The sequence below is a fragment of the Mesorhizobium sp. B2-1-3 genome (assembly GCF_006442495.1).
GTDB lineage: Bacteria > Pseudomonadota > Alphaproteobacteria > Rhizobiales > Rhizobiaceae > Mesorhizobium.
Genome location: NZ_VFWL01000007.1, coordinates 224,510 through 273,571 on the forward strand (window position 1 = coordinate 224,510; position 49,062 = coordinate 273,571).

At 64.3% G+C, this 49,062-nt stretch carries 52 protein-coding genes and 1 pseudogene (1 of these 53 running past the window's edge); 34 read left to right on the forward strand and 19 right to left on the reverse strand.

Annotation, left to right across the window (positions count from 1 at the left end):
* A protein-coding gene (locus FJ973_RS14645) for an OmpA family protein (protein ID WP_140556393.1) crosses the window boundary here: on the forward strand, positions 1-54 show its 3' portion. Its footprint begins 909 nt before the window's first position; the window shows 54 of its 963 coding nt (coding positions 910-963); its start codon lies beyond the left edge, outside the window; its stop codon occupies positions 52-54.
* Between the two features lie 151 nt (positions 55-205).
* Here the strand turns inward: FJ973_RS14645 and FJ973_RS14650 are convergent, their stop codons facing one another.
* Together FJ973_RS14650 and yghU are read right to left on the reverse strand one after the other, a co-directional pair.
* The gene (locus tag FJ973_RS14650; protein ID WP_140499042.1) at positions 206-946 is read right to left on the reverse strand and encodes a sulfotransferase family protein; all 741 of its coding nucleotides are present in this window, start codon (positions 944-946) and stop codon (positions 206-208) included.
* Between the two features lie 355 nt (positions 947-1,301).
* Positions 1,302-2,168, reverse strand: a complete 867-nt coding sequence (gene yghU, locus FJ973_RS14655) for a glutathione-dependent disulfide-bond oxidoreductase (RefSeq protein WP_140499040.1) — start codon at positions 2,166-2,168, stop codon at positions 1,302-1,304.
* A gap of 231 nt (positions 2,169-2,399) precedes the next feature.
* Here yghU and FJ973_RS14660 point away from each other — a divergent pair, with 231 nt between their 5' ends.
* A complete protein-coding gene (locus FJ973_RS14660; RefSeq protein ID WP_140556395.1) occupies positions 2,400-3,305 on the forward strand; it encodes a S1C family serine protease in 906 nt (301 codons plus the stop codon).
* Between the two features lie 164 nt (positions 3,306-3,469).
* Here the strand turns inward: FJ973_RS14660 and FJ973_RS14665 are convergent, their stop codons facing one another.
* Together FJ973_RS14665 and FJ973_RS14670 are read right to left on the reverse strand one after the other, a co-directional pair.
* Positions 3,470-3,739, reverse strand: coding sequence for a hypothetical protein (locus FJ973_RS14665; protein ID WP_140556396.1), 270 nt, complete (start codon positions 3,737-3,739; stop codon positions 3,470-3,472).
* A gap of 36 nt (positions 3,740-3,775) precedes the next feature.
* Complete coding sequence (locus tag FJ973_RS14670) at positions 3,776-4,087, reverse strand: hypothetical protein (protein ID WP_246672659.1); 312 nt, start codon at positions 4,085-4,087, stop codon at positions 3,776-3,778.
* 264 nt (positions 4,088-4,351) lie between these two features.
* Here FJ973_RS14670 and FJ973_RS14675 point away from each other — a divergent pair, with 264 nt between their 5' ends.
* Positions 4,352-5,974 (forward strand): ABC-F family ATP-binding cassette domain-containing protein, encoded by a 1,623-nt coding sequence (locus FJ973_RS14675; RefSeq protein ID WP_140556398.1) that lies wholly within the window; start codon positions 4,352-4,354, stop codon positions 5,972-5,974.
* A 36-nt stretch (positions 5,975-6,010) separates the two neighbouring features.
* Here FJ973_RS14675 and gcvA read toward each other — a convergent pair whose 3' ends face one another.
* Positions 6,011-6,895 (reverse strand): transcriptional regulator GcvA, encoded by an 885-nt coding sequence (gene gcvA, locus FJ973_RS14680; protein WP_140499030.1) that lies wholly within the window; start codon positions 6,893-6,895, stop codon positions 6,011-6,013.
* Between the two features lie 111 nt (positions 6,896-7,006).
* Between gcvA and FJ973_RS14685 the strand changes: the two genes are divergently transcribed.
* Positions 7,007-7,492 (forward strand): VOC family protein, encoded by a 486-nt coding sequence (locus tag FJ973_RS14685; protein ID WP_140556400.1) that lies wholly within the window; start codon positions 7,007-7,009, stop codon positions 7,490-7,492.
* A 32-nt stretch (positions 7,493-7,524) separates the two neighbouring features.
* Positions 7,525-8,256 (forward strand): SDR family oxidoreductase, encoded by a 732-nt coding sequence (locus tag FJ973_RS14690; RefSeq protein WP_140556402.1) that lies wholly within the window; start codon positions 7,525-7,527, stop codon positions 8,254-8,256.
* A 24-nt stretch (positions 8,257-8,280) separates the two neighbouring features.
* On the opposite strand, the gene FJ973_RS14695 is transcribed toward FJ973_RS14690, so the two are convergent.
* Entirely contained in the window at positions 8,281-8,811 is a 531-nt protein-coding gene (locus FJ973_RS14695; RefSeq protein ID WP_140556404.1) for a DUF1629 domain-containing protein, read from the reverse strand.
* 87 nt (positions 8,812-8,898) lie between these two features.
* Positions 8,899-9,252, reverse strand: coding sequence for a hypothetical protein (locus FJ973_RS14700; RefSeq protein ID WP_140556406.1), 354 nt, complete (start codon positions 9,250-9,252; stop codon positions 8,899-8,901).
* 126 nt (positions 9,253-9,378) lie between these two features.
* On the opposite strand from FJ973_RS14700, the gene FJ973_RS14705 reads away from it, so the two are divergent.
* Positions 9,379-10,506, forward strand: coding sequence for a KamA family radical SAM protein (locus tag FJ973_RS14705; RefSeq protein WP_140556407.1), 1,128 nt, complete (start codon positions 9,379-9,381; stop codon positions 10,504-10,506).
* Positions 10,507-10,534: 28 nt separating this feature from the next.
* On the opposite strand, the gene FJ973_RS31765 is transcribed toward FJ973_RS14705, so the two are convergent.
* Entirely contained in the window at positions 10,535-10,927 is a 393-nt protein-coding gene (locus tag FJ973_RS31765) for a hypothetical protein (protein ID WP_348641158.1), read from the reverse strand.
* Between the two features lie 51 nt (positions 10,928-10,978).
* On the opposite strand from FJ973_RS31765, the gene FJ973_RS14710 reads away from it, so the two are divergent.
* From FJ973_RS14710 to FJ973_RS14775, 14 genes and pseudogenes are all read left to right on the forward strand, one after another.
* A complete protein-coding gene (locus tag FJ973_RS14710; RefSeq protein ID WP_348641159.1) occupies positions 10,979-11,665 on the forward strand; it encodes a helix-turn-helix domain-containing protein in 687 nt (228 codons plus the stop codon).
* Between the two features lie 334 nt (positions 11,666-11,999).
* Positions 12,000-12,962, forward strand: coding sequence for an AraC family transcriptional regulator (locus FJ973_RS14715; RefSeq protein WP_140556410.1), 963 nt, complete (start codon positions 12,000-12,002; stop codon positions 12,960-12,962).
* A 197-nt stretch (positions 12,963-13,159) separates the two neighbouring features.
* On the forward strand, positions 13,160-13,465 hold the full coding sequence (locus FJ973_RS14720) for a hypothetical protein (protein ID WP_140556412.1): 306 nt from the start codon (positions 13,160-13,162) through the stop codon (positions 13,463-13,465).
* A gap of 277 nt (positions 13,466-13,742) precedes the next feature.
* On the forward strand, positions 13,743-13,988 hold the full coding sequence (locus tag FJ973_RS14725; protein ID WP_140556414.1) for a DUF680 domain-containing protein: 246 nt from the start codon (positions 13,743-13,745) through the stop codon (positions 13,986-13,988).
* A gap of 107 nt (positions 13,989-14,095) precedes the next feature.
* Entirely contained in the window at positions 14,096-15,067 is a 972-nt protein-coding gene (locus FJ973_RS14730) for an MBL fold metallo-hydrolase (RefSeq protein WP_140556416.1), read from the forward strand.
* Between the two features lie 31 nt (positions 15,068-15,098).
* Entirely contained in the window at positions 15,099-15,596 is a 498-nt protein-coding gene (locus FJ973_RS14735) for a tetratricopeptide repeat protein (protein ID WP_140556418.1), read from the forward strand.
* A 198-nt stretch (positions 15,597-15,794) separates the two neighbouring features.
* Positions 15,795-16,316, forward strand: coding sequence for a DoxX family protein (locus FJ973_RS14740; protein WP_140556419.1), 522 nt, complete (start codon positions 15,795-15,797; stop codon positions 16,314-16,316).
* Between the two features lie 113 nt (positions 16,317-16,429).
* A complete protein-coding gene (locus tag FJ973_RS14745) occupies positions 16,430-17,026 on the forward strand; it encodes a BA14K family protein (protein WP_140521453.1) in 597 nt (198 codons plus the stop codon).
* Positions 17,027-17,303: 277 nt separating this feature from the next.
* Positions 17,304-17,555: a hypothetical protein gene (locus FJ973_RS14750; protein WP_140556421.1), complete on the forward strand. Its 252-nt coding sequence runs from the start codon at positions 17,304-17,306 to the stop codon at positions 17,553-17,555.
* A gap of 200 nt (positions 17,556-17,755) precedes the next feature.
* Positions 17,756-18,088: a DUF2934 domain-containing protein gene (locus FJ973_RS14755; RefSeq protein ID WP_140552283.1), complete on the forward strand. Its 333-nt coding sequence runs from the start codon at positions 17,756-17,758 to the stop codon at positions 18,086-18,088.
* Positions 18,085-18,234, forward strand: coding sequence for a hypothetical protein (locus FJ973_RS14760; protein ID WP_127204769.1), 150 nt, complete (start codon positions 18,085-18,087; stop codon positions 18,232-18,234). The genes FJ973_RS14755 and FJ973_RS14760 overlap by 4 nt, the downstream gene beginning before the upstream one ends.
* Positions 18,235-18,600: 366 nt before the next feature.
* Positions 18,601-19,758, forward strand: coding sequence for a sulfite oxidase (locus FJ973_RS14765; protein WP_140556422.1), 1,158 nt, complete (start codon positions 18,601-18,603; stop codon positions 19,756-19,758).
* Positions 19,759-19,968: 210 nt separating this feature from the next.
* Positions 19,969-20,072: pseudogene (locus tag FJ973_RS31405) on the forward strand (PRC-barrel domain containing protein); the annotation flags it as partial.
* A gap of 156 nt (positions 20,073-20,228) precedes the next feature.
* Positions 20,229-20,576, forward strand: coding sequence for a hypothetical protein (locus FJ973_RS14775; protein ID WP_140500147.1), 348 nt, complete (start codon positions 20,229-20,231; stop codon positions 20,574-20,576).
* Between the two features lie 189 nt (positions 20,577-20,765).
* On the opposite strand, the gene FJ973_RS14780 is transcribed toward FJ973_RS14775, so the two are convergent.
* Positions 20,766-22,823 (reverse strand): TRAP transporter permease, encoded by a 2,058-nt coding sequence (locus FJ973_RS14780; RefSeq protein ID WP_140556424.1) that lies wholly within the window; start codon positions 22,821-22,823, stop codon positions 20,766-20,768.
* Positions 22,824-22,908: 85 nt separating this feature from the next.
* Positions 22,909-23,898 (reverse strand): TAXI family TRAP transporter solute-binding subunit, encoded by a 990-nt coding sequence (locus FJ973_RS14785; protein WP_140500143.1) that lies wholly within the window; start codon positions 23,896-23,898, stop codon positions 22,909-22,911.
* Positions 23,899-24,235: 337 nt separating this feature from the next.
* On the opposite strand from FJ973_RS14785, the gene minC reads away from it, so the two are divergent.
* From minC to FJ973_RS14805, 4 genes are all read left to right on the forward strand, one after another.
* On the forward strand, positions 24,236-25,081 hold the full coding sequence (gene minC, locus FJ973_RS14790) for a septum site-determining protein MinC (RefSeq protein WP_140556425.1): 846 nt from the start codon (positions 24,236-24,238) through the stop codon (positions 25,079-25,081).
* A 173-nt stretch (positions 25,082-25,254) separates the two neighbouring features.
* Positions 25,255-26,070 carry a septum site-determining protein MinD gene (gene minD / locus FJ973_RS14795; RefSeq protein WP_140500139.1) on the forward strand — a complete coding sequence of 272 codons (816 nt, stop codon included), beginning with the start codon at positions 25,255-25,257 and terminating at the stop codon, positions 26,068-26,070.
* Positions 26,067-26,339 carry a cell division topological specificity factor MinE gene (gene minE / locus FJ973_RS14800; RefSeq protein ID WP_140500137.1) on the forward strand — a complete coding sequence of 91 codons (273 nt, stop codon included), beginning with the start codon at positions 26,067-26,069 and terminating at the stop codon, positions 26,337-26,339. Before minD ends, minE begins: the two co-directional genes overlap by 4 nt.
* 340 nt (positions 26,340-26,679) lie before the next feature.
* Positions 26,680-28,146, forward strand: a complete 1,467-nt coding sequence (locus FJ973_RS14805; protein ID WP_140556427.1) for a hypothetical protein — start codon at positions 26,680-26,682, stop codon at positions 28,144-28,146.
* 166 nt (positions 28,147-28,312) lie between these two features.
* Here the strand turns inward: FJ973_RS14805 and FJ973_RS14810 are convergent, their stop codons facing one another.
* Positions 28,313-28,849 carry a DUF6428 family protein gene (locus tag FJ973_RS14810; RefSeq protein WP_140516099.1) on the reverse strand — a complete coding sequence of 179 codons (537 nt, stop codon included), beginning with the start codon at positions 28,847-28,849 and terminating at the stop codon, positions 28,313-28,315.
* A 42-nt stretch (positions 28,850-28,891) separates the two neighbouring features.
* Between FJ973_RS14810 and FJ973_RS14815 the strand changes: the two genes are divergently transcribed.
* From FJ973_RS14815 to FJ973_RS14830, 4 genes are all read left to right on the forward strand, one after another.
* Positions 28,892-29,245, forward strand: a complete 354-nt coding sequence (locus tag FJ973_RS14815; protein WP_140556429.1) for a metalloregulator ArsR/SmtB family transcription factor — start codon at positions 28,892-28,894, stop codon at positions 29,243-29,245.
* An 85-nt stretch (positions 29,246-29,330) separates the two neighbouring features.
* The gene (arsC, locus tag FJ973_RS14820) at positions 29,331-29,744 is read left to right on the forward strand and encodes an arsenate reductase (glutaredoxin) (RefSeq protein ID WP_140521460.1); all 414 of its coding nucleotides are present in this window, start codon (positions 29,331-29,333) and stop codon (positions 29,742-29,744) included.
* Positions 29,725-30,963 carry an arsenite efflux MFS transporter ArsK gene (gene arsK / locus FJ973_RS14825; RefSeq protein WP_140556430.1) on the forward strand — a complete coding sequence of 413 codons (1,239 nt, stop codon included), beginning with the start codon at positions 29,725-29,727 and terminating at the stop codon, positions 30,961-30,963. The genes arsC and arsK overlap by 20 nt, the downstream gene beginning before the upstream one ends.
* A gap of 129 nt (positions 30,964-31,092) precedes the next feature.
* Positions 31,093-31,974 carry a DMT family transporter gene (locus tag FJ973_RS14830; protein WP_140556432.1) on the forward strand — a complete coding sequence of 294 codons (882 nt, stop codon included), beginning with the start codon at positions 31,093-31,095 and terminating at the stop codon, positions 31,972-31,974.
* Between the two features lie 51 nt (positions 31,975-32,025).
* On the opposite strand, the gene FJ973_RS14835 is transcribed toward FJ973_RS14830, so the two are convergent.
* Positions 32,026-36,165 carry an autotransporter domain-containing protein gene (locus FJ973_RS14835; protein ID WP_348642400.1) on the reverse strand — a complete coding sequence of 1,380 codons (4,140 nt, stop codon included), beginning with the start codon at positions 36,163-36,165 and terminating at the stop codon, positions 32,026-32,028.
* A 176-nt stretch (positions 36,166-36,341) separates the two neighbouring features.
* Positions 36,342-37,301: an AraC family transcriptional regulator gene (locus FJ973_RS14840; protein ID WP_140516087.1), complete on the reverse strand. Its 960-nt coding sequence runs from the start codon at positions 37,299-37,301 to the stop codon at positions 36,342-36,344.
* 199 nt (positions 37,302-37,500) lie between these two features.
* On the opposite strand from FJ973_RS14840, the gene FJ973_RS14845 reads away from it, so the two are divergent.
* On the forward strand, positions 37,501-38,643 hold the full coding sequence (locus tag FJ973_RS14845; protein ID WP_140556434.1) for a helix-turn-helix transcriptional regulator: 1,143 nt from the start codon (positions 37,501-37,503) through the stop codon (positions 38,641-38,643).
* Between the two features lie 147 nt (positions 38,644-38,790).
* Here FJ973_RS14845 and FJ973_RS14850 read toward each other — a convergent pair whose 3' ends face one another.
* From FJ973_RS14850 to FJ973_RS14860, 3 genes are read right to left on the reverse strand one after another with little or no spacing between them, the layout of a single operon-like run.
* Positions 38,791-41,088, reverse strand: a complete 2,298-nt coding sequence (locus FJ973_RS14850; protein ID WP_140556435.1) for a xanthine dehydrogenase family protein molybdopterin-binding subunit — start codon at positions 41,086-41,088, stop codon at positions 38,791-38,793.
* Positions 41,085-42,068: a xanthine dehydrogenase family protein subunit M gene (locus tag FJ973_RS14855; RefSeq protein WP_140556437.1), complete on the reverse strand. Its 984-nt coding sequence runs from the start codon at positions 42,066-42,068 to the stop codon at positions 41,085-41,087. Before FJ973_RS14855 ends, FJ973_RS14850 begins: the two co-directional genes overlap by 4 nt.
* Positions 42,065-42,544: a (2Fe-2S)-binding protein gene (locus FJ973_RS14860; RefSeq protein ID WP_140556439.1), complete on the reverse strand. Its 480-nt coding sequence runs from the start codon at positions 42,542-42,544 to the stop codon at positions 42,065-42,067. The genes FJ973_RS14855 and FJ973_RS14860 overlap by 4 nt, the downstream gene beginning before the upstream one ends.
* 311 nt (positions 42,545-42,855) lie before the next feature.
* Here FJ973_RS14860 and FJ973_RS14865 point away from each other — a divergent pair, with 311 nt between their 5' ends.
* Together FJ973_RS14865 and FJ973_RS14870 are read left to right on the forward strand one after the other, a co-directional pair.
* The gene (locus FJ973_RS14865) at positions 42,856-43,470 is read left to right on the forward strand and encodes a TetR/AcrR family transcriptional regulator (protein WP_140556440.1); all 615 of its coding nucleotides are present in this window, start codon (positions 42,856-42,858) and stop codon (positions 43,468-43,470) included.
* Positions 43,471-43,527: 57 nt separating this feature from the next.
* Entirely contained in the window at positions 43,528-44,526 is a 999-nt protein-coding gene (locus FJ973_RS14870; protein ID WP_140556442.1) for a bestrophin family ion channel, read from the forward strand.
* A gap of 83 nt (positions 44,527-44,609) precedes the next feature.
* Here FJ973_RS14870 and FJ973_RS31600 read toward each other — a convergent pair whose 3' ends face one another.
* The 3 genes from FJ973_RS31600 to FJ973_RS14880 all read right to left on the reverse strand — a co-directional run bounded on the left by FJ973_RS31600 (position 44,610) and on the right by FJ973_RS14880 (position 45,964).
* Complete coding sequence (locus FJ973_RS31600) at positions 44,610-44,738, reverse strand: hypothetical protein (protein WP_263483591.1); 129 nt, start codon at positions 44,736-44,738, stop codon at positions 44,610-44,612.
* Between the two features lie 32 nt (positions 44,739-44,770).
* A complete protein-coding gene (locus FJ973_RS14875) occupies positions 44,771-45,091 on the reverse strand; it encodes a hypothetical protein (protein WP_140556443.1) in 321 nt (106 codons plus the stop codon).
* Between the two features lie 120 nt (positions 45,092-45,211).
* A complete protein-coding gene (locus FJ973_RS14880; protein ID WP_140556445.1) occupies positions 45,212-45,964 on the reverse strand; it encodes a DUF899 domain-containing protein in 753 nt (250 codons plus the stop codon).
* Positions 45,965-46,071: 107 nt separating this feature from the next.
* Here FJ973_RS14880 and FJ973_RS14885 point away from each other — a divergent pair, with 107 nt between their 5' ends.
* The 3 genes from FJ973_RS14885 (at position 46,072) to FJ973_RS14895 (ending at position 48,944) form a co-directional block, all read left to right on the forward strand.
* Complete coding sequence (locus FJ973_RS14885; protein ID WP_140556446.1) at positions 46,072-47,292, forward strand: helix-turn-helix domain-containing protein; 1,221 nt, start codon at positions 46,072-46,074, stop codon at positions 47,290-47,292.
* A 36-nt stretch (positions 47,293-47,328) separates the two neighbouring features.
* Positions 47,329-47,961, forward strand: coding sequence for a PQQ-binding-like beta-propeller repeat protein (locus tag FJ973_RS14890; protein WP_140556448.1), 633 nt, complete (start codon positions 47,329-47,331; stop codon positions 47,959-47,961).
* A 152-nt stretch (positions 47,962-48,113) separates the two neighbouring features.
* Positions 48,114-48,944, forward strand: coding sequence for an aldo/keto reductase (locus FJ973_RS14895; RefSeq protein ID WP_140500104.1), 831 nt, complete (start codon positions 48,114-48,116; stop codon positions 48,942-48,944).
* Positions 48,945-49,062 lie beyond the last annotated feature (118 nt).

The following is a 49,062-nucleotide window of genomic DNA, read 5'->3' on the forward strand; positions in this document are numbered from 1 at the left end:
CGCCGGCGTATCGAGATTCGGGTACGACGGTCCTCGGACGGCGGCACCAATTAACGCGGTGATCGCGCGATTCAGCCTGCTTGGCGGTATCGACAACGACGCCCTTGTTTTGACCGCAGCGCTTTTTCGCAATCGCGTGGCCTGGATCGCAAAGCCTTCGTCGCTTCGCTCCCGCTGCATCGAGGGATCGACGAACGGCGCCCAACTACCCCAGCCACCACCATAGCGCCGCGATCACCGCGATAACGGCCGCCACGCTTAGCGCCAGCATGATGTAGGAGCCCTTGATGATGTCGGCGATGATCTTCTTGATGGCCTCGCGGTCGTTGAGATTGGGGAAGGGCTCGTTCGGTTGCGCCACGTCGAGGAAGTGGCAGAGCGGGGCCCAGCCTTCGCTGACCTTGAACACCAGCAGCTTTTCCGGCGGCACCGCCGCCTTCACTTCCTCGACATATGCGTTGTAGCGCTCCACGGCCTTGGCGCGGTTGCCCATGACGCCGGCTAGCGTGCGGCCCCAGATCAGCCTGCGTGACATGTCGCCGAATTTCCGGCCGAACGGCGTCAGCCATTCCAGGATCTTGAACTGCCAGACATTCTCGGTGAAGTAGATCGTGTCGATGGTGCTCTCGTACCAGGCTTCCGCGCCGCGCGGGTGCAAGGTGAGCAGCACCTTGGCGTCGGGATAGGCGGCCATCAGTTCGCGCCACACGCAGCAGCCTGGATTGTCGACCGTCGCCTTGTAATTGCCGAATACCCGGCTCCAGTCTTGCTGCGTGCCGGGCGGGCTGTTGGCCACCTTGCGCCAGAAATCGAGATGGCCCTTGTTGGCCTTGTTCAGGATCACTTCCTGCATGTGGTAGCAGGGCAGGCCGAGCCTGTTCAGCGCGACGAAGGTCGACCATGTACCGGTGCGGCCGAAGCCGGCCCCGATCAGCGTGAGCGTCATTTGTTCCCTCGACCAAACCAAGGCCGCGTGCTCGCGCCCAAAAAGGACGCCGCGGCAACCCTAGGCATGCCCTGCGCGACAAGGACGCCGCGCCGCAGGATCGATTTGCTCGCTTGCATCGATCTGCTGGCAACACGTTGCGCCCCGGCCGGCATTTGCGCAACAGATTTCTATGGGTCCTGTGTGAGAGGACCGCTGTTGACGTCGGACGATGATAGAAGAAGACGCATTGCCGTCTTGGACGGCGCGGAGCGGATCGGCGCGATGTCCACGCCTCCAGGTGAGACGTTGCCGTCATCGACGCTTTCGCAAAATCAAACGGAGGGCGGGCAGCGCCGCTGCCCGCCCTCGCAGCTCACTCAGCCGCGAGCTTGTCCTGCGTGTTCGTGTCGAAATCGCTGGCGTCGTGACGTTCGTGCAGCTGCATCGCGGGTTCGCCGAAGGCGCGGTTTACCATGCGTCCGCGCTTGACCGCGGGGCGCTCGTCGATCGCCTTCGCCCAGCGCTGCACGTTCTTGTAATCCTGCACCGAAAGGAACTCGCCGGAATCATTGTACATGCGGCCGAGCGCCAGTCCGCCATACCAGGGCCAGACCGCCATGTCGGCGATCGAGTAGCCGGCGCCGGAAAGATATTCGGTTTCGGCCAGGCGGCGGTCGAGCACGTCGAGCTGGCGCTTGGTTTCCATGGCAAAGCGGTCGATGGCGTATTCGATCTTGGTCGGCGCGTACGCATAGAAATGACCGAAGCCGCCGCCGAGATAAGGGGCAGAGCCCATCTGCCAGAACAGCCAGGACAGGGTCTCGGCGCGCGCCGGCTGGTCGGTCGGCAGGAACTCGCCGAACTTTTCGGCGAGATAGGTGAGGATCGAACCGGACTCGAAGACGCGGATGGGCGTGGCGCCGCTGCGGTCCATCAGTGCGGGGATCTTGGAGTTCGGATTGACCTCGACGAAGCCGCTGCCGAACTGGTCGCCATCGTTGATCCTGATCAGCCAGGCGTCGTATTCGGCGCCCTTGTGGCCAAGCGCCAGCAATTCCTCCAGCATGATCGTCACCTTGACGCCGTTGGGCGTCGCCAGCGAATAGAGCTGCAACGGGTGCTTGCCCACCGGCAGCACCTTGTCATGCGTCGGGCCGGCGATCGGGCGGTTGATGCTGGCGAAGGCGCCGCCGCTCGGCTTGTTCCAGGTCCATACTTTCGGCGGAGTGTATTCGGTCATCGCAGGGCCTCGTATTGTGGGGAGAGACAGGTTGGAAGCGGGACTGGCAGTTGCACCTACAGCTAGGGCTGCAAACGGGAAAGTTCAACTTGCGTTGAACTATTGTCAATGACCATCCCTCTCATCTTCCCTTCGGGCTTCGAAAGGATGGAGGGGATGCCCCCCCTTGCGCCTTGGTTCGCGTGCCATACCTATAGGAACGTGACCCCCAAGCCCGTCCAGGACAAGAGCATGCCCATCAATCCCAACAGACGCTCCGTCGTGGCGGTGCGCGCCACCATTCCAGACGATGCCTTTACTGCCGGGGCATTAGGCACGCTGCGCGAAGGCAGCGGCGTCGTTATCCGCGACAATGGGTTGGTGCTGACCATCGGCTATCTCATTACCGAGGCGGAAGAGGTGTGGCTTACGACCCATGACGGCCGCGTCGTGCCGGCGCATGCGCTGGCCTACGACCAGGAATCGGGCTTTGGCCTGGTTCAGGCGCTGGCGCCGCTTGGCCTGCCGGCGGTGGCGCTGGGCGACGCCGGCAGAGCCAAAATCGGGGACAACGTGGTGCTCGCCGACGGCATCGGCCAGTCGGTTCAGGCCAGGATCGTCACCAAGCAGGAATTCGCCGGCTATTGGGAATACCTGCTCGAGGAAGCGATCTTCATTGAGCCGGCGCATCCTTCCTGGGGCGGCGCGGCGCTGTTCGATGCAAAGGGCGCGCTGCTCGGCGTCGGGTCGCTGCGCCTGCAGATGAGCCGCAACGGCGAGGTCGCCGATATCAACATGGTGGTGCCGATCGACCTGTTGCCGCCCATCCTCGACGATCTCCTGACGCGCGGCCAGGTGGCGCGGCCGCCACGGCCATGGCTCGGCGCCCTCTCGGCCGAAAGCGACGGCCGGGTGGTGGTGATGAGCGTGACCGAAGGCGGTCCGGCCGCCAAGGCGGGCCTGCGCGAGGGCGACGTCATCTCCGACATACGAGACGGCGCGGTCGACGGGCTGGCCGATTTCTATCGCAAACTATGGGAGAGCGGTTCGGCCGGGGCCGAGATCCCGATGCGGGTCCTGCGCGACGGCCGTGAAACCTGGCTGCGCGTCAAATCCGCCGATCGCGACAGTTTCCTGAAGAAGCCGCAGTTGCAGTGAGCGCGTTACCTTCTCGGCAGCAGAGAAGGAAAGCCTTCAGCCCAGTCCGAAAAGAAAAGCCGCCGTCGCTTGCGCGAGGGCGGCTTTTCCCTGGGACGACGTCAGGAAAAAACGATCAAGGGATTCAAGATACCGTTCTATCTCCTTGTTCGGGCTTGAGAAGATCAAGCCGCGGCCTTGTGCTTCCTGACGGCGTGCTTGTGGCTGTGCTTGCGTACAGGCTTCTTCACATGCCTGCTGGCGTGCTTGCGATGCTTGACATGCTTGTGCGCGGCCGCCTTGACCGGCTTCTTCACGGCAGCGGCAGCGAGCGGAGCCGCGGTCGAGGCTGCCGCGGTGGTGGCGGCCGCGTTGGCGGTGCTGGCGCCGAGAACCGGCATTGCGAGACCGAGTGCAATGGCCAGGCCGAGCGCGGAGAGGAGAGGCTTGTTCATGAAAGGCTTCCTTGTTTCAGAGATAGATGGTGGACGTCACTGGTTCAGATCGACCGGTGTCACGCCCAGAAGTTTCAAGGCGTTGGCGAAGGTACGGATGCCCTGCGCCTCCTTGCGTTCGGCACAAAAACGGCTGGCCTTGTTCTGGAGCGCGGTTGCCTCGGCCAGATGGATCGCACTGGCACCGAGGTCGTTTTTCGTCTCGATGGCTCCGTCGAGTTGAAGACCGAGCCGGCTGCAGGACTCGCTGCGGGTAACCGCCGCTTCCGCACCCGACGGTGCGACCGCATTGATGGCAAACGAAATGCCAAGCAGGGCACCCATCCATCCGGTCGAACGTGGTTTCATTTTCGGGACCATCCCTTTGCGTTGCGCCGCGACCGGTTCCGGCCGCCGCGGGGGTGGTTATCGCAGCACCGCTTTTCTCCAGTTTTTCCCGGATGTTGAATCTTGTTTCTGAAGTGTGTCTGGAGGGCACTTCTCCCTCCTCCGCCGTGGGAAGCGTAAGAGCGCCGCGCCCGCTGCGGCGCTTCTGCCTCTTTCCTCGCCGCTGTCATTCGCGTATGGGCCGGGGCAACTCCCGCACCCTCACATCAGCCTCCCGGACCACTCATGATCAGACTGGAAAACATCGGCAAGCAGAACGGTCGTCAGCTTGTCTTCATCGAGGCGTCGGCCGCCTTGCAGAAAGGCGAGAAGGTCGGGCTCGTCGGCCCCAACGGCGCCGGCAAGACGACGCTGTTTCGCATGATCACCGGGCAGGAGCAGCCCGACGAGGGCCAGGTGCAGGTCGATCGCGGCGTCACCATCGGCTATTTCAGCCAGGATGTCGGCGATATGGACGGCCGCAGCGCGGTGGCCGAAGTGATGAACGGCGCCGGGCCGGTGAGCGAAGTGGCGGCCGAGATGGCGGCGCTGGAGGCGGCTATGGCTGATCCCGACCAGGCGGACCGGATGGACGAGATCATCGAACGCTATGGCGAGGCGCAGCACCGCTTCGAGGAACTCGACGGCTATGCACTCGACGGCCGGGCGCGGGAAGTGCTCGACGGTCTCGGTTTCTCGCAGGAGATGATGGACGGCGACGTCGGAAAACTCTCCGGCGGCTGGAAGATGCGCGTGGCGCTGGCACGCATTCTGCTGATGCGGCCCGACGCCATGCTGCTCGACGAGCCGAGCAACCATCTCGACCTGGAAAGCCTGATCTGGCTCGAGCAGTTCCTGAAGAATTATGACGGCGCGCTCCTGATGACCTCGCACGACCGCGAGTTCATGAACCGCATCGTCAACAAGGTGGTGGAGATCGACGGCGGGTCGCTCACCGCCTATTCCGGCAATTACGAATTCTATCAGCAGCAGCGCGCGATCGCGGACAAGCAGCAGCAGGCGCAGTTCGAGCGCCAGCAGGCGATGCTGGCCAAGGAGATCGCCTTTATCGAACGTTTCAAGGCGCGCGCCTCGCATGCGGCCCAGGTACAGAGCCGGGTGAAGAAGCTCGACAAGATCGATCGCGTCGAGCCGCCCAAGCGCCGCCAGACGGTGAATTTCGAGTTCCAGCCGGCGCCGCGCTGCGGCGAGGACGTCGTGACGTTGAAGAAAGTCCACAAGGCCTATGGCAGCCGTTCGATCTATGAGGGGCTCGATTTCCAGGTGCGCCGGCGCGAGCGCTGGTGCATCATGGGCGTCAATGGCGCGGGCAAGTCGACGCTGTTGAAATTGGTGGCCGGAGCCTCAGATCCCGACCAGGGTTCGGTGGCGCGCGGGCCTAGCGTGAAAATGGGCTATTTCGCCCAGCATGCCATGGAACTGCTCGACGGCGAGCGCACCGTGTTCCAGACCCTGGAGGACAATTTTCCGCAGGCCGGCCAGGCGCCGCTTCGGGCACTCGCCGGCTGCTTCGGTTTTTCCGGTGACGAGATCGAGAAGAAGTGCCGGGTGCTTTCGGGCGGCGAAAAGGCGCGGCTGGTGATGGCGCTGATGCTGTTCGACCCGCCCAACCTCCTGGTGCTGGACGAGCCGACCAACCATCTCGACATCGTCACCAAGCAGATGCTGATCGAGGCGCTGTCGCAATATGAGGGCACGATGCTGTTCGTCTCGCACGACCGCCATTTCCTGGCGGCGCTGTCCAATCGCGTGCTGGAATTGACGCCGGATGGCATCCACACCTATGGCGGCGGCTACACCGAATATGTCGAGCGCACCGGGCAGGAGGCACCGGGGCTGAGGGGATAAGCACAGAGGCTACTCTCCGGAAGCGGCCGTGAAACGCTACGCCGTCATTTCCGAAAAGAGCCAATCGCGAAAAGCCTTCACCTTGCGCCGGCGGACCGCGTCCGGAGGGTAGACCAGGTAGAAGCTGGAAACCGATTTCAGCGCGTGGCCGAAAGGGCGGACAAGCCTTCCGGTGGCGAGGTCGGCCGCCACGAGCATGGTCCGGCCAAGTACCACGCCTTCACCTTGCACGGCCGATTCGACGGCGAAAGTGGCGGAATCGAAGGTAATCCCGCTCCGCGGATCCACGCCTTCCACTCCCGCGCTGGACAGCCAAGCCGCCCAGCCGATCGGGAAACCATCATGGATCAGCGTGTGGTGCCTGAGATCGTCGGGCTTCTCCAGCGGCCAGGCGCCCTGCATGAGCCTGGGGCTACACACTGGAAACACCTCCTCGCCAGTGAGGAATTCCGATGTGAGACCCGGATAGTTTCCGGCGCCATAGCGGATGGCGACGTCGATGCCGTCGCCAAGGAAATTGGTCAACCTGCCCGTCGTCGAAATCCTGACGTCGATGTCGCCATGCGCGCGATGAAAGCGATAGAGCCGCGGCACCAGCCATTTTCCCGCGAAGCCGTCGGAGGTGGAGACGTTCAATGTCGAGCCCGAATGGGCGGCCGTCGCCGATTGGGTGGCGGCCGCGAGCTGGTCGAGCATCTCGTGGACCGCCCTCGCATAGGGCTCGCCCACGGCGGTGAGGCGCACCGAGCGCGTCGCGCGCTCGAACAAAAGCACGCCGAGCTGTTCCTCAAGGTGCTTGATCGCCCGGCTGACGGCGCCGTGCGTGACGTTGAGCTCGTCGGCTGCCCTGGAGAAATTCAAATGCCGCGCGGCGGCCTCGAAGGCCGGCAGCGCGTTGAGTGGGGGAAGTCTGCGGATCATGGCCAATCTGTGAGATTTGATCACAAATCCTTGCCAAAGTTTGGATTGTCTGTCCAGCGCATGCTGGACAGAATGCTCGCAGGATTTGTGATCAAACGTCACGAGAGCAGCATGGCTACCGTTCACCCCTTCCTCTGGTTCCATCTCAACGCCGAAGAGGCGCGCGACTTCTATCTGTCTGTGTTCAAGAATGGCCGGGCGCTTGAGGCGATCGAATTCACCGATTTCGTCGGCGGCACGAATAAAACGGTGCCGCACGCGATTTTCGACTTCGAGCTCGAGGGCCAGCGCTTCACGGCGCTCAATGCCGGCTCGATGCCGCCGTTCAACGAGCGGATCTCGCTCTACATCGAGACCAAGGACCAGGCCGAGACAGATTATTACTGGAACGCGCTGACGGCGGGCGGCGGCGCAGAAAAGCCTTGCGGCTGGCTGAGGGACAAATTCGGCGTCTACTGGCAGGTGATCCCCGAAGCGGCGCTGCGCCTGATGAACGACCCGGACCGCGACAAGGCGGGCCGGGCGCGGCAGGCGATGTACAAGATGAGCAAGATCATTGTCGCCCACATTGAGGCGGCCCACGCCGGCAAGGCGTAATCCAGCAGTCCATCCTGAAGACGGAGGTTCCCATGGCATCGCTCAAGGGCAAGAGAATTATTGTCGTCGGAGGCAGTTCCGGCGTAGGGCTCGGCGTAGCGGCAGCCGCGCTGGAGCGCGGCGCGGAGCTGGTGATCGTCGGCCGCTCGGGCGAAAAGCTCAAGGCCGCGGAACGGACGCTCGGCCCGGGCGGTCGCGTGCGAAGCCTTTCCGCTGATATGACGAAAGAGGCGGATATTGCCCGGATGTTCGACGAAACCGGTGCCTTCGACCACCTCGTCTCGACAGCCGGCACGCCGCCGCCCAACGACCCGATCGGCCAGACCGACATGGACTACGTGCGGCGCTTCGTCGACAACAAGCTGATCGGCGCCGTGATGCTCGCCAAACATGGCGTGCGCACGCTGAAAGCCGGAGGGTCCATGACCTTCACATCAGGCATCAACAAGGACCGCCCGCCGGTTCCCGGAGGCTCGGTTGTTTCCGCGATCGCCGGTTCATTCAGCTATTTCGCCCGGGCGCTGGCGCTGGAGCTGGCCCCGACGCGCGTCAACATCGTGTCGCCGGGATGGGTCGACACGCCGATGTGGGACGAACTCGTCGGTGAGGCCAAATCCGGTTTTTTCGCCGGCATGGCCGCCCGCCTGCCCGCGAGGAAGGTCGCTACGCCCGCCGACGTCGCCCCTGCCTATCTCTACCTCATGGAAAGCGAATTCACGACCGGCGAGACGATCCGCATCGATGGCGGACAGAACCTGATCTAGTTGGCATCGCAGGGTCGTCAAACGTCACGCTTCGATGCGACGCCACCTGGGTTTGAACGATACCGTCCGCAGTCCGGCGTCGCGCACGCGATTGACGAATGTGTCGTTGACGAACACCGGGGACGCACGCATCGGCAGCTTGAAAATTTCGGCGGTGCCGATCTTGTCCGCATCGAATTCGTATCGCTCGATCGCGAGAATGGCGCCGTCATCAAAATAGACGATTCCAGACCGCTCCTCGTCCAGCGCATCGATCACGGTGGTCGCGTTGAAAAGCCAGACCTCTTCCCCGCGCAACGGGATCAGCTGGCCATAGGGCAGCAGATATGCCTTCAGCGCGTCGACGGCAGGCTTGCGCAAAAGCGGCGCATGCTCGCCAAGCCAAGGGAAGTCCGAATAGAGGGGGTCGCCCTCCGACACGCGGCGCATGACCGGTGGATCCCAGTTCTCGAGGGGTGTTCCGTCAAGGGAGGAGAAGACCTCGTAGTAGGCCTCGTCGACCGGAAGCACCCATTCCTGGCCCTCGACAACCGCGAATTCGTAAATGGTCGTCATCGCCGGCGTTCCCAAGTTCAGTCCTGCTTCCGCTTCTGCGATCCCATCAAACGCTGGCCTGCCTTCAGAAGCATCAAAGCATATCATCTATGGATATTTTGTCGTGGCCGGGGGGCTCGGCTCGCCCGCGAGTTCGTTCGGCAGCGGCAAACTCGAGCACTGCAAATGTATCCTGCGGGCGAATATCTTGCGCTCCTTTTGCTCGTGCTCCTTGATGGCTGCCGCGAGACCCAATCCGTAAGGGCCAAGGAAGACACCGGTCCCCCAACCGGGATGCTCTTTTTCACGCGCATCATAGTTCGAGGCCTCGACCCGGGCCTGTTGGCATTCCGGCGATATCCATTTCGGGTCTTGCGTCGAAAGCGAGGCCCCATAATCCACCGGAGAGCTCACACATCCAGTTGCCACCGTGGCTAGCACCACCAACACCACAAGTCTCATCCCGGGTCTTCTCCGCGGCATTTTCGAGAGCACAGACCCTCCTTGCTACACGGGGAAGGCCGGCGCAAGGCGGTTGACCCGGCAGGCCATCCGGCCGATAGGTCCGCTAAAAACCTCGAGAACCCCATGACCACACAGCTCCACGATGCGACGACGGCCGCAGCTGAGCCCGTTTCCGATGCCGACGCCGCCTGGCAGGACGACATCCGCGCCGGCGTGCGCCATGTGCGCGATCTGGCCGTGCAGCCGCTGTCGCCAGGCGAACGCGCGACGGCCCAGGAAGCAGCCTCCCGCCACAAGGTGCGTATCCCCAAATCCTATCTCGACCTGATCGACTGGGAAGACCCCGCCGATCCTATCCGGGCGCAAGTCATCCCGTCTCCCGACGAGCTGGTGACCGGCGAAGGCGAGCTCGACGACCCGATCGGCGACCACGCCTTCAGTCCGGTGCCCAGGCTGACGCATCGCCATGCCGACCGGGTGCTGCTGTTTCCCACCTATCAATGCGCGGTCTTTTGCCGCTTCTGCTTCCGCAAGGAGTCCCTGACCTCGATCGGACGCGGCTATACGCGCGAAGCCCTGGAGCCGGCGCTCGCCTATATCGCTTCCCACCCCGAGATCCGCGAGGTGATCCTGACCGGCGGCGACCCGCTCTCGCTGCCCGACAAGGCGCTCAACGAAATCCGCGCCCGCATCGAGGCGATCGCGCATGTGCGGCTGATGCGCATCCACACCCGCGTGCCGGTCGCGCTGCCTTCACGCATCACGCCAGGGCTGATCGCTGCCTTGCAAGGCCGGCTGATGATCACGGTCGTCACCCATTTCAACCATCCGCGCGAGATCACCGATGCGACCGAGGCGGCCTGCCGCGGCTTGCGGCAGGCGGGATTCGTGCTGCTCAACCAGAGCGTCCTGCTCAAGGGCGTCAACGACACTGTCGAGGTGCAGGAGGAACTCTGCCGCGAGCTGATGTACCGCCTGGGGGTAAAGCCCTATTACCTTCACCACGGCGACCTCGCGCGCGGCATGGCGCACCGCCGCACCACGATCGCCGAAGGCCAGGCGCTGGTGGCCGCGCTGCGCGCGCGCCTGTCCGGCATCTGCAATCCGGTATACGTGCTCGACCTGCCCGACGGTGGCGGCAAGGTGCCGATCGGGCCGGGTTACGTGGAAGACCGCGACGGCGGCAACTGGCGCATTCGTGGGCAGGATGGAAAGGTGAGGGAATATACAGAAGTGGTGAGCCAGCTCTGAGTCCACATTCCCGGCGGCGTCCGTGCGATCAGGCGTTGTCGCGCCCCGGCATAAATGCATATTGTGAGCGGTTCGCGGTTGCGGAGCATGGGCGGTGGCAGCGGCAGGCAGCAGTCAAGGCGTTGTGTCCCAACGGCAATTCGTCGACACCGGGGTTCAGCGCTGCGTACTGGACACGGCAGGCCTGGCGCCTCGGCAAGCCCTTGCGTTGTGGCAGGAGAATATCGGCCTGCTCTACGACGTTCGCCTGCGCAACGCCGGCGATGACCGGTTTCATTTCCACGCCGATGCCTTTCACTTCGGCGAGATCGTCCTCACCTCGTATGGATGCATCGCGCAAAGCTTCGACCGCTCGCGCGCCCGGATCAGCCGCGACGGCCTCGATCACATCACTGTGCAGGTCTGCCTGCGCGGAAGCCATGGACGGCGCGATGGCGCATCGGATGAAAAGGCCTCACCCGGGGACCTGATCGTGGCCGACCTGGCACAGGCCCAGTCGACAGGCACCTCCGATTTCGACAGCCTCAACCTGACCATGCCGCGCCGCCTGCTGGCGCCATTCCTGAAGGCGCCGGACGAGCACAATATGCGCGTCATTTCCGGCAACGCGCCGTTGGCGGCGCTGTTGCGTGGGCATCTTGTGGGCCTCTACGGGGCCGCGCCCGCAATGAGCCGTCAGGACGCCGAGGCGGTGATCGGGCCGACGCTGGAACTCGCCGCCGCAGCCGTGAATTCGGCCGTGGCGGAAAACGCCGCCTCGGTCCACCTGGCGCTGACCAGCGAGATTCGTCGCCACATCGACGCGCATATCCGCAGCCGGCACCTCACCGCCGAGGCCATCGCCGCCATGTTCGGCATTTCCATGCGCAAGCTCTATTACCTCTTCGAGCCTCATGGCGGTCTTTCCAGATATATCCAGGAGGAGAGGCTGCGCCGCTGCCGCGCCGAACTCGCCGATCCCGGCCGCCGGCACGAAAGCATTGCCGAGATCGCCGATCGCTATGGTTTCGGTCACCGCAAGAGCTTCGTGCGCGCCTTCCGCCGCTCTTTCGACATGACCCCGCGGGAGATGCGGGCACATGCCGCCCATGGGCGCAGCCAGTCCCTCGGCCATGGCGAGAACCGCACCATGTGGCACTGGATCCGCGAACTGCGATAGAGGCGGCGTGCCAGCCGAAAGGCAAATGAATCAATGGACAAGCGGTGTCCGATCAGCAGGCATGTGAAGAGCCTTCCCGTGCTTTCCGAGGCGATTTCCCCGATCGGTTGCACCAGCGGCCACATTCCTTGCGCCTCATGCCACATTTGCGCGGAGCCCTCACATAAGTCTTGAAATTCTGCCGCCGCCCGCGCGAAAAGCGGCCGAAGGCTCACACCGCGTCGAGGGCACTGGAGGGGTTCATGGCTTTCGACACTGTCCAGGGCGGAGAGGCAGCAAACGGCGCCCGCCATCGTCGGCATCCCGTGAGGTTCTGAGCGGGGATCGAACGCAGGTGGCCGACCAGGAGACCATCATAGTTCTGTCCACGGACGCGATCGCGGCCCGAGAGCGCGAAGCTGCCGTGCGCGAGTTCTATGGCCGCATCTGCATGCGGCTGGACCTTGCGCCGCTTGAACGCGGCGAGTTGCGGCTGAGCGCCTCCACCACCATCCTGCCAGGGGTGAGCGTGGCCCACGGGCAGGTCGCGCCCATGGCCTGGGAACGCACGGCCGCGCTCCAGCAGGACGCCAATGACGACCTGGTGGTGTCCTGGATCGCGGGCGGGTGGCGTTTCGATACGGCACGGCACGAGGCGGTTGAGACCTCGCCCGGTGCGCCCTGCATCATGCCGATGGACCGGAGCTGGCGAGCGAGGGCGCAGAACGGCGATTGGACGATCTGCGCGCGATTTGCCCGATCGACGCTCACTCCTCTCCTTCGCCATGTCGGCGATCTCAGGCCGGATGCCATCAATCCCGGCACGCCTGAAGCGCGGCTTCTGCTGGCCTATGTCGAGGCGGTGGCGGGTGGGGCGATCGGCCCCGGTCTGGCGCCGCTGGCCGCCCAGCACATTGCCGATCTGTTCGCCGCGGCGGTCGGCGCCAACCGCGAGGTTGACCAGGTGGTCGCCGGCCGCGGCGTTCGTACCGCCCGCATGCATGCCATCAAGCGTTATATCGAGAAGAACCTGCACCGAGCGCGCCTCTCGGCAGAGACGGCGGGTCGGGGGCTGGGGCTCAGCCCGCGCTACATCAGGCGCCTTTTCGCCGAAGAGGGGCAGGGGTTTTCCGACTATGTCATGCAAAGACGGCTGGAGCGGGTCCACCGGCAGCTCGCCAGCCCGCTCTTTTCTGCAAGGCCAATCGCCGACCTCGCTTTCGAGGCGGGGCTGGTCGAACCCTCGACCTTCTACCGGCAGTTCCGGTCGCGCTATCGCATGACCCCATCGGAGGTGCGCGCCGGCCGCGCGCCGTGAGACGCTTGCGGCCGCTCACGCATGGCAAGCCGGTCACCTGTTCCGTCAGTGCCACTTGCCTGTGCCGCCAGTGCGACACGCCTTTATCCCCGGTGCGGGCATGGTCGCGCCGGCGGACGCGGGTGCAACGGCATGCGCGGGAGCGGGGGCGAGCGGCCAGGCCTCCGTGACATCGGAAACTGGCCCTGGAGGTAAAAATGCGTGCGGCGAAAAGATTGATACTGGGCATTACGGTTTTCTGCGCAATTCTTCCGACCGAGGTCTTCGCGGCCTACAAATGCATGAACCCGGCAATCTGCAGGGCGGTCTGCGGCAGCGAAACATGCGGCAAGATCGCCGCGCGCGATCCCGACATGAAGGCGCTGGACCTGTCCAAGGGGGCGGCCGGGCAGATCGCCGCTTCCAGCAGCGGGTCTTCGTCCGGGACCAGCTCCAGAAAAACCTACACCTGTTCGAACCCGGCGATCTGCATCGCGGTCTGCGGCAAGAAGACCTGTCCGTAACCAGAACGGGCTCGGCGTATCATCAAAGGCGCCGGCGCGCTGCGCCGGCGCCTTTCGTGCGTGCACGCGCGTGCCGGAAGGCGGCATTCCCAGCCTGGTTCCTCTCGCTAATATTTCGTGGGCGAGGACTTCAGTCCTGGCCGCCGAGCCCCTGATTTTTCTCCTTCAAAAGAATCTCATCGCGCCCGGGAATAAAGCGCGGGGCTGCAGGGTCTTCACTGTAGCGGGGCCAATCTGAAGGCCCGCGCCGAGGAAACGAAACAAGGACCTAGCCAAAATGACCAAGCTCGCTCTCAGCGTGGCTGCCATGATGCTTGCCTCAAGCGCTGCCTTCGCCGGCAGCGATCATGGCGCCAACAACGCCAATCAGCCGGTCGCTCCGGTCGACACCAATGCCACCGGCTCGATCCCCTACACGGTACGCCCCAATGGCGTCGACACCAAGATAAAGACGGGGCCGAGCCAGGGGTCGGTGCAGGACATCATCACCAGGCACAACAACGACAGCCTCTGGGGTCGCTGAATTCATGGGCCGGGCCGGCTCCCGACGGGTACCGGCCTCTCTTCGTCACTCCTTCCAGGACTTTGGCCATTCGCGACTTTAGCCACCACCTCGAACAGGAGATCACCATGTTCACCATGACACGCCGCACAGTGCTTGGCACCGCCGCCGCTGCTGCCGCCTTCGGCCTTGCCGGCAAGCTTGAATTCATCCGTCCGGCCTTCGCGCAAGCTCCGGTCGAGCCCACCGTCGGCTTCTACAGATACAAGGTAGGCGATATCGAGATCACCGCCATCTATGACGGCATCTGGCGCAAGCCGCACGATCCGGCCTTCATCAAGGATGTCTCAGTCGAGGACACCAAGGCAGCACTCGCCAAAGCGGGGCTGACCACCGACTTCATGCCCATCCCGCTCACTGTCGTCGTGCTCAAGATGGGCGGTAGGCTGATCATGATGGATGCCGGCTCGGGTGTCGGCCAGTGGCAGGCCAATGCCACGCATCTGCCGGCCAACATGGCCGCGGCCGGCATCGACTACAACGCGATCGACACCGTCATGATCTCGCATTTCCACCCCGACCATGTCTGGGGCCTGATGGAAAAGGGCACCAACGCGCCGGTGTTCCCCAATGCCGAGCTCATCGTCAACGCCATCGAATATAAATGGTGGACCGACCCGAGCCGGCTGGCCAAGCTGCCCGAGGGACGCAAGCCGGCGGGCAAGCGCATCGCCGAGAACTTTCCGAAATGGAAGAACTGGAAGCTGGTCGAGGACGGCGCCGAGGTCACGCCCGGCATCCAGATCATCGCCGCGCCCGGCCACACACCAGGCCATTCTGTCTACCTGGCCAACTCCGGCAAGGAGCAGATCATGATCTCGGCCGACACCATGTATGTGCCAGCGCTGCTGGCGCCGCATCCAGAGTGGCAGGGCGCTTACGACCAGGACGGGCCGACGGCAATCGCCACGCGCCACAAGATCATCGACCGGGTGATATCGGACAATATCCGCATTTCCGGGTCGCACTTCCCGTTCCCGGGCACCGGCACCTTCGTCAAGGACGGCAAGGCGTACGGATTTACTCCGGTCCAGATCTGAGCACGAGCTTCCAACGCAAGCGAGAAAGACAATGAAACGATCCCTTTTGAGCAGAAACGCCCTGTCGGGCAGACATGCCCTGTTCGGCCTGCTCGGCGCCATTGCCGTGCTCACGGTGCTTCCGGTCGCGACAATCATGCCGGCCTATGCCGTCGACGACATCGAAGGCGCCGACGCGCCGGATCTCACCGCCATCAAGGCCAAGATCGATGCCAAGGACTATTCCGGCGCATTGGCTGAGCTGCGCGATCTGGCGCAGGACACGCAGCAGGCGGACGTCTACAACCTGCTCGGCTTCACCCTGCGCAAGACCGGCGACTACAAGACCGCGCTCACCTACTACACCAAGGCGCTGGAGCTGAAGCCCGACCACAGAGCCGCCCGCGAATATCTGGGCGAGCTCTATGTCGAGACCGGCGATATGGACAAGGCCAAGGAGCAGCTGGCCTCCCTGGAGAAGCTGTGCCCGGCCGGGTGCGACGAGCTTTCCGATCTGCGGCAGGCCATCGACACCAGGGTGACGAAGTAAGACCTTTCCTCCCCCTCCACGGCGAAGCCGAGACGGAAGGGGGCGTTGGCCCCGAGCTCGCCCCTTCGTCCACCACGGCTGGGCGCTCGTGGCTGGCGCGCTTTGCCGGAGCCGGCATCCTCTCCCTCGCGCCGGCTCCGGCCTTTTCAACATCAGGCGCTTGGCGCCTGCCCGTGCCAAAAAGATCGGAGGCTGACCATGACATTGACCGAACACTCCGCGAAGCTGCAGGGTCTTGCCGCTAAATACCACCTCGGGGACGTGGGCCTGCTTGCCGGCCGCCTGCTTCTGTCTCTCATCTTTTTGCATGAGGGCGCCATGCTGGCCGCCCATTTCAATGCCGCCGCCAGGGCCATGGCAGCGCTTGGTGTCAACCTGCCGCTGTTTGTCGCCACCGTCGCGTTGCAACTGGGGGCAGGGCTCTCCCTCGCGTCAGGCCTGCTGACGCGGCTTGGCGCCATCGCGCTCGGCCTGTTCTGTTTGGCAACGGCCATGCTGTTCCACACCAATTTCGGCAGCCAGAACGAACTGCTGCATTTCGAAAAGGACCTGGCGATATCGGGCGGCATGTTCGTGCTGGCCGTTGCGGGCGCCGGCAGGGTCTCGCTGGACCGGCTGTTGGCGCTCCATCTGCGACAGCGCCAGCGCGGCGAGGACATGCCGGCCGCGTTGCCCACAGCGGAGACCCAATTGCCAGTGGACGTGAAGCAGCTGGTTTGAACGGCGCCGCCTTCGCATTCGCCCAGCGGAGCGCCGCGCCTATTTCCCGCGCTTTGCTGGAACCAGCCTTGACCCCCCCCGCATTGCTTTAGCAGGGGCTCAAGGAGCGCGGCGTGAAAGCATTGTTGGGACTGGTCTGCGGTTTTGTTTTGACCCTTGCGGTGTTCGGTAGCGGTCTGGCCTTCGCCGTCTGGTTAATCACCGCGAACCCACCGCGCCAGGCACCGGCCACCGTCAGCATGGCGGAGCTTTGGACCAAAACGGCGCGGCCGGTGGACAGAACGGCGCAGAATCTCGAGCGCCTGCCGGCCGAGCAGCCCGCGCCCGCCAATATCGAGCCCAAGCGCCAGGCCGGGGAGACCGATCCCACCGCCACCGGCGCCATCGCGCCCGCCACGGCCGAACTGCCGCAGCCGCATGTCGCCTGGTGCGCGAGCCGCTACCGCTCCTACCGGCCGCAGGACAACAGCTACATGTCCTATAGCGGGCAGCAGCGCCCCTGCATCTCGCCCTATCTCGACGCCGACCGTGCCGCGCCGCCCGCCGCCGAGGCCAGCTACGTCGAGGACAACGGCACTGGGCCGGGCGCCTATGCGGCCGCTGGCGATGATGACCATGTCGCCTCCTGCTTCAGCCGCTACCGCTCCTACCGCCCGGAAGACAACAGCTACCAGCCCTATTCCGGCGGGCCGAGGCGGCAATGCCAATAGCGGGCGCTGCGCTTTCCGGCTGCATTCCACGCAAAATTCCACTCCGGCAAGGGTTTCTACCACGCTGCCTACCACGCCCACACAAACACCACGCCCTTATCAAGCCGCCAACAGCGCAACAACGGACCGAGACGGTCGTGCGCTGAACGACCTGTCACTGCAAGATCCAGTGGGATCGCGGTTGGCCGGTTTCGCCTGAAACAACAAACACGGTCCCATGAACGCGGGCGGGCGGCGCGTCGGGGCCAAATGTCAACTTCAAAAGATGGAAACCGAAATGAAGAAGATCGTATTGACCGTTGCCTCGTTGTTGTTCGCCTCCGGCATGGCTTTTGCCGGCAGCGACCACTTTGGCTCCGACTTCATCCCTGCCGCAAGCAGCTATCCAACCGCCCATGCCATGATGTCGGGCGGCGCCAAGGTGGTTGTCCCGAGCGTCACAAACAGCATCACTGACAGCGCAATGGGGGCAAACTCGAACTCCGACATGCCTGCACAGGGCTATGGTCAGGGCGTCTGGGGACGCTGACAACAAAGCCGGCCGCCGCGGCCGGCATCCAGGCGGCGGGGGGACCCGCCGCCTGGATCATTTCGCTCCATGACCGGGCTCTGCCCGGCGCGCCTCGTGTCATCCCAATCTCCAACGACCCGGCCCGGCGATCACGCAAATTCTTTGGATCGTTCGGAGGCGGGCGGCGTTCAGATGCTACCCAATGGAGGATTTGAGAAATGGGCGACGACCAACGGCATGGGAAAATCCAGGAGCGCGCCTATCGGATCTGGGAGCGCGAAGGCGGCGGCGACCCCGAGCAGCACTGGCATCGCGCGGAGGCCGAGATCGACAGGGAGCTGTCGATGGCGGCGGGCAACGCGCCGCCGCGCGAGATTGCCAGCACCGACGTGCTTACGGTCGAGGAGCTGGCCATGCGCACCGGCATATCAGGCAAGCAGGCACAGGACCTGATCGACAGGCTGGGCAACGACCGCGCCGCGATCGAACAGGCAGCACTCGGGCTGAAGGGCAAGCGGCGGCGAAATCCCGGTCAGGGAGAGGCCAAATGATCCGCAAACTCAAGGACGGAAAATACCGGCTCTATTCGCGCAAGAAGGATGAGAAGACGGGCAAGCGACGGAACCTGGGGACTTTCGATAGCCGCGAGGCGGCGGAGAAGCATGAGCGCGAGGTGCAGTATTTCAAGCGCCATTGAGGAAATCGACTCGTTGGTCCTTTATTCTCGGCGTTGTCCCTGCCGCTCACAAAATCCGACCCACCAATTGTAGGCTGCATTGGATTTTGGAACACGAGGCAGATGCCAATCGTGATGCGAAGATGCGGCCCTTGCCCTCGCCACGAGGACAGATAGGGCATATAGTTGAAGATCGCCGGCTCGGACCTGACAAGCTGGCGATTGAGAGCGGAGACGTCGCTTTAACTACGGCGCGCTTCTAACTCGGGTTGTTTCACACGCTCTCATAATTGCCCGCTGCGGCCGGCCTCTGCTTTGCGCGATCCCGGTCGCTATTGCATCTATCACTGAAGGAGAACTGAGCTTTTCACTGGAGGAGAAGTCGTCATGCATTACCTTCCCAGACGTGAATTCATCGTTCAAGGCGGGGCAGCCCTCGCAGCGTTGGCGTCCTTTCAATCGCGGATTGCCTCTGCCTTTCCAAGCCGGGCCGGCGAGGAAGTCATCAAATGGTTGGATCAGCTGCCGCCGAACCCGGTTCCGGAAGTCATCAAAAATCAGCTGGTGTGGGAGGATCTCGATTCCTGGGTGACGCCCAACGACAAGTTCTTTTCAATCGCGCATTTCGACCGGCCGGTGATCGACGAAAGCACCTGGAAACTCGAAATCGGCGGCTCCGTTAAAAAGCCGACAACCCTGACGCTCGCCGACATCAAGGCTCGACCGCGCCAGGAAGTCACCTTCACGGTCGAATGTTCGGGCAATACCGGTCTGCCGTTTTTCAATGGCGGCATTGGCAATGCGCGCTGGGCGGGCACGCCGCTCGCGCCGATCCTCGAGGAGGCCGGAGTCCTCGACACTGGTATCGAGGTCGTCTTCTGGGGCACCGATAAAGGGGAAATCAAGCGGGCCGACGACGTCAAGTTCACGCAGAATTTTGCGCGCAGCATGTCACTTGCCGACGCCATGGATCCCAAAAACATCCTTTGCTACGAGATGAATGGGTCCCCCTTGCCTTCTGACAACGGCTTCCCGCTGCGGCTGATTGCGCCGGGATGGTACGGGATCGCGAACGTCAAATGGATCAAGCGCATAGACGTGAACGATCAGCGCTTCGAGAACCGGTTCATGGGACGCGATTATGTCACGCTGCGCGAGGAAGACCACAACGGCGAGACAGTATGGGTGGAAACTTCGGTCGGGCGGGCGAGGCTGAAATCGGCGCCGGCCCGGGTCACTCATATCGGCGATGACTACCGGATCGTCGGGGCCGCCTGGGGCGCACCGGTCGACCGGGTCGAGGTGAAGATCGATGACGGGCCATGGATGCCGGCGGCCATCGACGAAACCGACAAGGCGGACTTTGCCTGGAAACTATGGTCCGTCGACTGGCCCAAGCCTTCCGCCGGAGAGCACGCCGTCACCTCGCGCGCGGTTGATACGGGAGGGCAGGTCCAACCCGCAATGGACGATCCCATCATTGCCAAGAAGCATACCTATTGGGAAAGCAACGGTCAGGTGACGCGACGTATCAACATTCACTGACTGGCGGGCAGTCGTATCAAAGTGTCTGAGAGCGATGTGCCCCCATGTCTTTGGCATGGGGTCACCCACATCCGACCAGGCGCCGGCCTGAAGCTGGCCAGAGACGATGCGATGACGACTCCATCGCAGCGCCAAGAGCGGTGTTTAGTGACCTGCGCGGACGCGGAGAAAACTTGAACGGCTGGCGTTCCTCGCCCTTCGCCGAGCCCGGTGGCCGTCACCGAGCTCGACTTCATGCGCGACGAGGACGGCGCCACGCCGTGACCCAATGGACCAAGGACCAGCTGAAAGGAGTGCCGGAGCACCGAGACTGAAGGGCCCGACCGTGGCCCTTTTCGAAAGGAGAGTGAGATGATCCGAAAGTGCCCGGACAAGGGCAATTCGCCGTGCCTGAGGGTGGTAGTGCTTAGTGACTTCGGCCAACCGAGAGTCTAGGCTGGCATCGGTTCTGTCAGCGCGAAGACCGTCACATGCCCCGCTTTCTTGCCGTCTACACCATGAAGCCTGAAGACCTTGCCCGCTTTCGCAGCCTGCCCAAGCCCGAGCAAGATGCGATTGATAGCGTCGGCCTACAGCAGTGGACGGACTGGGAGGAGAGAAATGCCGCATCTTTCCCCGATCGCGGCGGCATGGTCGGGAGGACGACGCGCGTTACCAAGGATGGGGTCGCAGACGCCGTGAACCCTTTCTGCGGCTACATTGTCGTCGAGGCCGATACAATCGATGCCGCCGCCCGCCTGTTCGAAAGCCATCCGCATTTCACCGTCTTCCCGGGAGACGGCGTGGACATCATGCCTTTCGTCACTGACCCTCAATGACTTGAAACTCCGGCTGTCGCTTTCTGATGTCGAAGGCTGTCTGTCAGCTCTCGGGGAACTTTTCCCCCGCGGAACCGATCCTGGCGGTTCGCGTCAGATTCAGGTTGAGAGCACGCTGACTTCCTGAAGTCCCCAAAACGTTTCCGGCCCCTTTGAGTTCTCGGGGAGGGATCGTTGGGGCGGCGCTGATCAAGCTGGTCGCGCCTCTTCGACGTTGCGCGCGCTCCAATGGCGCAAGATGACGGGAATGGTCAGAACCAGGCCGAGTAGGGACGAATAGAGTTCGGGCGCCACCAGAAGCAGGGCGGCCAAGACCAGCAACACGTTTTCCCATGGCCGGGTGCGCACGAGCAGGTAGCGCGAGAGGGCGGCCCCCAGGCAGGTGATGCCGAGCACGCAGCCAAAGAAAGCCAGGAAGAAGTTCGGCCAGGTGAAATCTTTCGTCACCAGCAGAAGCGACGGCGAGAAGACAAAGACAAAGGGCACCAGCGCCTTGCCGAGCCCGAGCCGAAAGGCAGTGTTGCCGGTCTTGAATGGATCAGCTCCCGCCATGCCGGCGGCAGCGTAGGCAGCCAGCGCAACCGGCGGCGTGATGTCAGCCAGCAGGCCATAATAGAAGACGAAGAAGTGGGCGACGATCGGCTCGGTGCCGAGCATCACCAGCGCCGGCGCGGCAATCGTCACCATGATGATGTAGTTCGCCGTCGTCGGGATGCCGCAACCCATCAGGATGCAAACCACGCCGGTCATGATCAGCGTGAACAAAAGGGTCAGCCCGTGCATCGAGAAGATCGCCTCGGGGATAAAGGTGCCGAACAGCAGCGACAGATGGCCTGCCGTCGAAGTGACGATGTAGGACAGCTTGAAGCCGACGCCGGTCAGGGTGACGACGCCGACGACGATGCCGACCGTGGCGGCGGCAGCGCCGACGGCGAGCGCATACTTGGCGCCGTCGCGCAGGCACACCACGATGTCGGCGACAGACATGCGCCGGCGCGGGTTAAACAGGCCGACTAGGATGCACAGGGTAATGCCCCAGAAGGCAGCCATGTAAGGCGTATAACCCGCAAGAAGCACGCCGATCAGGACGACGAGAGGGATGATGGTCGGCCAGTCCCGTTTCAATGCCTCGACCACGTCGGGCATCTCGTCCGGCCGCAGGCCGCGCAAGCCGGTGCGCTTGGCCTCGAAATGCACCTGCATGAACACGCCGAAGAAGTGCATGAAGGCCGGCACTATCGCTGCCAGGATGATGGTCGTGTAGGGCAGTTCGAGGAACTCGATCATCAGGAAGGCGGCGGCTCCCATGATCGGCGGCGTCACCTGCCCGCCGGTGGAGGAAGCCGCCTCCACCGCGGCGGCGAAATGCTTCTTGTAGCCGAGCCGGATCATCGCCGGGATGGTAAGCGAGCCGACGGTGACGGTGTTGGCGACCGACGAGCCAGAGATCATGCCAAACAGGGCCGAGCCGAAGATCGATACCTTGGCCGGACCACCGGCGTAGCGGCCGGCGACCCATGCCGCGCAGTCGAGAAAGAGCTGGCCGAGACCGATCCGGGTGGCGAAGACGCCAAACAGGACGAAGTGGAAAACGTAGGTGGCGACGACGCCGAGCGCGATGCCGTAGATGCCTTGCGTCGTCAGGTAGAGGTGGTCGACGAGCTGGGAGACGGACGCGCCGGGATGCACCAGGATGCTCGGCATATAGGGGCCGAACAGCGCATAAGCCATGAAGAGGATGGCGATGATGGGCAGCGGGATGCCGACGGACCGGCGCGTCGCTTCCAGCAGGAGCAGAATGAGGGTCAGCCCGAGCACCACGTCCGTCGTCGTGGGGTTGCCGACGCGGAAGGCAAGATCGTCGAGCGGGATCATCGGCACGTGCAGGACCGCTATCACCGCGGCAAGCGCCAGCAGCCAGTCGAAAACCGGTATGCCGAGCGGCCGCAGAAAGCTGGATTGGGCGGGCTGGTCGTAGCCCTTCTTCACCAGAGGGAAGACGAGGAAGATCAGCGACAGCACCATCGACAGGTGGATGCCCCGGTGCAGCATCTCCTGCAGCAAGCCGAATCCAGCCGTGTAATAGTGAAACAGCGACAAGGCCACCAAGAGGAAGCCGACCAGCCAGCCGGCGGCCCGGGTCAGCGGCCGGAACCGGATCTCGGAGTCGAATTTCTCCTCCAGTTCGCGAGCCTTTTCCTCGTCGAACTCCATGCCGGAAAGCCTGATTTTGTCGTCGTCGCTCATAGTCGGTTCCGTATCCTGAATCCCCAGACAAACGAGGCGGAAAGCACGCCTTCCGCCTCGTTGTCGCCAGTCTGTTGATGGCCTCTTATTTCAGGGCGCCGACTTCCTTGTAGAATTTCTCCGCGCCCGGATGGAACGGAATGCCGGCGCTGGTGACCGCGTTCTGGAGCGTGATCAGCTTGCCCTTGGCATGACCAGCCTGCAGCGCCTTCTGGGTCTCGTCGCTGTAGAGCGACTTGACGATCTTGTAGATGAGGTCATCGGTCTGCTTGGCGCTGGTCACCCATTGCGCGGCGACCGAAATGGTCTTGGTCTCGCCGACATTCTTGTAGGTGCCCGCGGGCACGATGTCGGTCGAGAAGAACTTCTGTTCGGACAGGAGCTTGTCGGCCTCGGGGCCGGTGATCGGCACCAGCGTGATGTTGTTGGTGCTGGCAAGCTCGACGATGGCGCCGGTCGGATAGCCGCCGACGAAGAAATAGGCGTCCATGGCGCCGTCCTGCAGGCGCTCGCCGGCCGGGCCGGGCTTGAGATATTCGGGCTTTACGTCCTTCTCCGTTAGACCGTAGGCGCCGAGCACCAGGCGCGCATCAACGATGGTGCCGGAACCCGGCTCGTCGAGGGAGACGCGCTTGCCCTTCAGATCCGCCACAGTCTTGATGCCGGCGTCGGCGCGCGCGACCAGATGGATGGTTTCAGGATAGAGCGTCGCAATGAGGCGCAGATCCTCTACCTTGGGCTTGCCCTCGTAGAGGCCGGTGCCCGAATGCGCCCAGTAGGCGACATCGGATTGCGTGAAGCCCGATTCGGAAGCGCCCGACTGGATGGCGCTGATGTTGGCCACCGAACCGTTGGAGGACGTGGCGCTGGCAACCAGGCCCTCGACGCCGGCCGGCCCCGTCGCCGAGATCGCGTTGGCGATCAGCCCGCCCACCGGATAGTAGGTGCCGGACGTGCCGCCGGTGCCGATACGGAAAAAAGCCTGCTGCGCGCGCGCCGGCGAAAACCCTGCCGCGGCCAGCGCCAAAGTGCCCGCGCCGACGGAAAAGACGCGACGGTTGATCGAAACAGTCATACTACCTCCCGGTCAAAGATCGGCAGGATGTTGCATCAACCCAAGGATTGTCAACCTGCGCGCGCCTTTCGGGAGGGGATCTGTCGTCGCTGGCGGTGCCCCCTCCCTGTTGCCGTCATGGCGCATTTTGAGATCTAGCTTGTCGATTGAACGGCGGTAATCCGCTTGCTGACGCGGCGCTATCAACACATTCCGCGTGTTGTCAGCCGGCATCCGCAACTGGCGGTTAGCCGACCCTCCAATTTCTGGCGGCTTCCAAGGTGCCAGCCGTCTTTATTAACCATTTGTTAACCATTCGGCCGGCACCCTTTAACCATTGAGTAAGGATTCGCCAGCCGTGACCTTTGCCGCTCCCCTGGAGACCAAATCCATTCGCTTTCGCGCCCGTTCGTTCGTCGCTTTCACGCTGACGCCGGAGGCGCCGATCGGTGCTTGGCTGGAGGGGCTGGATCATTGGATCGGCAATTCGCCGGGCTATTTCTCAGGGCGGCCGGTGGTGCTCGATCTCAATGCGCTGAAGCCTGCGGCCGACGAGATCGTGGCGCTGGTCGCTTCGCTCGGCACGCGTGGCATCCGGGTCTATGCCATCGAGCTCGAAGGGGCCTCGCTCGGGCCCGAGCTGCCGCCGCTGCTGGCCGGCGCCAAGGAGGCCACTTCAGATGGCCTGCTGGCGCAGCCCGGCCGCAACGGCAAGGCAGGCCTGGCGGAAGAGGCCGGCAAGACGGAAGCGGTGTCTTCGGAACGCGGCAAGGAAACGGGCAAGCCCGACGAGGGCAGGGCCGAGGCTGGAAGGGTCAAGGCGGCCAAGGCGGCCAAGACAGAACAGCAAGCCGGCGCGGCGGAGCCGGCCCTGGCCGGAACGCTGATGGTCAAGTCGCCCCTTCGCTCGGGCCAGTCGATCTTTCATCCGCATGGCGATGTCATCGTGCTTGGATCGGTCGCTTCCGGTTCCGAGATCATTGCGGCGGGCTCGATCCATGTCTACGGCACGCTGCGCGGCCGCGCCATTGCGGGCTCGGAAGGCAATATTTCGGCGCGCATCTTCTGCCGCAGGAACGAGGCCGAGCTGCTCGCCATCGACGGCTGGTACACCACGGCGGAGGACATGGAAGGCGCCTCGCGCGGCAAGCCGGTGCAGGCCTTCCTCGAAGACGGCGTGCTGCGCGTCGTGCCGCTGAACTAGGGCGCCGGGATGAAAACGCCGAACCAGTTCTTGTCTTGTGCGACCGCGAACAGGACGCTCAGGTCCGCAAGGTTGGGACCGGTTTCGCGTGGGATGATGGCAGGTTCCAACAATAGCCGTGCGACGCACGGAGCAATAACAAACGACAACATCAGGCGACGGAGGCTTTTTTCATGGGCAAGGTAGTGGTGGTCACCTCAGGCAAGGGAGGTGTCGGCAAGACGACCTCGACGGCCGCATTGGGGGCCGCGGTCGCCAGGACCGGCAAGAAAGTGGCGCTGGTCGATTTCGACGTCGGCCTGCGCAATCTCGACCTGATCATGGGCGCCGAACGGCGCGTGGTGTTCGACCTCGTCAATGTCATCCAGGGCACGGCCAAGCTGTCGCAGGCGCTGATCCGCGACAAGCGCGTCGACACGCTGTTCCTGCTGCCGGCCTCGCAGACGCGCGACAAGGACGCGCTGACCGAAGAAGGTGTCGGCGAGGTGATCGAGAAGCTGCGCTCGGTGTTCGACTATGTGTTCTGCGACAGCCCGGCCGGCATCGAACGCGGCGCGCAGCTCGCCATGCGCTTCGCCGACGAGGCGGTCATCGTCACCAATCCGGAAGTGTCGTCGGTGCGCGATTCCGACCGCATCATCGGCCTGCTCGACGCCCGCACCATGCGCGCCGAGCAGGGCGAGCAGATCGCCAAGCACGTGCTGGTGACGCGTTACGATGCCGGCCGCGCGGCTCGCGGGGAGATGCTGTCCATCGACGACGTGCTGGAAATCCTGTCGGTGCCGCTGCTCGGCATCATACCGGAGAGCCAGGATGTGCTCAGGGCCTCCAATCTCGGTTCGCCGGTGACGCTGAGCGATCCGCTGAACGCCGCCGCCAAGGCCTATATCGAAGCGGCACGGCGGCTGGAAGGCGAAGACCTGCCGGTCGTGGTTCCCTTCGAGCGCAAGGGCTTCCTCGACAGGCTGCTCGGAAGGAGGGCGGCATGAACATTCTCGACCTCTTCAAGCGGCGCTCCAGCGCGCCCGTGGCGCGTGAGCGGCTGCAGGTGCTGCTCGCCTACGAACGCCGCAGCCGTGGCCAGCCCGATCTCGTCTCCGTGCTGCGCGAGGAGATCATGGCCGTCATCGCCAAGCACGTGCAGATCGACCAGGACTATCTGCAAATCTCGATGGACCGCGGCGAGACCATGTCGACGCTGGAAATCGACATCCAGATCCCCAACAAAAGCGCCGTGCCGCTGGCCATGGCGGGCTGACTTTTACCCTCCCCTTGTGGGGAGGGTCGCTGCAAGCAGCGGGCGGAGTTGGCGCGGCGCTACAGGACGAGCATCCTTACGCGCCAGCGCCTCAGTCCTACCTTCCACGAGGGGAAGGTAGGAGCCAGGATTTTCCGCATTCAGATTCCACCCAGAAATCGGGTGCGTCAATCCTGCAAAAAGACGGCCGCGGCACTGGTCGCCCGCCGCATCCCAACCCCAAATGTCCAACTTTACGCTCCCCCTAATGGGGGGCTTCCCCTGCGCAATCAGTGGATGTAAGCATACATATTAGCCAATTATTAAATACTGAATGGGGTATGCGTAAAGGGCATTCGTTATGAATTTCAAGGGTCTGATCAAGCGCGCCGAAGACGTAGATGATGCACTCCAGGAGCTGCAGGCCGATCTGGCGGACGCTCTGGATGCCAGCCTCGATACCGAATACGACGCGCCGCCAGACAGCGGCTATATCCCAGATTCCGCGCCAGGAGCCGAGGCCTCGGCACCCGAGGCCAATGCGGCAGATGCGGATGGTGCGGATAATCCGGACGGCGCGGGCAACGCCGACGCCACCGAAACCGCGCCACGACTGACGCCCCATACCCAGACCCGGATGGCGGCATTGAGTGCCTTCGAAGGGATGTTCCACGACGCCAGGAACTATATGGACGAGATCAACGGCAAATTGTCGGAGATCGCGACCTCACACCATTTGACGCGCGAATTCCTCAACATCCTCCACACCGATATTCTTCGCGCCAACGAGCTGGAGCTCGCAAATGGCGACCTGGTCGCGGAACAAAGAACGCTGTCGGAAAAGCTGCACGACACGGCAAGAAAGCTGCGCGAGCGTGAAAGCGCCTGCGAATTGCTGCAACAGCGCGAGACAAGCCTGGTCCAGGACAGGGAGGCGCTTCGCGCAGCGCTCGCAGCGGCCAGGCTGGAACTTGCCGAGACGGCCAATGCGAGCGCAAAACGCGACGCGGAGTTCGGCGACATCGCCAAGCGGCTGACGGCCAGGGCGGTCGAGGCCAACAGGCGCCTGCGCGAGAGCAAGATGCTGCGGGAAAAACATGTCAGCCTGTCGATCGAGCTCGACAAGGCGCTGAAGCGGGAAACCCAGACGCGCCACAGGCTCGACGAGCTCTCGACGATCCATGCCAGCGAAGCAGCGCGGCTTGCCGAACTGCTGATCGCGCTCGGCAAGAGCGAGAAGGAGGAGATGCGGCTCCAGAAATCACTCGAGACCGCGCAGGCGAAGCTGTCGGAAATGACCGAAGCGGCCAGCATGATGGAAGGCGACAGGCAAGCTGAACTCGCCCGCAGCCAGACGGAAATGCGCGGATTGCGTTCCGAGATCCAGGACCTGCAATCACGGCTGGAGCGGGCCTCGCACGAGAACAGCGAGGCCACAGCCGAGATCGCCAGGCTCAAGACCGACTTGAACGACACCCTGGCCGAAAAGAAAATCGCCGATCAAAAGTTGTCCTCGCTCACCGACGAGAACGAAAACGACAAGACGAGCCTTTCGAAAGCGAACGCCAATCTTTCGCAGCTTGCGCTGCAACAAGCATCGGAACAGATACAGCTGGATGTCCAGAGGCAGGAATGCGAGGACCTCAAAGCTGAAATCGCGTCGCTCAATGCGCGGATCAAGGAATTGCTGCCTTACGAGCGGCTTCACAAGGCCACCAACGGCAGATCGCGCGAGGCCGACGTGGTCGACATCGCCGCCGTGGTGGCGGAGAAAGCCCGTGGAACGGGCAGGCGGCGCATCCGCAGGAATCTCCGCGCCACGCCGTAGCTCATTTCGCCGGCATGGCCTCAGGTCCGCTGCTTGGCAGCGTTCCGCGCCCGCTGCCTCAACGCGATCACACGCCGCCGCCGCGGCGCAAATCGCTGAACTGAGGGAGCGGAAGGCCGTCTTGGCCGTCAAGACGGCGCCAAGCCATCTGCTTGGCTGCGAAACGTCAGCCGCAGCAAGGTTGCGGTCCGGCCGAAGGTCCGCAACAGGCCTTGGCTTTCCTCTCTTCCTCCAGCCAGCGGTCACGCGGCTTGCAGCTTGCCGGCCGCGGCGAAAGCTCGACATGCACCGCATCACCGGCGAGCCGGGGAAGCGCGGCGCGGTAGAGCTGCATCGGGCGCACGCCGTCGCTGACTTCGAAAGTAAGCTTGGCGGAATGGTCGAGGCCGACATGCTCCGTCACCTTGCGGATGATCGCCGAGAATTTCCCGGCCGGCATATGCGTGCGGTCCTCCTCGACGTCCCAGAGCTGCACGAAGATCTCGGCCCAGGATTCCGGGTTTGCACCGCAGTCCAGCGCAGCGAACTGGCCGGCCTTCACCTCGGTGACGTGGTAACCAGGCCTCACCGGCCGGCCGTCGTAGAAGAACACCAGCCGCCGGTCCTCGTAGCCCGCCAGAAACTCCAGCAAGCCAGCGATGGTGATGTCGTCGGGATCAACGACGTCAGCGGGTTCAAATTCCCGATTGTCAGAAACGAGCATGTGCGGTAATCCTTGTTTCAACATTTTTAGGATTGTTGAAATATGGATGAACGTCAAGCCCTTTCCGCCTTTGCGGCTCTTTCGCAAGAAACTCGCCTGCGCATCCTGCGGCATCTGGTGATTGCCGGTCCGGACGGGATTGCCGCCGGCGCCATCGCCGAAAAAGTCGAGGTCTCGGCCTCGAATGTGAGCTTCCACCTGAAGGAGCTCGAGCGGGCAGGGCTGATCAGCGTGCGGCGCGATTCGCGCTCCATGGTCTACAGCGCCGAATATGACGCGTTGAGCGGCCTCATCCGTTTCCTGATGGAGGATTGCTGCTCCGGCCGGCTGGAGATCCGCGCTTCGGCGTTGGCTCCAGACTGCTGCGCCGCCGATGTGAAGGGACCGGTTCAGTGATCGTCGCGCCGACAGCCCGGGCGATCGTCCCGACCGCGCCGCATCAGCAATCCGAAATCCAACCTCTTGCCGTCGAGGCCAAGCCATGACCGCTACGATCTTCCACAATCCCGACTGCGGCACCTCGCGCAACACGCTTGCCATGATCCAGGCGAGCGGCGAGAAGCCTGACATCATCGAGTATCTGAAACATCCGCCCAGCCGGGACCGCTTGCGCCAGCTGGTCGCCGCCATGGGAATTCCCGCGCGCGCCTTGCTGCGCGAAAAGGGTACGCCCTATGCCGAACTCGGCCTGGGTGACGCCAAATGGACCGATGAACAGCTGATCGACGCCATGCTGAGGCATCCGATCCTGATCAACCGGCCGATCGTCGAGACGCCCAAGGGGACGCGGCTGTGCCGTCCGTCCGAGCTCGTGCTCGATCTGCTCGACCATCCGGTGGCCCGCTTCACCAAGGAAGGCGGCGAGGTAGTGATCCATGACCGTGGCATCAAGTGATCGAAGCCTTTCCGATCTCGAAGTCCCGGAGCGCTCGCCGCTGACCGCCATTGCCGCCCTCGGCGTCACCCAGATCATCGGCTACGGCACGCTGTACTACAGTTTCAGCATTCTCGCCGCCGATATGGCCAGGGATCTGGACTGGCCGACCGAATGGATTTTCGGCGCGCTCTCGGCGGCTCTGCTGGTTGGCGGCCTGACGGCGCCCTGGCTCGGAAACTGGATCGACCGCTTCGGCGCCGGCAAGATCATGACCGTCGGCTCGATCCTTGCCGCGGCTGCGCTCGCCGCCTGTGCCTACGCGCCGGCGGCCGGGGCCTTCGTGGCGGCGCTGATCGTGCTGGAAGTGGCATCGAACCTGGTTCAGTACGGCGCCGCTTTCGCGCTGCTTGTGCAGATAAGGCCGCGCGCGGCGCAACGTAGCATCACCTATCTCACCCTCATCGCCGGCTTCGCATCGACCGTGTTCTGGCCGATCACCTCGGCCCTGCACGCGCAGATGTCATGGCGAACCGTCTATCTCGTCTTCGCGGGGCTGAACCTGATCGTCTGCCTGCCGCTGCACGCCTGGCTCTCGCATGGGCTGGCCAAGAGCAGGCGCTCGGCGACCGAGCCGCCACGGCATGTCCAGGGATCGCTTCCGGCCTCGGCGCGGCCGCTCGGCTTCGCGTTGATGGTCATCGCCTTCTCGCTGCAGAACCTGCTTGGCGCCGCTGTCCTGGTGCATATGGTGCCGCTGCTTTCCGGACTTGGCCTCGGGGCGACCGCTGCCGTCGTCGGAACGCTGTTCGGGCCGTCACAAGTGTTGAGCCGCTTCATCAACATGATCTTCGGCATCAACCTGCCGCCATTGACGCTGGCCATCATCTCGGCCGGCCTGATGACGAGCGGGGTCGTCGTGCTGAACTGCACGGCGCCTTCCGTTGCAGGCGCGATGGTTTTCGCCGTCGTCTTCGGCATGGGCAACGGGCTTTTCAGCATCGTCATCGGCGCCCTGCCGCTGACATTGTTCGGCAGTGCGGACTATGGCCGTCTGCAGGGGCGCGTCACATCGGCCCGGCTGCTCGTTTCGGCCGTCGCGCCCTTTGCGCTGGCCTTTGCCATCGTCAATGTCGGCATTGCCTGGTCGCTGGGGGCCATGGCGTTTCTGGGCGGCACCGCGCTGCTGGTCCTGACAGCGATCACGAGACTGCCGAACGCGCGCAACGGCCGCGTCTGAGGGCGGCCGGCTCGTCCGGCCCTTTCTTGCCCCATCGAGATGCCGGCCCTGCCTCACGACGAGCGGGCCGGTTCGCCCTATCTCCCATGACGCAGCGTTTGCCTGATGGCGTACGGAGGACGGGATCAAGTGACATCGACGCCGGTTGTCGGTCGCAAAGCGGCGCCTTTGCCTGTGATGGCGCTGTTGGGGGCCATGGTGTCGATCCAGATCGGCGCCACTTTCGCCAAGAGCCTGTTTCCGGTGATCGGCGCGCAGGGCACGACGACGCTGAGGCTGGTCGTCGGCGCGCTGATGCTGATCGCCGTGCTACGGCCCTGGCAGATGCGGCCTTCGCGCGCCACCGTGCCGTGGCTGGTCGCTTATGGGGTAACGCTGTGCGCGCTCAACCTCCTGTTCTACGCCGCGCTCGCCACAATTCCGCTCGGCGTTGCGGTGGCGCTGGAGTTTTCGGGACCGCTGCTGGTGGCGACGCTGACCTCGCGGCGCGCCGGCGACTTTGCCTGGATCGCGTTGGCGGTCGCCGGCATCGTGCTGTTGTCGCCCTTCATCCGTTCGTTCCAGCCGCTCGATCCGACTGGGGTGATGCTGGCGCTGGCGGCTGGCGGTTTCTGGGCGCTCTACATCGTGCTGGCGCAGAAGGCGGGCGCCGAGCTCGGCACCCGCACCACCGCCTACGGCATGGCGATCGCCGCCGTGCTGGTGCTTCCTTTCGGCGTGGCGCAGGCGGGAGCTGGCCTGCTCGCGCCGTCGATCCTGGTCAGTGCCTTGCTCGTCGGCCTGTTCTCGAGCGCGCTGCCGTTCTTTCTGGAGATGGTGGCGCTGACCCGGATGCCGGCCCGCATCTACGGCACGCTGACCTGCCTGGAGCCAGGATTGGGCGCGCTGGCCGGCTTCCTGTTCCTGCATGAGAGCCTGACCGCGCCGCAACTGGCTGGCATCGCCGCCGTCATCGTCGCGGCCGCCGGCACCGCGCTGACGTCGAAGCCGCCGGTGCCGTCGCCGGAGTAGGGCGGATCAACGTGCAGGTTCGTGCTGCAAACCCGGTTTCGCCACCGTCGTTCAGAACTTCACGCCCAGATCGACCTTCGCGCCCTGCTCGACCGTGCCACTGCCGAACTGGCCGGTATAGGACAGGCCGAGCGTCGCATTGGCCGACATGTTGAGATCGAGGCCGGCCTCGATCACCGCGGCATCCCTGGCGATCGGCACGCCGGCGATGGTGAATTGATCGCCGCCGGCGAAGGCGAAGACCGAGGTCGGCGTGACATCGCCGAAGGCGTGACGCCAGCCGAGCATGCCGCGAGCGGTGGCATCGATGCCGCCAAGCGCGAAGTCGGTCGCGCCGCGAAGGCCGAGCGTGGTGAAGGTGGCGTCGTTGTTTGTGCTGGCGCTGGTCAGCGCCGCGGCACCACCGGTTTCGGTGAAGCCGTCGGTGTGCACGCTGACGTAGGCGAGGTTGGCGAAGGGCTCGAAATGGAAGCTGCTGCCGGCATCGGCCTTGTAAGCGAGTTCGCCGAACACCTGCGCGGTGCCGGCATCGTAGTCGGCCGACAGTTGATCGGCAAAGCCGTTGAAAGCAACCGAGCGCCTGGTCGAGATGCTGCTCCAGCTATAGGCCGCGCCGCTGCGGAAGGCGATGGCACCCCAGTTGGTGCCGCCATAGAGACCGAGATGATAGCTGTCACCCTTGCCTGATGAATTGCGGTCGTCGGCATCGAAGGAGGAATGGCCGTAGCCGCCGATGAGGCCGACACGCCAGCCGCCGACCAAAGTATCGGCGCCGGCCAGCAGGCCGCCGGTCGAGCGGTCGAAGGCGGCGGCATTGCCGTCGCTATCGGTATTGCTCCACGAACCGAACACCTGGCCCCAGACGGCGAAGCGGTCGGTATCGGCCGCCACCATTTCCGGTCCACCCTCGCCATAGGCCATGACCGGCAGCGCCGCAGCGCCGCCATCGCCAAAGGCAGCAGCAATGCGATTGCTGGCCACGTCGCGGACGAAGCGGCTGTCTTCAAGCAGCATGCCCTTGGCCGAGGCATGGATTTCCCCGGAAAGCTGGTCGAAGGCGTCCTGGGCGGCTGCTTCGCTCGGCAAAGCAAATATCGCATCGAACAGCGGATTACCGCTGCCAAGACTTTCGGCACCACCGCCGGTGGCGATCTGGTTGGGTGTCAGGCCGACCTCGGCGAAGGATTTTGCCTGCGTCGCGTCGAGATAGACATGCGTCGGGTCGTAACTCGCGAAAAGGCCGGTGAACGGGCCTAGGCCGCTGAGCGTGTAGGTGCCGGTGACGCCCATGTCTGCCTGCAGCACGGTGTAATGCGTGCCCGCCACGTAAGGTGCTGCGTCGGTCTTGATCACGTCGAGGACCGCACCGGCGGCGATCGTCGCCGTGCCCGTCGCGTGGATGAGATCGGACTGGCCGGTCGAGGTCAGCTCGACCTGGTAGATCGAGGCCGCCGCCTGGTCGAGATTGCCGGCGACGTGGAGCGTACCGATCGAATTACCGGGTGCGATGATGCCGCCCGACCGCGCCATGACACCGCCCACCGTGCCGTTGCCGCCCAGCGTGCCGCCGAAGATCGTCACCAGCGAGTTGGCCAGCGAACCGTTCACGGCCAGCCGCCCGCCATTCACATTGGTGGCGCCGGTGAAGCCGCTCGAATCGGCGGTAAGGTTCGTCGCGCCGGCGATCTGGTTGATCGTGCCTGCGCCACCGATCGCCGACGCGAAGGTATAGTTCGTATCGGTGTGGTTGAAGTTGATCGCGCCCGCGCCCGGTCCGAACTGGACGCTAGCCGCATTGAGCGTGCCCGCGGCGATCGCTGGCGATCCGCTCGCCGCACCGATGTTGAGCGTGCCGACGGAACCCGCCATGGCGGCGATGTTGACCACGCCGCCGCTCGACACCGCGCCGCCATTGGCAATCGTCAGCGTGCCTGTTCCACTAACGCCGACATCAAGATCTCCGCTGCTGGCCCATGTCGAGCCTGTGCCGCTGACCGCTACCGTGCCGACCGAACCTGCGGCGTAGCCAACCAAGCCCAAGCCATTGCTGACCACGCCGCCTTTCGAAACCGTCACCGTGCCCGTGCCAAAGCCTCCGACATAGAGGTCCCCGCTGTTCGTCCACTTCGATCCCGCGCCGTCAACCGCCGCCATGCCGGTCGAACCGGCAACGTAGCCGATATAGCCCCAGCCATTGCTGACCGTGCCGCTGTTCGAGATCGTCAGAGTACCCGTGCTGAAACCGCCTACGAACAGGTCCGAGCTGTTGTTCCAAGCCGACCCCCCGCCGTCGACCGTCACCGTGCCGGTCGAGCCAGAGAATGCGCCCACATAGCCTGTGGTATCGCTAACCTTGCCGCCGTTCGAGATATTCAGCGTGCCGGTACCCTGATCGCCGACGAACAGGTTGGAACTGTTTGTCCAGGTCGATCCCCCGCCGTCGACGGTCACTGTGCCGGCGGAACCCGAACCGAAACCAACGAAGCCCAGGCCACTGTTGACCGCGCCGCCGTTGAGGATGTTCAGTTCGCCCGTGCCGGCGAAACCGACGAAAAGGGCTACGCTGGCCCAGGTCGAGCCTGCACCCTCGACCGTCGCCGTGCCGGTGGAGCCCGCAACATTTGCCAAAATGCCGTTCTGATTGCTGACCGTGCCCTTGTTCGAAACCGTCAGCGTACCTGTGCCCTGATCGCCAACGATCAGGTCCGAACTGTTTGTCCAGGTCGAGCCGGCACCGTCGACGAATACGATGCCGGTCGAGCCCGCCTTCGCGCCAACAGTTGCCCAACTGTTGCTGACCGCGCCGCCTTGCGTGATCTGCAGAGCGCCCTTGCCGAAATCGCCGACGATCAGCGACCCGCTGTTTGTCCAGGTTGAGTCGACGACTATCACGATGCCGGTCGAGCCCGCCGACTTGCCAACATAGGCCTTGTCATTGCTGACAGCGCCGCCGTTGCTGATCGCTAGCGTGCCGGTGCCGAAATCGCCGACAGCCAGGTCGGAACTGTTGGTCCAGGTCGAGCCGGCATTTTCGATGAACACGCTGCCGGTCGAGCCGGCATTCGCGCCAATAGTCCCCCCATTGGAGCTGACGTCGCCGCCATGGCTGATCGCCAGAGTGCCGGTGCCGAAATCGCCGACACTCAGCGATCCGCTGTTTGTCCAGGTCGAGTTGTCGACGAACACCTTGCCGGTCGAACCCGCGGAGGCGCCAATATAACCTGAAGTATTGCTGACCTTTCCGCTGTTCGAGACCATCAACGTACCTGTCCCGTCGACGCCGACGGACAAGTTCCCGCTGTTGAGCCAGGTTGAGCCGATGCCATCGACCATCACCTTACCGGCTGAATCGGTGCTGTAGCCCACCATGGCATCAGCATTGCTAACCACACCGCCGTTGGTGATTATCAACGCGCCGTCGCCATCATGGCCGACATAGAGCGTTCCATTGTTTGTCCAGGTGGCATCATCGATCGTCGCCGAGCCGATCGAATCTGAATATTGGCCAATATAGGCGCTGTCGCTGATGACGTTGCCGCCGTTGGAAACCGTTACCGCACCAACGCCGGAACTGCCGACCGTGAGGCTATCAGTGTTAAGCCACGTTGAGCCGGCGCCATCGATCTTTACGACGCCTTGAACGTTGCTGCCGCCCGCAACAATACCCACAGCATCCGTCACGACACCGCCATTGAGGATATCGAGCGTAGCCAGCCCGAAACTACCAACCACCAAACTGCTGCTGGTCCACGAGGAACCCGCACCTGTTACGGTGACATCAGAAGTGGAGTTATCCCCCCAGGATAAGAATGCTCGGTCGGTCGTCAACGTGCCGTTCGAAATGACAAGGCTGCCGTCCGAAGAAGCTACAAAGCCAAGGTAAATATCGTCGGCAAAAGCGTTGCCAGCGTTGATAACAGTCGGATTCGGTGTCGAATTGCTGATATATACAATATCGGCCGCCGTCGGCACTGACCCAGCGTTCCAGTTTCCGGCGGTAAACCAATCCGTGGAGGTGGTGCCGGTCCAGGCATCGGCCGCCGTCGCGGCGATCGGCTGGCCGAGTCCGACCAGCGCGGTCGACGTCAGCGCCAGATATTTCCATGCGTTAGCCCTGCGGCCACCAAAACCATTCTGCGGCATCCAAACCCCTGACATGATAGTCATTTCACCCTGAGGCTGACATGTCATTGGAACTCGGGCTTGTCTTGGGCAGGGCCGCACTGGAATTGGACTGGAGCGAAAAGCCGAGCCTTTTGCGCGCACTGTGGCAGTTCTGCGCCACGATCGCGCAGGTGCCGCTCCACCGGCCTCTCAAAGAGAGAATCGGACGCCGCGCCAGGGCCGGCCACAGAAAATGCCGCAACCTATCTGGCGCTGGTCGGCGTATAGCCGAAACGGCGACGGAAGCAGCGATTGAAATACGATACATCGCTGAACCCGCTCGTCATCGCGATATCGCTGACCCGCATGTCGCTGTGTCTCTGAGAGAGCATCCTATGGGCGCTCTGCAACCGCAGTTCGAGAACGCGCTCGGAGAAGCTCACTCCGGTTTCCTGAAGGAGATCATGGACGTAGCGCGCCGACAGGCCGAGCTGTTGCGCGACACCTTGGGCGGAGATGCCAGGATCGGCAAAATCCTCGGCAATCGTTGCCAGGATCGCCTCCAGCCTGGCGGCGCGCAGGCCGCGAAGGCCGACCAATTCGGCAGCCCGGCCTTTCGCCCCGGTCACCAGGCCGATCAGGTCCACGATCGTGTCCGTCGCATGGGTTATGAGATCGGCCGAGGCGAGCGGGCTGCCGCTTTCAAGAAGCTCGCAATAGCGCTTGAGAAGATCGAGGGCTTCGTTGTCGGCGCCGATCTTCAATCCCAGCCGGTCGTCGATCTGCGGGAAGGCGCGCATGAGGACCGCGCGTGGGACCACCACATTGGTCCAGATATTGCTGTCGGCACCGGTCATTTTCAGCGCCTCCGAGGCCGTGACGAGGACCGCTTCTCCCCGACCGACGGCATATTCGCGGCCGACCTGCACGCCCGACAAGAGGGTGTCGGCCTTGTTGATCAACAGCAAATAGCCGTCATTGTCGTCCTCGGCGATGTTGCTCGCCTTCCTTGTCGCCTGCTTGATCGTTCCGGACATCTGACCGAGAACCAGTGAACCGACAGCCGTGGCTTCGATCGAGGCCTCGAAGGGCAGGTTTTCCGATATGCCGTATTCCACCGACCAGATTTCCGCGACGTGGATGTCCTGCCACAGGGAAAATCGCTCGCGTTCGCCAAGATGCGGCGGCAACTGAGCCGATGAAAACACCGTCTTTCGCGACAATGGAAAACCTCGATAAAGTATCCGCGCTTAAAAAATACCGATCGCCATACTTTCAATCGGCAGAATAACCGGCAACAGTGGCGGCTGGCGTCAAGCAATCGAGTTGAATCCTAATCGAGATCGGCCAGGAGTGGCGTCATCCAAAAGTATGACGCCACAAAATTCTCCGAGGCGAGATCGCAGTGTGTCTGGAGGCGTGGTGGAGAGGCTGAGCAGCGAAGTCCTTGGTTCCATTATCGGCGATATCTACGATTGCGTTTTGAACCCGGAAGGCTGGGCCGGGGTCATGACCCGGATCACGACGGCCATGGACGCGGCCTATACAACCATCGCGCTCGCCAGCACCGCCGACAATCATGGCCGCTTCGCCGCTCAATCGCCCTGGGATCCCGTGCAAATGCGCGTGCTCCAGGACTATGACTTTGATGCAATTCCCGGTCTGAAGACGGCGGTCATCGGCGACGTCGACACGCCCGTCGCGACGCTGTCGCTGATGAGCGAAGCCGAACTCGGGCAGACGGCATTTTTTCAGAATTGGGCCAAACCGCAGGGATTGCGCGAAGCCTGCATCACCAAATTCGTCCACACATCGGACCGGATCGGGCTCATGGGTTGCACCACATGGGCCGACAGGGGGATCATATCAGCCGAGGACCAACATTTCCTGGCGTTGCTCTCGCCGCATCTGCGCCGTGCTTCCCTGATCGGAGACCTGCTCGACCAGGCTCGCGTTACCGCCAGCCTTTACCGCCAGGCGCTCGACAATCTCGCAGTGCCTGTCGTGCTTGCCGGCGCCAACGGGGCCATCCTCCATGCCAATGGCGCTGCCGAACGGATGTTGTCGGCGCAAGGTCCGATTCTTTCCAGGAACGGCCTGCTCCAGGCGCAGAATCCGGCGGTCGCCCGCGCCCTGCTGGAAGCGATCGCCAGCGCCGCGAACGCAGATGCTTCGCTTGGCGCCCGGGGCATAGGACTGCCGGTCTCGGCCCCAGGCCGGCCGGCCGCTGTCGCCTATGTGCTGCCGCTGACCGAAGGAACCGCGCGCGCGGCTTTCCGGCCGGCATGCGCGGCTGTCTTCATATCGACCACGACGTCGGCTTCTCCTCTCCCGGAGGCCGTCCTGACCACGCTGTTCGACCTTACGCCCGCGGAGGCGCGGGTCCTGCTGCGGATCGGCAGCGGATTGTCGGCGTCGAAGAGCGCTTTGGCGCTCGGCATCGGCGAAAACACCTTGAAGACACACCTCAATCGTATCTTCGCCAAAACCGGGACGAGACGCCAAGCCGATCTTGTCAAGCTCGTCTCGGACATAGGCACGCCCCTGGCAGCGCATTCAGGCTGAAGGCGTAGTCCGCAGCGCGAGATCGGCTCACCGCCTCCAGAGCGGCTCCGGCGCGAAGCGCTCGCTCGCCGGGATCGCGCCTGGCCGCCCCCCTCTGGCCTGCCGGCCATCTCCCCCTCAAGGGGGGAGATTACTCGCTTCCACCGCTCAGATCAGCTTCTCCAGCGTGATCGGCAAGTCGCGCACCCTTTTCCCCGTCGCGTGGAACACCGCGTTGGCGATCGCCGGCGCCACGCCGACGATGGGCAGTTCGCCGACGCCCTTGCCGCCGAGCACCGAGGAGTGCGGGTCGGGGATGCCGACCGAAATCACCTCGATGTCGGGAATGTCGGCATTGGTCGGCACCAGATAGTCGGCGAGGTTGTTGTTGACGATGCGGCCGTGGCGGCGGTCGATGATGCCTTCTTCCAGCAACGCTTGGCCGATGCCCATGATGATGCCGCCCTTCCACTGGCTTTCCGCCAGCTTCGGATTGTAGAGCCGTCCCGAATCCAGCGCCGACACGACGCGCGAGACGCGCACCGTGCCGAAATCCTCGTCGACCCGGACCTCGATGAAATGCGCGCACCAGGAATGGCGGGAATAGTCGCCTTCGGTGTGCGGCAGCGCCATGGCGATGGTGGTGTAGTTCCTGTAGCGGTCCTCGGCACTCGAATTGGCCGGCATGGTATCGCCTGTCGCCTCGATGCGATCGCGGCCGACGCTTTTGAGGAGCTCGGCGATCGACACATCGGGGCCGTCGCCACGCGGTGCGGTGATGCGGCCATTGGCGACGACCAGCGTGTTGGCCTGCAGCGCATGGAAGGGCGAGCGCGGGTCGCTGATCGCCAACCCGACCAACTGGTCGAGCGCCGAGGTCGCGGCCTTGTAGACGGCGCCCGTCATGACGCCGGCCAGGCGCGAGCCGCCGGCGACGCCGGCGCGGGGGAAGCGAGAATCGCCCAGCTTCACCACGACGTCGTCGGCCGGCACGCCCACCGTCTCGGCCGCCGTCTGCGCCAGGATGGTGTAGGTGCCCTGGCCCATGTCGATCGAAGAGCTTTCGACCTCCACCGAGCCGTCGGCCAGGATGCGCACGATCGCCTCGCCATAGGCGCGCCGCACCGGATAGGTACCGGCGGCTACGCCCCAGCCGATCAGCTGGTTGCCGTCGCGCATCGAACGCGGCTCCGGTGAGCGCCTGGCCCAGCCGAAGCGCTCGGCGCCCGTGGCAAAAGCCTCGCGCAACTGCCTGGTGGACCAGGCTTTTTTCACTTCCGGGTCCTGCTCGGCATAGTTCCGCAGCCGGATCTCCAGCGGGTCGATGCCAACCTCATAGGCGAGCTCGTCGATGGCGCTTTCGATGCCGAAGGCCGAGGGGTTCTCGCCCGGCGCGCGCATGGCGCCCGGCACCACGGAATTCACCCGCACGACGTTCTGCCGGGACGAAAAGTTCGGCGTCGCGTACATGATCGAGGTAACCGAGGCCAACGGCTCCACCCACATGCCATCGATCGACGTTTCATTGACGCCGCGATGCACGATCGACTGGATTTTTCCTTCCGCATCCGCGCCGAGCGCCACCGTCTGGCGCGTCGCGGCGCGGCCGCCATAGCCGGTGAAGGTCTGCGGGCGCGTCATCACCAGGCGCACCGGCCGGCCGAGCATTTTGGCTGCTCTCGCGGCAACCGCGCCGTGGCCGAGCGCCAGCGCCTTGGAGCCGAAGCCGCCGCCAATATAGGGCGAGACCAGCCGCACATTCTCGAACGGCACATCGAACCACTCGGCATAGGTGCGCGCCATGCCGTCGAGCCATTGGCTCGGCTCCCACACGGTGAGCCGGTCGCCCTCCCAGCGGGCGATCAGGCCGTGCGGCTCCATCGGCGCCTGGTATTCGCGCGGCGTGTTGTAGGCGGCGCAGATCCGGACCGGGGCGGACGCAAAGGCAGCCTGCGCGTCGCCCCATTCCTTGGTCATGGCCTCGATTGGAATGCCGTCGCCGGCTTTGGCATCGTTGAGGTCGACGATGGCCGGCGTCTCGTCATAGTCGACCTTGACGAGGGCCGCTGCCGCAACCGCCTGTTCGAAGGTTTCGGCGACCACGGCGGCGACATGCTGGCCCGAAAAGCTGATGTCGCGCGCCAGCGGGCAATAAGGCTTGTCGGGCGGGGGCGTGCCGAACCAGTCCGACGCGGTTTTCAGGGCCATGATGGTGTCCGGCGTCAGCACTTGCAGCACGCCAGGCGCCGCCTCAGCCTGCGCCGTATCGATGGCGCGCACCTTGCCGGACGCGATCGTGCTGTCGACCAGCACGGCATAGGCCAGGTCTTCGAGCTGCTGTTCGACGGCGTATTTGGCCGCGCCGGTGATCTTGGCCGGGCCGTCGACGCGCGACAGCCGGCCTCCGACGGCTTGTGCCAGCACGCCGTCGGAGGCGTCGCCATGTCTTGCGATGTGAACGGTCATGCCGCTTCTCCCAGTTTGAGGATCGCTCTGGCCACCACGCGCGGCACGAGCTCGATCTTGTAGTGGTTGGCGCCATGGTCGACGGCGCCCTCGACGGCGAGCAGGCTGGCCGCGCGGACAACCTCAGGCTCCAGCACCTTGCCTTTAAGCGCCTCTTCCACGGCGCGCGCCCGCCAGGGCTTGGTGGCAACGCCGCCGAGCGCGACGCGCAGATCGCGGACGGTGCGCCCGTCGGCCTCGAGTTCGAGGCCGACGGCGGCACTGGCGGCGGCGAACTCGTAAGACTGCCGGTCGCGGACCTTCACGTAGCTCGAGCGGCGGGCGGCGGCGGATCCCGGGATTTCGATGGCGGTGATCATCTCGCCCGGTTCAATCGCGTGTTCCTTCTGAGGCGTGGTGCCGGGCAGCAGGAAAAAGTCGTCGACCAAGACGCGGCGTTCGCCGAGATGGACCACCGCATCGAAGGCGACCAGCGCGGTGGCGAGGTCGCCGGGATACATGGCGATGCAGGCCTCGCTGGTGCCGAGCACCGCATGGCCCCTGGTGACGCCGCCGATCGCCGAACAGCCGCTGCCGGGCTCGCGCTTGTTGCAGGCGGCAAAATTCGAGGGATCGCGGAAATAGGGGCAGCGTGTGCGCTGCATCAGATTGCCGCCGACGGTCGCCATGTTGCGGAGTTGCGCCGAAGCCGCCTGCCACAGCGCCTCCGAGACAGCGGGAAAGCCGCCCTTGATGCCGGCATGGTCGGCGACATGGCTCATGCTGGCGAGCGCGCCGATGACGGCGCCGCGCTCGTCGATATCGATGGTATCGAGCCCCTTGAGATGGCTGATGTCGACCAGGCTATCGGGCTCGGCGACGCCGCATTTGGCGAGGTCGATCAGCGTCGTGCCGCCGGCCAGCAGCATGGCGCCGGGCAGGGCGGCCGCTTGGCGTGCGGCGTCGACCGAGGCGGCGCGAAGATAGGAAAAATCCCTCATGACGCGGCCTCCAACGCTGCCTGGCGCACGGCGGCGATGATGTGCGGATAGGCGCCGCAGCGGCAGAGATTGCCGGCCATGTATTCGCGGATCTCGTCATCGGAGCCGGCATGGCCCTCGCGGATGCAGGCGACCGCCGACATGATCTGGCCCGATGTGCAATAGCCGCACTGGAAGGCATCCTGATCGAGGAAGGCAGCCTGCACGGGATGCAGTGCGCCCTCCCGTGCAAGCCCCTCTATGGTGGTGACGGTGCGGCCTTCGGCCTGTGCCGCCAGCGTCAGGCAAGCCAGCACGCGCTCGCCGTCGACATGCACCGTGCAGGCGCCACACTGACCGTGGTCGCAGCCCTTCTTGGTGCCTGTCAGGCCGAGGCGGTCGCGCAAGGCGTCGAGCAGCGTGACGCGCGGTTCGAGGTCCAGCGTATGCGGCTGGCCGTTGATATCGAGATGGACGGGGATTGTGGTGTTCGTCATGGGCGTCTGGCTCCAGTTGCTTGACGCTGAGGGAAATGAAGTGGTGTCGGGGCGGGGAAGGGCAAGGCCAATCGAGGAGGCGGAGCGGCCGAGACAGCGATCTCCCTCGCAAGAGGTGAGATTGGCAGCTTTGCGGTCACGGTCACTCTCCAGCGGAAATCGGCTTTGGCTTGCAAGCTTTCAGCACGTGACATACCGGTTCCCCTGATTATATGATAAAGGTGCTCCACTAAAGCGGAGGCGCCTCCGTTTATTACGTGGGGGCTGACCCGATGGGGTTCAAGCCCCATATTTCGACAGTGGAGAAAAAATTGGCCGCAGAGCCGTCCGCCATCCCCGACCAGAAGACCGCAGAGGCCAAGCCGTTGCGCGCCGACGCGCAGCGCAACCGCGACCGGCTGGTCGAGGTGGCGGCCTCGGTCTTCGCCGAGCGCGGGATCGATGCCTCGCTGGAGGAGATCGCGCGCCGCGCGGGCGTCGGCATCGGCACGCTCTACCGCCATTTCCCGACGCGCGAGCACCTGGTCGAGGTGGTCTACCGGCGCGAGGTGGAAGGGCTGTGCGCGGCCGCCGACGAACTGGCGACAAAGCATCCGTCCGACGTCGCGCTGGAAGAATGGATGCGGCGCTTCGTCGACTATATCGCCACCAAGCGAGGGCTTGCGACCAGCCTGCGCATCCTGTTGACGGCGAATGCCAATCTCTATTCCGACACGTCGGGTCGGGTCTCGGCGGCGTTGCGGCAATTGGTCGAGGCGGCGGTGGCCGACGGCACCATCCGTGGCGATGTCGACGCGTCCGACGTGCTGCACGCGCTGGGCGGCATCTATTCGGCGCCCGACACCCCGGATTGGCGCGATCGCTCGCGCCGGCTGGTCCGGCTGCTGATGGACGGATTGCGGTTCGGCGCCGCCAAGGCTAGGTGAGGGCGACTGGAGACTGGCCTGCGGCTAGCGGGCACGTCCGCGATTTGGGGGCATCTTATGTATGTGGGCCGTTCCTACAAGGTGATGGATTTCGCGCTCTGGTCGCGGCGCAGCGTCATCTACATGGTGGTGGTGAGCGGACTGGCGGTGGCCGCCTACCGTTTTCCCGGACTTGCCGGGTTCTCGGTGCCGTGGTCTGTCGTGCTGGTGCTCGGCACCACGGTGTCACTGGTGGCCGGCTTCAAGAATTCGCAGGTGTTTACCCGCAGCGGTGAAGCGCTGCAGGCGTTTGCGCAAATCACGGCCAGCAGCCGGTTGTGGTCCAATTTCTGCAGGGACTTCACCGACGCCCCGACAGCGAAGCAACTCATCTATCGCCACATCGCCTGGATGACGGCGCTGCGTTTCGCGCTGCGGCGGCCGATGCCATGGGAATCCATGGCGCGGGCCGCCAATATCGAATACCGGCGGCGTTACCATGTCCAGGAGGATACGGGCTCGATTGCCGACGAATTGCGGCCGTTGCTGGCCGAGCAGACCGAGGGCGTCCTGAAATCGCCCCGCCCGGCGATCGCCTTGCTCGAAATGCAATCGGTGCAGGTCAACGGCTTGTTCAAGGATGCCAAGATTCCTCCGCAGATCTATGGCGAACTGACAAAACTCATCCGCGACTTCCACGACCAGCAGGCGCGCTGCGACCGCATCAAGAACAATCCCTATCCCCGCCAATACGCCATCGTCAGTTCCATGTTCGTCATGATCTTCTGCACGCTGTTGCCGTTCGGCGTCGTTCCGGTCTTCGCCGAGATGGGCAAATTCGGCGGCGCGCTGGGCTCGATCGCGATCTGGCTGACGATCCCGTTCAGCACGCTGCTGGGCTGGGCATACATGTCGCTCGACCAGGTCGGCGAGAGCAGCGCCAACCCTTTCGAGGGCAACGCCAACGATGTGCCGATTTCGCAGATCTGCCGCGACATCGAGATCGAGATGCGGACCGGGCTCGGCGAGGTCGACCTTCCCGCGCCATTGCTGCCCGTCAACGACATCGCGACGTAAAAGCCAGCGCGCTGGCGGTGATGAGCAGGGCGAACGGCCGGCTTCATTGCGCCTGGGCGGCGCGCCGCTCCGCCGTCGAAGCGTCAGGTCTTTTCGGGCGTGCACCAGGGGCAGCCCTTGGCGGGTTGCGAGGGCTCGTCGCCGCGCCGTGTCGGCTCCGCCTCGATCGGCTCCCGTGTGTCGGGACCGTGCGTCTCACTCGTCCGTGTCATGGTTCTTCTCCTTGATGGGTTGCATCGGCGATTCAAACTGGTTGCGCAATGCTCTGTTTTTGCAGAGTTTTCTCCAAGCGCTTTGCTTTCTCCCGGCCCGCCTGCCTGTTGGAAATCACGCGCAGCCAAGGCGCCAGATGGAAGGCGCTCATCAGCAGGTACATGGCCGGCATGCCGGTGAGCGGCGAAGAAGTGCCCATGCACAGCATCGCCGCATCGCCGCCGAAGATGCCGGCCAGCAGCGCCATCAGGGCGAAGATCGGCGCTGCGGCGAGGCCCAGCCAGTCGGCGATGCCGAGGGGGGTCGCGTCCTGATCGGGACAGCGGCGGGCGTCTGTATGGATGTCGCTCATGTCTTTCTCCTCGGTTGCGCATTGGCGCAAGCCCGGAAAGCAGCAGCAGTTCTGGGAAAGCTGCCGCCTTGTGAAGAGCGTCCGGCCGCGCTTGCGTGGAGCCGGCGCTCTAGCCAGGCTCTACTGGGCGTCCTTGTTGCGGAACGCCGCCTCGCCGGCGGCAGACACTTCGTCCCATTTCCTGTCCGGCGCGGTGTCGGCGTCGTAATTGTCGCTCCAGTTCCACCATTTGTAGGTCGGGGTCTGCGGATAGCCTTCGGGCGAGTCCTCCCAGATCTCCTGGCGGCCGAGCGGCGTGGCATCGAGGTAGCTCCAGACGGTGCCCATCGCCTCGTCGCCGCGGTTGTTGATCAGGTAGGTGCGGAAGATGCGGTCCCCGTCGCGGATGAAGACGTTGTGGCCGTGCCATTCGTCGACGCCGAAGTCTTTGTCGAAGCTGTCGGTGATGGTGTACCAGGGCATTGCCCAGCCCATCCGCTTCTTCAGCCGCGCAATGTCGGCCTGCGGCGCGCGCGAGGCATAGGCCAGCGTGGTGTCGCGGGCGTTGAGATGGGCGAGGTTGGAGACCTGGTCGGCGCCCAGCGAGCAGCCGCGGCAGGCGTGATCGGGCCAGCCATACACACCCGGCTCGAAGAAGGCGCGGTAGACGATCAGCTGGCGGCGGCCCTCGAACAGGTCGAGCAGGCTCGCCTTTCCGTTGGGTCCTTCGAACGTGTAATCCTTCTTGACGGCCATCCAGGGCATGCGGCGGCGCTCGGCGGCCAACGCATCCTTGGCGCGGAGCGTCGCCTTCTCCTTTACGAGCAACTGCTGGCGCGCCGCCTCCCATGCTTGCTGGGAAACGATCGGCGGTGTGTGCATTTGCTTGGTCATGGCTTTTGCCTCGCTGTTCCGGTTTGATGTGACGCGACTGACATAGCGCCGGACAGCGGGATGGTGAGAGTTACAAGTGTGGCGGGATTCGCCATGGCGGGATCTTGATGGATTCGCTGATCACGGCCGCGGGGCTGTTGCTGGCGGCGGGTGACCCGCTCGGCGCGCTCGACCGCGTGGCGCTGCGCGAGGACGCGCCGGGGCTGGCGCTGCGCGGCATCGCCATGGCGCAACTCGGCGATCTCGACCGGGCCAGGGCGCTGCTGCGGCGGGCGGGGCGCGCCTTCGGACCAAGGGAAGCGGTGGCGCGCGCCAGATGCGTCATCGCCGAGGCCGAGATCGCGCTGGTTTCGCGCGACCTCGGCTGGCCGGCCAAGGCGCTCGATGCGGCGCGGGCGACGCTGGAAAAGCAAGGCGACCGGCTGAACGCCGCGCATGCGCGGCACCTGGAAGTGCGATTCCTGTTGCTGATCGGCCGTCTCGACGAGGCCGAGCAGGTGCTGGCCGGGCTCGATGCGACGCCGTTTCCGCCGGCTTCGCGGGCCGCGCACGAGCTGGTCATCGCCGGCATCGCCATGCGGCGCCTCAGGACGAAGACCGCGCGCGCGGCACTCGAGCGGGCACGGCACGCCGCATGGCGGTCCGGCATTCCCGGGTTGATGGCCGAGGTCGACAGCGCGTTCCGGGCGCTGGCAACGCCGGCGGCGCGGCTGATCGCGAACGGTCAGGAGCGTCCGCTGCTGCTCGAGGAGGTCGAGGCCTTGCAGGCATCGGAAGCGCTGGTGGTCGACGCTCTTCGTCATGTCGTGCGCGGGCAGGGCGCGCTGGCCTCGCTGGCGACGCGCCCGGTGCTGTTTGCGCTGGCGCGCGCGTTGGCCGAGGCCTGGCCCGGCGACATGCCGCGTGCGGCGCTCATCGCCAGGGCCTTCGGCGGCAGGCACGCCGATGAATCGCATCGCGCCCGGCTGCGGGTCGAGATCGGCCGGCTGCGCGCCGAGCTGCGCGGGCTGGCCGACATCCAGGCGACGAAGCGCGGTTTTTCGCTGGCGCCGAAACGGGGCGGCGAAGTGGTGGTGCTGGCGCGGCCTCTCGAGGAGCGGCATGCGGCAGTGCTCGCCTTCCTCGCCGACGGCGAAGCCTGGTCGAGCTCGGCACTGGCGCTGGCGCTCGCATCCAGCCAGCGCAGCGTGCAGCGCGCGCTGGAGCAGCTTGCCGAGACCGGCAAGGTGCAATGGTTCGGCCGCGGCCGGGCGCGCCGCTGGATGACGCCGCCGGTGGCGGGTTTCACGACCACCTTGTTACTCCCGGCGCCGTTGCCGAGCGGCTAGGAATGGATCACACGATCAAAAGGTGAGGATGAAGACATGAAACATGCGGCGGCCGAAATCCTGCGTGAATACGGCCCCTTTGCGGGCGTGGACAGCGTGCATGGGGTGAGCTTCGATGGGCAGAACGTCTGGTTTGCCTCGGGCAAGGGGCTCACCGCCTTCGACCCGGAGAGCGGGCAGGCGGTGCGCTCGATCGATGTCGCCGCCCATGCCGGGACGGCCTATGATGGCCAGTACCTCTACCAACTCGCCAAGGACCGGATCCAGAAGATCGATCCCGGCACCGGCGCGGTGCTGTCCACCATTCCGGCGCCCGGCGGCGGCGGCGATTCCGGCCTCACCTGGGCCGAGGGCACGTTGTGGGTGGGGCAGAACCGCCAGCGCAAGATCCACCAGATCGATCCCGAGACCGGGGCGGTCCTGCGCGTCATCGAATCCAACCGCTTCGTCACCGGCGTGACCTGGGTCGATGGCGAGTTGTGGCACGGCACCTGGGAAGGCGATCAGAGCGACCTGCGGCGCGTCGATCCCGAGACCGGAGAGGTGCTGGAACGGCTCGACATGCCGCCCGGCAAGGGCGTGTCGGGGCTCGAATCCGACGGCGGCGACCGCTTCTTCTGCGGCGGCGGCCCGGGCGGCGTGGTGAGGACCGTGCGCCGACCGAAATGAGGGCTGATCTTTGCGGTGAGCTCAAATGCCAACGAAAGCGACAAGAGCATCGTCTGTGTCGATCACACATTCGGCAATTTGTCCGCCGCCGGCTGGCCGTTGCCCGATGCCGGGCCTAGATAGGCTGGACCATCTTCGCAGAGGACCAGACCATGCCTGAACAGATTTCGTTGAACGACGGCTCGACCATTCCCCGGCTCGGCCTTGGCGTGTGGCAAGTCGATCCCGCTATCACCGCCAAGGTGGTGGGTTGGGGGATCAAGGCCGGCTACAGGCTGATCGACACCGCCGAAGGCTACCAGAACGAGAAGGGCGTCGGGGAGGCGATCCGGGGCGCGGGCGTGCCGAGGGGCGAGCTGTTCATCACCTCGAAGCTGCGCAATGGCGCGCACCAGCGCGATGCCGCATTGCGCGCCTTCGAGGATACGATGGACAAGCTCGGTATCGAACAGATCGACCTGTTCCTCATCCACTGGCCGGTGCCCAGCCAGGACAAATATGTCGAGGCCTGGCAGACATTGGTCGAGCTGCAGAAAGCCGGCCGGATCAAATCGGTCGGCGTGTCGAATTTCAACCGGGATCACCTGGAGCGCATCATCGGCGAAACCGGCGTCACGCCAGCCGTCAACCAGATCGAGCTGCATCCGCGTTTCCAGCAGCGCGAGATCAGGGAGTTCCATGCCCGGCACAACATCCACACCGAAAGCTGGAGCCCGCTCGGCAGCGGCAGGCTGCTCAGCGACGCGACCATAGCAGGCATCGCCGCAAAGCACGGCAAGTCCGCGGCGCAGACGATGATCCGCTGGCATCTCCAGGAAGGGCTGATCGTCATCCCGAAATCGGTCCACCAGGACCGCATATCGGCCAATTTCGACGTCTTCGATTTCGAACTGGACGCGCAGGACCTGAAGGCCATCCGCGGCATGGATTCAGCCGATGGCCGCGTCGGGCCGAACCCTGCGACGGCGGCGTTCTTGTTTTGAGGCCACCAACGTTTTTACTCTACGGCGCCCCCCTCTGTCCTGCCGGCGTCTCAGGAGATCAGCAGCTTCAGTGCCTCAAATCCCCGAGCCGTCCAGCTGCTGGGCGTCGTCGCCTTCC

Bases quoted from the DNA above. Each gene is read 5' to 3' on its own strand.
- FJ973_RS14805 (WP_140556427.1), top strand. From the start codon at position 26,680: ATGAATTTCAAGGGTCTGATCAAGCGCGCCGAAGACGTAGATGATGCA.
- FJ973_RS14650 (WP_140499042.1), bottom strand. From the start codon at position 946: ATGACGCTCACGCTGATCGGGGCCGGCTTCGGCCGCACCGGTACATGG.
- FJ973_RS14880 (WP_140556445.1), bottom strand. From the start codon at position 45,964: ATGACCAAGCAAATGCACACACCGCCGATCGTTTCCCAGCAAGCATGG.
- FJ973_RS14815 (WP_140556429.1), top strand. From the start codon at position 28,892: ATGGATGAACGTCAAGCCCTTTCCGCCTTTGCGGCTCTTTCGCAAGAA.
- FJ973_RS14695 (WP_140556404.1), bottom strand. From the start codon at position 8,811: ATGACGACCATTTACGAATTCGCGGTTGTCGAGGGCCAGGAATGGGTG.
- FJ973_RS14765 (WP_140556422.1), top strand. From the start codon at position 18,601: ATGCATTACCTTCCCAGACGTGAATTCATCGTTCAAGGCGGGGCAGCC.
- FJ973_RS14730 (WP_140556416.1), top strand. From the start codon at position 14,096: ATGTTCACCATGACACGCCGCACAGTGCTTGGCACCGCCGCCGCTGCT.
- FJ973_RS14755 (WP_140552283.1), top strand. From the start codon at position 17,756: ATGGGCGACGACCAACGGCATGGGAAAATCCAGGAGCGCGCCTATCGG.
- FJ973_RS14890 (WP_140556448.1), top strand. From the start codon at position 47,329: ATGAAACATGCGGCGGCCGAAATCCTGCGTGAATACGGCCCCTTTGCG.
- FJ973_RS14810 (WP_140516099.1), bottom strand. From the start codon at position 28,849: ATGCTCGTTTCTGACAATCGGGAATTTGAACCCGCTGACGTCGTTGAT.
- FJ973_RS14850 (WP_140556435.1), bottom strand. From the start codon at position 41,088: ATGACCGTTCACATCGCAAGACATGGCGACGCCTCCGACGGCGTGCTG.
- FJ973_RS14705 (WP_140556407.1), top strand. From the start codon at position 9,379: ATGACCACACAGCTCCACGATGCGACGACGGCCGCAGCTGAGCCCGTT.
- FJ973_RS14660 (WP_140556395.1), top strand. From the start codon at position 2,400: ATGCCCATCAATCCCAACAGACGCTCCGTCGTGGCGGTGCGCGCCACC.
- FJ973_RS14670 (WP_246672659.1), bottom strand. From the start codon at position 4,087: ATGAAACCACGTTCGACCGGATGGATGGGTGCCCTGCTTGGCATTTCG.
- FJ973_RS14775 (WP_140500147.1), top strand. From the start codon at position 20,229: ATGCCCCGCTTTCTTGCCGTCTACACCATGAAGCCTGAAGACCTTGCC.
- FJ973_RS31600 (WP_263483591.1), bottom strand. From the start codon at position 44,738: ATGACACGGACGAGTGAGACGCACGGTCCCGACACACGGGAGCCGATC.
- FJ973_RS14735 (WP_140556418.1), top strand. From the start codon at position 15,099: ATGAAACGATCCCTTTTGAGCAGAAACGCCCTGTCGGGCAGACATGCC.
- arsC (WP_140521460.1), top strand. From the start codon at position 29,331: ATGACCGCTACGATCTTCCACAATCCCGACTGCGGCACCTCGCGCAAC.
- FJ973_RS14855 (WP_140556437.1), bottom strand. From the start codon at position 42,068: ATGAGGGATTTTTCCTATCTTCGCGCCGCCTCGGTCGACGCCGCACGC.
- FJ973_RS14690 (WP_140556402.1), top strand. From the start codon at position 7,525: ATGGCATCGCTCAAGGGCAAGAGAATTATTGTCGTCGGAGGCAGTTCC.
- FJ973_RS14740 (WP_140556419.1), top strand. From the start codon at position 15,795: ATGACATTGACCGAACACTCCGCGAAGCTGCAGGGTCTTGCCGCTAAA.
- FJ973_RS14780 (WP_140556424.1), bottom strand. From the start codon at position 22,823: ATGAGCGACGACGACAAAATCAGGCTTTCCGGCATGGAGTTCGACGAG.
- FJ973_RS14785 (WP_140500143.1), bottom strand. From the start codon at position 23,898: ATGACTGTTTCGATCAACCGTCGCGTCTTTTCCGTCGGCGCGGGCACT.
- FJ973_RS14665 (WP_140556396.1), bottom strand. From the start codon at position 3,739: ATGAACAAGCCTCTCCTCTCCGCGCTCGGCCTGGCCATTGCACTCGGT.
- yghU (WP_140499040.1), bottom strand. From the start codon at position 2,168: ATGACCGAATACACTCCGCCGAAAGTATGGACCTGGAACAAGCCGAGC.
- FJ973_RS14835 (WP_348642400.1), bottom strand. From the start codon at position 36,165: ATGACATGTCAGCCTCAGGGTGAAATGACTATCATGTCAGGGGTTTGG.
- FJ973_RS14720 (WP_140556412.1), top strand. From the start codon at position 13,160: ATGCGTGCGGCGAAAAGATTGATACTGGGCATTACGGTTTTCTGCGCA.
- arsK (WP_140556430.1), top strand. From the start codon at position 29,725: ATGACCGTGGCATCAAGTGATCGAAGCCTTTCCGATCTCGAAGTCCCG.
- FJ973_RS14860 (WP_140556439.1), bottom strand. From the start codon at position 42,544: ATGACGAACACCACAATCCCCGTCCATCTCGATATCAACGGCCAGCCG.
- FJ973_RS14750 (WP_140556421.1), top strand. From the start codon at position 17,304: ATGAAGAAGATCGTATTGACCGTTGCCTCGTTGTTGTTCGCCTCCGGC.
- FJ973_RS14895 (WP_140500104.1), top strand. From the start codon at position 48,114: ATGCCTGAACAGATTTCGTTGAACGACGGCTCGACCATTCCCCGGCTC.
- FJ973_RS14875 (WP_140556443.1), bottom strand. From the start codon at position 45,091: ATGAGCGACATCCATACAGACGCCCGCCGCTGTCCCGATCAGGACGCG.
- FJ973_RS14885 (WP_140556446.1), top strand. From the start codon at position 46,072: ATGGATTCGCTGATCACGGCCGCGGGGCTGTTGCTGGCGGCGGGTGAC.
- FJ973_RS14675 (WP_140556398.1), top strand. From the start codon at position 4,352: ATGATCAGACTGGAAAACATCGGCAAGCAGAACGGTCGTCAGCTTGTC.
- minD (WP_140500139.1), top strand. From the start codon at position 25,255: ATGGGCAAGGTAGTGGTGGTCACCTCAGGCAAGGGAGGTGTCGGCAAG.
- FJ973_RS31765 (WP_348641158.1), bottom strand. From the start codon at position 10,927: ATGGCTTCCGCGCAGGCAGACCTGCACAGTGATGTGATCGAGGCCGTC.
- gcvA (WP_140499030.1), bottom strand. From the start codon at position 6,895: ATGATCCGCAGACTTCCCCCACTCAACGCGCTGCCGGCCTTCGAGGCC.
- FJ973_RS14870 (WP_140556442.1), top strand. From the start codon at position 43,528: ATGTATGTGGGCCGTTCCTACAAGGTGATGGATTTCGCGCTCTGGTCG.
- FJ973_RS14685 (WP_140556400.1), top strand. From the start codon at position 7,007: ATGGCTACCGTTCACCCCTTCCTCTGGTTCCATCTCAACGCCGAAGAG.
- FJ973_RS14725 (WP_140556414.1), top strand. From the start codon at position 13,743: ATGACCAAGCTCGCTCTCAGCGTGGCTGCCATGATGCTTGCCTCAAGC.
- minE (WP_140500137.1), top strand. From the start codon at position 26,067: ATGAACATTCTCGACCTCTTCAAGCGGCGCTCCAGCGCGCCCGTGGCG.
- FJ973_RS14700 (WP_140556406.1), bottom strand. From the start codon at position 9,252: ATGAGACTTGTGGTGTTGGTGGTGCTAGCCACGGTGGCAACTGGATGT.
- FJ973_RS14760 (WP_127204769.1), top strand. From the start codon at position 18,085: ATGATCCGCAAACTCAAGGACGGAAAATACCGGCTCTATTCGCGCAAG.